The following is a 57,671-nucleotide window of genomic DNA, read 5'->3' as shown; positions in this document are numbered from 1 at the left end:
TTCATCTTGACGGAAAATATCGCCTGTGATGTTCCAACCTTTTTCTACGTATTCGCGTTGTTTTTCTTCTCGGTTTAGGTATTTACAACCTGTAATTCCACGAACCGCTAATCTTCCAGCTTCATTTCTTGGTACTTCGTTGCCTTGTTTGTCTATGATTTTTGCTTCGTAACCCGTAATCGCTTTTCCTGTAGCGCCAGGTTTCATGTTCTCTTCGTTAGAAGAAATGAAAATATGCAACATCTCGGTAGCACCGATTCCGTCAAATATTTTTAAACCTGTAGCATCGTACCAATCTTGCCAAACTTTAAATGGTAACGTTTCGCCAGCAGAAACACATTTTCTTAAGCTAGAAATATCGAAATCTTTAACTTTTATGGTGATAATACGCCAAGCGGTGGGTGCGGTAAAACAAATCGTAATTTTAAAATCTTGAATCGCTTTTAACAATAAATCTGGACTCGGTTTTTCGATTAAGAAAGTTGAAGCTCCAAAATACATTGGAAACAACACCAATCCACCTAAACCAAATGTAAATCCTAATGGCGGACTTCCTGTGAAAATATCGTTTTGTGTTGGTTGTAAAGAATAGTTTGGAAACGCTTCACAAATATTCAAAATATCTTTGTGATAATGTGCTGTCATTTTAGGTAAACCCGTTGTTCCAGAAGTGAAGCCAATCAAGGCCACTGAATCCGATTTCGAATGATAATTGTCGAAAGTTTTCGGTTTAGTAGCCATTAATTCCTCCAATTGTGAATTCCCATAAAAACACGTTTGTTTTAGAAAATCGTCCCGAAACTTCGGGATTACCAAATGAATTTCTTCTTCCAATTCTTTATCGCACAACACATGCGAAATTTCGGCACAATCGATAATCGTAGTCAATTCTTTAGAACGAAGCAATGGCATGGTAGCTACTACAATTCCGCCCGCTTTTAAAATAGCAAACCAACACGCAACCATCATGGGATTGTTAGCAGAACGAATCAAAACACGATTACCTGATTGTAAACCTAAATCATCCACCAAAACATGTGCAATTTGATTCGCTTTTTCAAATAAATCTTGATACGTCCAAGTTTCCTCAAACGTGCGAATACAACTATTATTTCCACGACCATTATGAATGTGACTATCTAACAATTTATCAACGCAATTCAGTATTTCAGGTTGTTGGAATTGCGGTAAATCCAAAAAGGTATACTCTGGTTGTAATTCCAGAGCTGGTAAGCTATTGTGAGCGAAATTATCTTGGTAATGTTTCATAATGATTAGTTTCTCGCAAATCCCTAAATTTCGGGAGCAAAAGTCGCAATTTTGTCTTAATACTTAATTCTACAATCTTAATACTACTTTTTATTACTTTTAGGTTTTAACGATTTTTTCATGCCTTCCACTTGTTTTTTTTCCGAAGCTTTTAGCGGATACAAATGCGAAACGCCCATTTTATATGGATTTGGAATATCATTTGCTTGAAATTGTTCGTAAGCTTGTGCGTTTCTAACGAAATTAGCATCCAACAATAAAGGTCGTCCTAAAGCGACTAAATCGGCTCTTCCGTTTAAAAGAATCGTGTTGATTTGGTCAATATCTTGAATGTATCCAGCAGTTATGGTTGGAATATGAACCGTATTTCTAACCGCGTCTGAAAATGGCGTTTGCCACATTCTACCTGTTAATGGTTTTTGACCAGCAACAGTATTTCCTGTTGAAACATTAATAATGTCAACTCCAGCAGCTTTGAAAGCGGTTGCAATTGTTATGACTTCTTGTTCTGATATTCCATTTTCTGCCCAATCCGTTGCTGAAATTCGCACTGAAATTGGTTTATCCATTGGGAATACTTCACGAATGGCTTTAAAAACTTCTAAAGGATATTTTAAACGATTTTCGATGCTTCCGCCAAATTCATCCGTACGAATATTAGTTAAAGGCGACAAGAAAGAAGCCAATAAAAAGCCGTGATGCGCTTGTAATTCAATCATATCAAAACCAGCTTCTTCTACATTTTTAGTAGCTTGAACGAATTGTGCTTTGATTTCAGCCATATCTTCCAAAGTCATTTCCTTTGGAGTAGCGAAATTGTCATTAAATGGAATAGGAGAAGCGGAAATTAAATACCAAGGTGTTTCCATTGGTCCGTTACCTTCCCAAGGTTTTTTCGTAGCTCCTTTTCGTCCAGAATGACCTAATTGAATTCCTATTTTAGTAGAAGTATTATTATGAATGAAATCGGTAATTTTTTTCCATTGATTCAATTGCTCTGCATTATAAATTCCCGCGCAACCTTCTGTAATTCTTCCCGTATCGGAAATGGCGGTCATTTCGGTGATGATTAATCCTACGCCTCCAGTAGCGCGACTTCCATAATGCACTAAATGCCAATCGGAAACTAATCCGTCTGTAGCAGAATATTGTCCCATTGGCGACATAACAATGCGGTTTGGGAGTTCTAGTTCTCTAATTTTAAAAGGAGTAAATGCTGCCGAAACAATCTCGACTTCGCTCGATTTGAAAAGATTATCATTAAACTCTTTTAGAACTTTATCTGTAAATGATTTATCGCGTAATCTTAGATTCTCATACGTCACTTTTTTAGAACGGGTCATGCATCCAAAAGCAAATTGTTGGAATGGGTGTTGCATGTGACGATCCATGTTTTCGAACCAATCTAAAGAAACGACTGCCGCATATTGAATCATTTCTACCGTATTTCTTCTGGTTTTATCATATTGCTCGAAAGCGGCTTGCACATTATTTGGATTCGCAATTATAGCATCTGATAAACCGATTGCACAATCCATCGCTAATTTCGTTCCTGAACCAATAGAGTAGTGGGCTGTAGCTTTGGCATCGCCTAGTAAAACGATGTTGTTATGATACCATTTTTCATTTGTAACATGGGGAAACTGACGCCAATGCGATTTGTTTGAAATCAATGAATGTCCGTCTAATTCATCTTTGAAGATTTCAGCGATTTTGGTCATGGTATCTTCTTCATTGGTCACTTCAAAACCATGTTTTTGCCAAGTTTCGTCTGAACATTCGAAAATCCAAGTACTCATACCTTTTTCGTATTGATAACTATGGGCAACAATAGTTCCGTGAGGCGTACTTCTGAAGAAATAAGTGAAAGCATCAAGAGGTTTTGTTGAGCCTAACCAAACGAATCGGTTTTTCTTTAATTCGATTTTAGTTCCGAATTCTTTTTGGTATTGAGTACGAACAGCACTTGCGATTCCGTCAGCAGCTAAAATGATATCTGAATCGGCAAATTGCGATAAATCATCTACATTTTGTTCGAAATGCAGATTTACGCCTTCTTCAATACAACGTTGTTGTAATAGTTGTAACAATGTTTTACGAGAACAACCGCAAAAACCATTTCCAGCAATATTCACAGATTCACCATCACGAGCTACGATAATATCATCCCAATAGGCAAATTTACTTCGGATAAGTTCATACGATTGCATGTCGCGTTTAAGGAATTCCCCTAGCGTTTCATCAGAAAAAACTACTCCAAAACCAAAACTATCGTCGGGTTTATTGCGTTCGTAAATATCGATTTGGCAATGAGGCATTGCTTTTTTAGTTAATATCGAAAAGTAAAGTCCGCCTGGACCACCACCTATAACTGTTATTTTCATGTTTTTAATTGATAATTAACAATGAACAATTGATAATTAGTTATTGTCTTTTGATTGAAAAAATTTCTCCTAATTTACTATAATTTGAACCTGCTAAACGCGCAACTGGTTTGTATTTATCTAAGTTAATTCTATAATTTTCCATTAGAATAGTATCATCTATGTGTATCGTTATAATTTTACCAATAATAATACAAGCACCACCATTTTGATGATTTTCAATGAAATAATGATGTACCATTTCGCATTCAAAATGTACTAAGCTTTCTTTGACACGTTTTGGTTTGATGTAAATAGCATTAATTGGAGTAACACCTGCTAATTCGAATTCGTCAATATCAGAAGTTACACTTTGAGAAGTTGTGTTCATTTGTACTACAACTTCTTCGGTAACTAAATTGACCACAAATTGTTTGTTGTCTAATATATTATTTAAAGTGTCTTTGTTTTTATTTCCAGTTCGAACCGTGGAAAACATCACATGTGGTGGATCTTCGCTTACTACGTTAAAAAAAGAAAAAGGAGCAAGGTTATTGATTCCGTTATTGTCAATTGTCGAAACCCAACCTATTGGTCGAGGAATAACAGTTCCGGTTAACAGCTTATATAAAGCTGAAGATTCGGTATTTTGTATATCGAATTGCATGGTTGTATTGTTTTTACAAATTAAAACAAAAAAAAGCAAGGTTACTATATCGATTTAGCAAAAAAAGAATATTTTTAAAAAACAATTCTGTCAAAAAAAGAAAAAAGTATTAATTTTATAATCAAATAAATAATTCATGAGTTATTATAAAATACACGATTTAGAAAACTACTTTAAAATGTATAAGAAGTCGGTGCGAGAACCAAGAAAATTTTGGGATCGTATAGCCGATGAAAATTTCACATGGTATCAAAAATGGGATAAAGTTTTTGAAGTTGACATGCAGGAAGCTAATTTTAAGTGGTTTCTAAATGCGAAAGTAAACATTACAAAAAACTGTATTGATAGACATTTAGCAAAAAGAGGCGATAAAACTGCTATTATTTTTGAACCTAATGATCCAAGTGAAGTAGCTCAGCATATTTCTTATAACGAATTATACGTTCGTGTTTCAAAAATGGCAAATGTTCTAAGAGATCAAGGTATCAAAAAAGGAGATAGAGTTTGTATCTATTTACCCATGATTCCAGAATTAGCCGTTGCTGTTTTGGCTTGTGCACGAATTGGTGCTATACATTCTGTTGTATTTGCAGGATTTTCATCTTCGGCAGTTGCTAGTCGTATTAATGATAGCGAGTGTAAAATGGTAATTACTTCAGATGGAAGTTATAGAGGTAATAAATCAATCGATTTAAAAGGAATTGTTGACGAAGCTTTAGAAAAATGTCCTTCAGTTGATACGGTTTTAGTTGTTAATAAAACTAATACAGAAGTAACGATGAAAGAAGGTAGAGATTTATGGCTACAACCTTTATTAGATGCTGCTTTAGGAAATAATATTGCTGAAATAATGGATGCAGAAGATCCGTTATTTATTTTATATACTTCGGGTTCTACCGGAAAACCAAAAGGAATGGTTCATTCAACTGCTGGTTATATGGTGTATACCGCTTATACGTTTAAAAATGTGTTCAATTACGAAGAAAATGACGTGTATTGGTGTACAGCAGATATTGGATGGATTACAGGTCACTCTTATATTTTATACGGACCACTTTTAAATGGTGCTACCACAGTGATTTTTGAAGGAGTACCTTCTTATCCAGACTTTAGTCGTTTTTGGGAAGTGATTGAAAAACATAAAATTACTCAGTTTTATACAGCTCCAACAGCAATTCGTGCATTGGCAAAAGAAAGTTTAGATTTTGTTCAAAAGTTTCCATTAACCTCATTAAAAGTAATTGGTTCGGTTGGAGAGCCTATTAACGAGGAAGCTTGGCACTGGTATAACGATCACGTAGGAGGAAAGCGCTGTCCGTTAGTAGATACATGGTGGCAAACCGAAACGGGAGGAATTATGATTTCACCTATTCCGTTTGTAACACCTACCAAGCCAACGTATGCTTCATTACCATTACCAGGAATTCAGCCTGTTTTAATGGATGAATTACGTAATGAAATTGAAGGAAATCAAGTCACGGGAGCTTTGTGTATTAAATTCCCATGGCCATCTATGGCGAGAACCATTTGGGGTGATCACCAACGTTATAAAGAAACTTATTTCACAGCTTTTCCAGGAAAATATTTCACAGGAGATGGAGCTTTGCGCGATGAAGTAGGATATTATAGAATTACGGGTAGAGTAGATGATGTTATTATTGTTTCGGGGCATAATTTAGGAACGGCTCCAATTGAAGATGCCATCAACGAACATCCAGCAGTAGCAGAAAGTGCTATTGTAGGTTTCCCTCATGACATTAAAGGAAATGCGTTATACGGATTTATTATTTTAAAAGAAACAGGTGAAGGCCGTGATAGAACTAATTTAGCAAAAGAAATTAATCAATTGATTTCTGATCAAATTGGTCCGATTGCGAAATTAGATAAAATTCAATTTGTAAGTGGTTTACCAAAAACACGTTCAGGTAAAATCATGCGTAGAATATTAAGAAAGATTGCTGAAGGAGATTTCTCCAATTTTGGAGATATTTCAACTTTATTAAATCCTGAAATAGTGGATGAAATTAAAGATGGCAAACTCTAGTTTTTAGTTTTATTGGTTAAAAAACTGCTTCAGCAATGGGGCAGTTTTTTTTATTTTAAATAATTTTCTAAAATAACCTTCATTTTTAAATATCCTTTTTCATTCGGATGAACTCCATCATGGCTATATTCCTTAGGCAAACCCTTTGTATCGTCTGCCATATTTGAAAAATAATCTACGTATGGAATGGAATTAGCTTCAGAAATTTTCTTTAATCTATTATTTAATTCTACTACTTTTTCAACCGGATTAATTTTATGATTCCAAGGAATTATAGCAGCAGGAAGTAGCGAGCACAGTATTACTTCAATCTTGTTATCTAAAGCTCTTTTAATCATGGATTGAATATTTATTACTATTTCATCTAAAGAAATAGGGCCGTTGTTTTCGGCAATATCATTAATTCCAGCTAAAATCACTATTTTTTTGGGTTTAATTTTAAGAGCATCATTTTGAAATCGAAAAGAAATTTGTGTGGTAGTTTGACTACTTATTCCTCTATTAATATAGCCATTTTGACTAAAAAATGAAGCATCATATTGTTTCCAATATTCTGTTATAGAGTCTCCAATAAACACAATTCTATTACCACTATTCACTTTTAAGCCTAGCTTTTCATTTTCTAATGCGTATTTTTCTAAATAAGCCCAATCGTCTTGCATTCTTTATTAAATTTCTAATTTTCTTTTTAATTTTAAAAACAATAAAGCGGTTATAAAAGCATCGCCACTTGCAGTATGCCTATCTGATTTTCGTATTTTATAAATATCGCATAATTCGTCTAATGAACTGTGTTGTTCTTGAGGAATATACTTTAATTTTTGATACATTACATCAGTATCCATTACCTGATTTTTCAATTTCCCAACATCTAAACGAGCTAATCCTTGATTGATCATTTCAATATCAAAATCAACATGATGTCCTACTAAAGTAGCATCTTTAATGAATTCTAAAAATCGAATAATAGCCTCTGCTTCCACGATTTTTTCTTCTTTACCTTCTTTTAAAATACCATGAATAGGAACAGATTCTACTTTAAAAATGTCTTGAATTAAAAACACTTCCATAAAATCGCCAACAATTATTTGATTGTTTTCAATTGCAACTGCGCCAATAGATAAAACACGATCTGATTTATAATCTAAGCCAGTAGTTTCGCAATCGAAAACAACATAACGTTTCTTTTTATTCTGATTTTCTTCAAAATATGAAAGGTAACTTATCCAAAACTTTGGATGATCTTTAACTATTTTTTTAAACCAATTAAATGCCATAGTCTAAGTAAAATAAGTTAGTTGAAAACGATTTTTTATAACTTCTTGAATATCGTTAATTGGCTGAAAATCATTCTTAAGTTTTACTTTATCCAACTTTGATAACTCGCTTAAATTCAAATACCTACCATTAGACTGACTTTTTAAACCTTCTTCGGTTCTAAATTTTAATAATTCGGAAAAAGCATCAGCACATGCTTCATAAACAGACGCATTTTGAGGCTCTAATTCGGCTAGTTTTGCGTATCTGGAAATTGTGTTGGAAACATTTTTAATTCCTTTACTAAGAGAAATTATTCGGGCAGCATCTATCAAAGGCATTAAGGCTCTTCCTTTTAAATCAAAAGTGTCTTTATGTTCGCCATCGTTTTCTACTAAAAACTGACGAAAAAAGCCTAATGGTGGTGGATTCTTTAGCGCATCTGCACCTAAATAAGCAAAAAATAATTGATTATCGTGTGTTTCTTCGTGTATGGTTTTGGTTATTTCATCAACTAACGTTTCATTTCCATAAACAAAGTCATAATCAAAGAAAATCGTACATAAAAGAATACCTTTTTCTCCTGGAGCGGTAATCCAACCTTTAAATTGATTTTTCCAGTCGGAGAGAGATTTACACCATTGCGGATTACTGGCCATCATTTCTGCGGGACAATATTCGTAACCCACTTTATTTAGTGTTTTAGTAACTTTTTCTGCTAATTCGATAAAATAGTGTTTTACTGAATCGTATTTTTCTTCGGCAACATCTTCAAAAACAATAGCATTATCTTGATCAGTTAATAATAATTGTTCTTTTCTGCCTTGACTTCCAATATTTAACCAAGCAAATTGGGCTGGAGGAGGAGAACCTATTTTTTCAATAGCCAATTCAATTGCTCTATTTGTTATGGCTAAGTTGATTTCGCCGACTATAGAAGAAATATGTTGAATAGGTACATTTTTATCCAAAGAATGTTGAATTAAATCGGATAGTTTTTCTCTAACTTCTTTTAAATCAGCAGATTTTAAAGCTCTTTTACATTGCTTTAATAAAACGCCTGGGTTATTAGCTTGAGCAACAACAATATCATGTTCTGTAATAATTCCGGTAATTTCAGAATCTACAGAGCCATCTCTAGTTACACATAAGTGCGAAACATTATTTTTAAGCATCATAATTTGAGCTTCGGCAATAGAAAGATTATCTGCAACTGTAATTACAGGAGAAGACATAATTTTATCTATGGTAACTTCGATTCTAAATAAACCCGTTGCAATTTTAGAGCGTAAATCTTTATCGGTAACAATTCCAATTGGTTTTCTGTCTTTATGAATTATCATACTGCCAATTTTGCTACTAGACATAGTTTGAGCAACAAACCGAACAATATCGCTTGGTGAAGCAGTTATTGGATTTGCTGTATACTTTATAGGTTGGTAATACTGAATTTCAGCATTTTGATCATTATAAATAACATTTTCTGAAATTAATTTTCCTTTATGATTTTTATCGTAAGGATTTCTCGTATTTGAAGCAAAGCTTTCTAATAGAAAACTTAACACATTTGCATTCTCAGCAACAAACGGTTTAAAAACATCAATTGGAATAGCATAAATAATACTTTCTTCACGAGCTTTTGCTGTCATTAAATAATTATCCTTTGCAAAAAATGGTCGTAAACCTAAAATATCGCCTTCGTCACATTTATCAATTAAAACATCATCTGTATCAGAAGTTACAGATAAACCAATTGCTCCAGAATGAACTACATAAAAAAAGGAATGTGTCACATCATGTATTTTAAAAAGTGTCTCATTTTTTTCTAAATATAAAACATTACAACTTTTTGCTATCAGTAATAATTCTTGATAGGTTAAACTCGAAAAAGGAGGATAGTTTTTAAGAAAATCAGTTATACGTTCTGCAATTGGATTTTTCATAGATACAGCATTTACTATACGAAGGTACAAAATTATAAGATGTTATAAATCCTGATATAATAAAAATTCTATTTTACATAATGTATATTATAATTCAATAAGTGTATTACTAAAAATAACTCATAAAAAGGTTTGTGTATAACTTATAGAAAGTTTATTTTTGTGGCTTATTACACAAATCATGGAAAACAAACAAGCCCTTAAATTGATTGAGAAAATTCAGAAAGATTTATTACAAAATAAATTTGAAGCTTCTGAGATTGTTGAAGATTTAAAAAAAATCAGAGAAATAACTTTAGAATTAAATAATCCGGTTGTAACAAAAGCTTTACGTTTAGCTTACGAACATTTGGCTTCAAATAATGCATTTTTTATTGGTATACCAGATGATGAACCAGTTGATGCAAAAGAAACTGAAGTTGAAGCAAATATTTCTGAAGAAAATAATTTAGAAAGCTTAAACTATTTCCTTTCCTTATTTACTGATTTAAGTAAGAAAAACAATGTTTTAGATTTAAAAGAATACAATAAGGCTTTTTTAGCTTATTAATTTAATTTTCTATTTTACATAATATAAATCGGTGAAATATTTTTACCGATTTTTTTGTTTTTCTTAACGCTACTATACCATCAAACTAATTAAATTTGCTTAAATTTTAATTTACATGTCAAAGCCTAAAAAATCTAGAGTTAAACTCTTACATCAATACTATAAATATACAGGTTTTTATTCCTTTATATGGCAAGGTGTCAAAGGTGCTATTTTACCAACAGCCATTATTGTTGCCATTTTATTTTATGTTAATTATAAAGTAATTAATTTGAATGAAGGTTTACTTTACATAACACAAAATTTTAGTGATTTTTTCATTTTTTCTATTTTTTTAGCATCAGAGAGTATTTTAGGTTTAATTCCACCTGATATTTTTATCGCTTGGACAAAAAACACTGATGAACCTCTACTCTATTTGTCATTTTTAGCTTTACTTTCTTATTTAGGTGGAGTTATAGCCTATTTTATGGGTATGACAATAGCTGCAATTCCGTCTGTGAATAACTATTTATATGGAAAAATGTCTAAACACATTATTAATATGCAAAAATGGGGTGGATTTTTAATTGCTGTAGGAGCATTATTACCTTTACCTTTTGCTATTGCTTGCTTAGCTGCCGGAATGATTAATTTTTCTAGAAAACATTTCTTCTTGTTTGCCTTACTTCGTTTTGGACGCTTTATAATTTATGGATTCTTAATTTACTCTGCTTTATCATGATAAAATCTTTTAGAACAATCGCATTATTAGAAGGGCTTTCTCTATTAGCTTTATTGTTTTTTGCAATGCCAATGAAATACATTGCTGAAAATCCTATTTATGTAAAAAACATAGGAATGGCTCATGGTCTGCTTTTTATTCTGTATATTGCTTTTGCTATTTTAATTAAAAATGAACAAAAATGGAATTTTAAAACATTTCTTATTGTTAGTTTGGCTTCTGTAATTCCTTTTGGAACCTTCTATATTGAGAAAAAATACTTGCAAAATACATAATGAAAATCTTTAACTGGGCATATGATATTTTTAAAAGTCTCGACTTTAATGACGCTATTTCTTCTTACTTAAATTTAGCTATTAATATTGTTGTTTTAGTTATTGTTACGTATTTATTAGATTACATTTTTAAAAAAATATTTATCATTTTTTTAGCTATTGTAGCTGCAAGAACTAAATCTACATTTGATGATTTTTTAGTAGCAAATAAAACCGCAAAGTATCTTGCTCATTTAGTACCTCTTTTTTTTATTTATAAGACTGTACCCGTTATTTTAAGTAAGTTTACCTATTGGGAAGATTTCTTTGAAAAAGGGGTAAAAATTTATATTATTATCCTTTCGCTTTGGATTACGCGAAGTATTTTTAATGCCTTAAAAGATTATTTAAAAAACAAACCTCGTTACAGTGATAAACCTATTGATAGTTACATTCAAGTAATTATGATTGTGTTGTGGGTTTTTGGAATTACTTCTTTTGTATTAATAATGTTTGACACTAATATGAAAACATTATTAACCACTTTTGGGGCTATTTCGGCATTAATTTTTCTTATTTTTAAAGATACTATTCTTGGATTTGTGGCTAGTATTCAAGTTTCGGTTAATGATATGGTACGAATTGGCGATTGGATTACAATGGAAAAATTTGGTGCCGATGGAGATGTTATAGAAATTAACTTAGCAACTGTAAAAGTTAGAAATTTTGACAATACAACCACAACAATTCCAACGTATAGCTTAATATCGGATAGTTTTAAAAACTGGCGTGGTATGTTAGATTCTGATGGAAGAAGAATTAAACGTCATTTACTAATTAAATCAAACTCAGTTAAATTTTTAGAAAAAGATGCTATTGAAAAATTTAAAAAAATTCAGCATTTAACTTCCTATATAGAACACCGACAGGCAGATATTGATAAATATAACACAAATAACAAGATAGATAAGTCGGTTATCGTAAATGGTAGAAACCTAACTAATTTAGGCTTGTTTAGAAAATATATTAACCAATATATCTTATCGCACCCCGGAATTAATAAAGACATGCTTTTGATGGTTCGATATTTACAACCTACAGAACACGGAATTCCACTAGAAATCTATTGCTTTTCTAAAGATAAAGAATGGATAAATTACGAACATATTATGGCTGATATTTTTGATCATGTAATGGCTTCACTTCCTTATTTTGATTTAGAAGTATTTGAAATTATTAGTACTCCAAGTACAAAATCTGATTTGCAATAAAAGAAATTAACAACTGATTCTTAATAACTTAAAGTGTTTTAATTTATACGAACGGATTTTTTTTCTAACTTTAGATAACTATAAAAAAGAAAAAAAATGAAAACTAAAGATGAAGCTATTTTAGAAATAAGAGGAGAATCTATTGGTACTATTTTTGAAAATTCGAGTATCGAAGAAAAGTTTCAAAACCAAACCTTACGCCCTATTTTAAAGTTTCAAAATGATTTGTTCATTGAAGTTTTTAAAAATTATGCAACTAAGCAGAAAGGCGTATTTTTTACCATGTCTCCAGAAAAAAAACTCATTTATATTGAAAATGCTATTCAACGCGATATCAAATTTAGAAATTCATTAAAAGGTATTGTAATTGGAATGTTTACAATTTCCGAATATAAAGACTATATTCAAAATTCTTCGAATATTAATAAACGAATGATGAACTTATTAATTGAACGCTTAAAAAGTCAAATTCAAATTATTTAATCTGCCAATTAGACAATGTGTCAATGAAAAGAAAATAATTGCCAAATCGTAACATTGACTCATTGTCTAATTATATAAAGATTCTCCATTCAAATCGGTACTCAAAACTTCGCTCATGTAATCAAAAAATGGTCGCATGGCTTGAAAAGTAGCTAAAACTTCTTCTTGAAAATTAGGAGCGAATACTTCTTTGTCCGAAAAACTGCGAGTTAGCAAATATTGCTTTTTACGAATTAAATCAATCGCTGGATGCGTTTTATCGAAACCTTTTGGAGCTGTTTTTAATTCTTCGCCTTTTAGTTCACCAAAATATTTCTTGAAAGTAGCATCAGCAACAATCGTTCTAATTTCTTCGTCATCCATTTCAAATTCTTTACGAATTCGATTCAGATCAACAGGATTAGGTTCCCAAAAACCACCACCTACAAAACTTCCACCAGGCTCAATATGTAAATAGTAGCCACCACGAAGCATCGGTTTTGTTCGGGTGAACCCAACGCTGAAATGATTTTTATAAGGTGCTTTATCTTTTGAGAAACGCACATCGCGATAAATTCTAAAAATTTGAATGCGTTCAATACTATCTATTTTACCCAACTGCTCAACAACCGATGTAAAAAACGATTTGGCTAACTTTTGTTCGGTTTCAAAAGCTTTTTTATTAGCAGCAAACCAATCACGGTCGTTGTTTTCTTTAAGTTGGGTTAGAAATTCTAAGGTTGATTTTTGTAGCATATTCTTTTATTTAGTTAGCCACAGATTACACAAATTAGCACGGATTATTTACTTTAAAAATCCTTTTAATCCTTTAATCCGTGGCAAAAAATATTATTTTTTCAATCGGTCTTCTATATATTCAATTTGGTTTTTACCATGAGGAGCAGGTTTTCCATCTACACCCAAATTCACCATCGTAATGTTATCTATTGTGATAATCGTTTCTCTTGTCATCATATTTCGAACTTCACTTTTTAAAATTAATGATGAATTTCCAAATTTAACTACATCAATACCTATTTCCACAATATCGCCCTGCTTAGCAGAATTCATAAAATTAATTTCACTCATGTATTTGGTTACCACCCGAGAATTTTCTAATTGTACAATAGCATACAAAGCCGCTTCTTCATCTATCCAAGCCAACATTTTACCTCCAAATAAAGTTCCGTTAGCATTTAAATCTTCGGGTTTTACCCACTTTCTTGTGTGAAATCGCATCTTAAATTTTTATTTTAAAGGTAAGAATTTTTGGAGAAATTTGGATATATTTGGGAAAAATACTTTAAACAATAATTTGAATTATATCAATATAATATAAATGAAAAAGCTATTCATTTTTTTCTTCATTTTAATTAATAGCATTTTAAATGCTCAAAATGATTCACTTAAAAAAGTTATCATTGAATTTAACCGTTTTAAATACCCAGATACAAAATACTATATTGACTTTAAAAAGAACGAAGTACAATGTATTATGAAATATAAAATAGCTGATAATTCAGATAAAATAATTTTAGATAAAGCCTATAAATTTAGTAAAGAGCAAATTATTCATTTTAAAAATGAATTAGACCTAAACATTCCTGATTCTAAAATTCATAAATCTGAGGACGCTTTTGACGGTGGTGGGTTTGTAATTGATTTTTTTAGAAAAAATGGAAATACTTCTAAACTAATTACAACAAATATTAATCGAAATTCAAATAAATATGATGCTGAATTTAAATTAATTGATAGCTTTTTTGAATTTATCTATTCCGTTGTTAAAGATAATGAAGGATTGAAAATTTTAGACAAATCATATAGACCTTATTTTTCTGGTTTACCAATTAGAAAAATTTCGGAAAATCCTTTAGAATATAAAATATGGGGAGGGATAAGTGGTAATGCGACTTGGAGCAATGAATTGATTTCTTTTTTAGAAAGTTTACCTAAAGATAATTGCATAATTATTGATTCTGATAATCAACTAAGTTATGCATGGCAAGAAGATATTTTAAGATTATATATTTTAAAAAATTCTAACATTCAATTCGCTAATATGGATTGGTTAAAATATACTCGTAAAAATCTTATTGAACTTAAAAAAAATCTTAAAAAAAATAAAAATAATGAAGAAGAAATGGAAAAATTAAAAAGGACTTCAACTTATATTTTGTATATGAACAATAAAAATGAAATTGAAAAATGGTTGAAATTACCAAAAAAATCAATTTTAAAAGCAACAGAAGAGTGTAGAAAAATTTGCCAATAAAATTGAGATAAAATTACTTTATTTAATATAATTATAAAAAATAATCATGAAAACAGAAAAAACTTTATTAATAATAGTAGTATTAGCTTCTTTATTAAAAATGCTACATATTCCAGGTGGTTCAGTTTTATTAGTATTGTCATTATTAGGTTTAGCACTATGTTATTTTCCATTAGGCTTTTATTTTTTGAGTGATAAATCGTATAAAGAAAACACCCTAACTTCAGTGCTTTTTGGTTGGTTATTAAGCGTCTGCTTTATAGGTATTATGTTTAGAATAATGCATTGGCCAGGCGCAATGATTATGAACATCGTAGGAACTATGTCAGCTTTGCCATTGTCAATTTTTGCATACTTAAAACACAAAAGTTCTAATCAAGAAAATAGGGTTTACTTCCGTAATTTATTGATTAGATCTATAATATTATTTATCGTAAGTTTAGTAATGAGTTTTGTAAAAATACCTTTTTAATTACTTCTCTCTACTTTTCAAAACTTCGATAACATCATTTAATTGAAATCCTTTTGCTTGCAATAGAATTAAATAGTGAAATAATAAATCAGCACTTTCAGATAAGAACAAATCGTCGTTGTTGTCTTTTGCTTCAATGACTACTTCAACGGCTTCTTCTCCAACTTTTTGAGCAATTTTGTTAATGCCTTTTGCAAATAAAGAAGCTACATAACTCTTTTCTGCATCGGCATTTTCTTTACGAATTGCTATAGTGTTTTCTAATTTTGATAAAAATCCAAATTCCTGATTATTAGATTCTTGCCAACACGTATCTAAACCTGTGTGACAAGTTGGGCCAACAGGTTTTACTTTCACTAAAAGCGTATCGTTATCACAATCTTCTTTAATGGTAATCAGCTCTAAGAAGTTGCCACTCTCCTCGCCTTTAGTCCATAATCGGTTTTTAGTGCGACTAAAGAAGGTTACTTTTTTGGAAGCTATAGTTTGGTCAAGAGCTTCTTGGTTCATGTAGCCTAACATTAAAATGTTTTTAGTTTCATTGTCTTGAATGATGGCTGGTATTAAACCATCTGGGGTTTTGTTGAAGTTTACTTTCATTATTTTTGTTACACAAAGTTGCACTAAGTTAAGCACGAAGTTTCACTAAGTTTTGTTTTAAGTTTATAATTATTCTTTTCTATGCTCTATAAAATATAATAGCCACTTTACGGATTATCTAATATTCAAATTCAATTCTTTTAATCCGTGCAAATCGGTGAAATCTGTGGAAAAAAATTATAATCGAATACTAATTTCTTTTTCCTTTAAATATTGTTTTAATTCTGTAATTTCGATTTCTTGGTAGTGAAAAACACTTGCTGCTAAAGCGGCATCGGCATTTCCGTTGATAAATGTGTCAGCGAAATGTTCCCTAGTTCCCGCACCACCAGAAGCGATAATGGGAATGTTTACGATTTCGGATAACTTTGATAATGCTTCATTGGCAAAACCGTTTTTTGTTCCGTCATTATTCATGGAAGTGAACAGAATTTCACCAGCGCCACGTTGTTCGACATCTTTTGCCCAATCGAATAAATTCAATTCGGTTGGAACTTTTCCACCAACTAAATGAACAATCCAATCGCCATCAATTTGTTTGGCATCAATAGCCACAACTACGCACTGACTTCCATATTTTGCTGCAATTTCATTAATCAAGTTAGGATTTTTAACAGCTGAGGAATTAATCGAAATTTTATCAGCTCCGTTGCGAAGTAACACATCCACATCAGCAACAGATGAAATACCACCACCAACCGTAAAAGGAATATTAATTGCAGCAGCTACTTTTCTAACCAAATCGATTAAAGTTGCGCGACGTTCTTCTGTTGCGGAAATGTCTAGAAAAACTAGTTCATCAGCGCCTGTTTCAGCGTATTTCTTTGCCAATTCTACTGGATCACCAGCATCTTTTAAATCCACAAAATTGACACCTTTAACGGTTCGCCCGTTTTTGATATCTAAGCAGGGAATGATTCTTTTTGTAAGCATTTGTCTTTGTTTAAACCCGACAGGTTTCAAAAACCTGTCAGGTTTGTTATATATTTTTCTAATTGTTTTAAACTGATTCTTCCTTCGTAAATCGCTTTTCCGATGATGGTGCCTTCGCAACCTAATTCGGCTAACTTGGGCAATTCATCAAATGTGGAAATTCCTCCAGAAGCGATAAGTTTTAATCTCGCTTCTCGACTCCGCTCGAAATGACTTGCTCGATTTGACAAATCGGAATTTAAAATTCTTTGGTATAATTCAAAACTTGGACCTTCTAGCATACCATCTTTTGAAATATCGGTACAAATTACATATTGAATACCTTCCTTCTGATAACCTTGAATAAACGGAATAACTTCTTCTTTTGATTCTTCTAACCAACCAGAAATCGCCACTTTTTCATTCATTGCATCAGCTCCTAAAATGATTTTATCAGCTCCGTATTGCTGAATCCAACTCTTGAAAACTTCGGGTTGTTTGATGGCAATACTTCCGCCTGTGATTTGATTGGCGCCGCTTTCAAAAGCAATTTTTAAATCGGTATCGGATTTTAAACCGCCACCAAAATCAATTTTTAAATTCGTTTTCGAAGCAATTTGTTCCAATACTTTGTAATTAACGATTTGGCTTGATTTTGCTCCATCTAAATCTACTAAATGTAAATACTCAATTCCGTGTGCTTCAAATGATTTGGCTACTTCTAATGGATTTTCATTGTAAATTTTCTTCGTATCGTAATCGCCTTTGGAAAGTCGGACGCATTTTCCGTCGATGATGTCTATGGCTGGTATTATTCTCATATCAAGTTCAATTTCAAGAGCAATTTCAAGCTCAAATTATAAGTTTAAAAAGTTTTTCAAAATTTGTTCTCCGAAGATGCCACTTTTTTCTGGGTGAAATTGTACTCCGAAAAAGTTATCGCGTTGCAATGCCGTGCTATATTCTAGTTCGTAATTCGTGGTGGCAATCGTGTTTTCAGATAAAGACGCATAATAACTATGAACCAAATACATGAATTCGTTTTCCTTAATTCCAGTAAATAAGGGCGATTTCAGGTTGTGAATTGTATTCCAACCCATTTGTGGCACTTTTACTTCTTTAGAAAATTTAACCACATTAACATCAAAAATTCCTAATCCATCAGTATTTCCTTCTTCCGAATGTTTACACATCAATTGCATGCCCAAACAAATTCCTAAAACGGGTTGTTTTAAGGTTGGAATCAATATATCTAAACCACTTTCTTGTAACATTTTCATGGCACTACTCGCCTCGCCTACACCAGGAAAAATCACTTTATCAGCCGATTTTATGGTATTCCAATCGTTTGTAACAGTTCCTTCAAAACCTAGGCGTTTCAAAGCGAATAAAACACTTTGAACATTTCCTGCTCCGTAATCTATAATAGCTATTTTCATATTTTTATTAGTCGCAGTATTCAGTCGCAGTCGCAGTTTAAATCGAGTTATTTCTGCCAACTGAGACTGTGACTGATTACTTTTTTTTATAACATTCCTTTGGTTGAAGGTAAAATCATTTTTTCTGTATCGCGTTTTATAGCCACTTTTATTGCTTTGGCGAAGGCTTTAAATATCGCTTCAATTTTGTGGTGTTCGTTTGTGCCTTCTGCTTTGATGTTTAGATTGGCTTTAGCGCCATCTGTCAACGATTTGAAGAAGTGAAAAAACATTTCAGTTGGCATCTGACCAATCATTTCACGTTTGAATTCAGCTTCCCAAACTAACCAGTTTCTTCCTCCAAAATCAATTGCTACTTGTGCTAAGCAATCGTCCATTGGTAAACAAAATCCATAACGTTCAATTCCTAATTTGTTGCCTAATGCTTTTGCAAAAACTTCTCCTAGAGCAATCGCTGTGTCTTCAATCGTGTGGTGTTCGTCGACTTCTAAATCACCTTTCACTTGAATATCTAAATCCATTTGACCATGACGCGCTATTTGGTCTAACATATGATCAAAAAAGGAAATTCCGGTGTTGATGTTGCTTTTTCCAGTTCCGTCTAAATTTAATGTAATTGCAATGTCTGTTTCATTTGTAGTTCTAGAAATAGAAGCCGTTCTTTCATCTAATTTCAAAAACTCATAAATTTTTTGCCAATCTATAGTTTGTAAAGCAATTATATTTTGTAATTCTTCCAATGAAGTTGCAATTTCATTTCCGCCCAAATTTTCTTCATTTTTAATAAAAATTGCTTTTGAACCTAAGTTTTTTGCCAATTCCACATCGGTAATTCTATCTCCAATTACATAAGAATTTACTAAATCATATTCGGGATTATTCAAATACTTCGTTAACATTCCTGTTCTTGGCTTTCTGGTTGTAGCATTGTCTTCTGGAAAACTTTTATCGATAAAAATTTCATCAAATGTTACACCTTCATTTTCGAATGCTTTTAGAATAAAATTTTGGGTTGGCCAAAACGTTTCTTCTGGAAAGCTAGTTGTTCCCAAACCATCTTGATTGGTTACCATTGCCAATTCGAAGTCCAATTCTTTAGCTATTTTACTCATGAATTGAAATGCCTTTGGGTAAAATTCTAATTTAGTTAAGCTATCTAATTGGTAATTTTCTGGTTCTAAAACCAATGTTCCATCTCTATCTATAAATAATACTCTTTTCGGCATTGTTGAAGGTTTTTAATAATTCAATAATTTGTTCGGTTTCTTCTTTCGTTCCAATACTAATTCGCAAGCAATTTCCGCATAATGGTTGATTGTTTCTGTTGCGAACCACTACTCCATTATCTATAAATTGTTGGTATCTAAAATTCGCATCATCTACTTTAATCAAAATAAAATTGGCATCCGAAGGATATATTTTCTCAACAAATTCACATTTTGAAAGAGCTTCTACAAGTTTATTTCGTTCTACCAATATTTTTCTAACTTGCGTTGGCATGGTACTTTGCAATAATTTCTTGACAGCCGTTTCTTGCGATAAACCATTGATATTATAAGGAGGTTTAATTTTATTTAAACCCGAAATAATTTCTTTAGAAGCATACAAAATTCCAATTCGTAAACCCGCCATTGCAAAGGCTTTTGATAAAGTTTGCGTAATAATCAGATTCGGAAAATCTTTCAAAACGGTTAACCAACTTACTTCATTTGAAAAATCAATATACGCTTCATCAATTACCACTAAACCTTTGAATTGATTCAGAATTTTGATTACTGATGAATCGGTAAAAGAATTTCCAGTTGGATTATTAGGCGAACACAAGAATATAATTTTTGTATTAGCATCTACAGCATTTAAAATTGCTTCAACATTGGGTTGAAATTCATCATTTAGCAACACTTCACGATTTTTAATAGCATTGATATTGGCTAAAACACCGTACATTCCGTATGTTGGAGGTAATGTGATGATATTGTCTTGATTCGGTTCACAAAAGGCTCTAAAAATCAAATCTAAAACTTCGTCGCTACCATTTCCTAATAAAATATTTTCTTTAGGAGTATTATTTCTATCTGCAATTATAGCTTTTAGTTCTTTTTGTTGTGGATCTGGATAACGATTCATACCATTTGAAAATGGATTTTCATTCGCATCTAAATAAATCATGGGTTTTGTAAACTGTTCAAATTCGTCACGTGCGGAGGAATACGGGCTCAGTTTTTTAACGTTTTCTCTGATTAGGCTTTCTAAATTCATTTGTTTTTATTTTTAAACACATAGTCACATTAGCTATTCTTTGTGTTGATTTTAGACGTTTCACTTAACATAGTTTACAAATTATAACTATGTATCTATGTGTTTTAATTATTTTTTAATCTTAATGTAACTGCATTTTTGTGTGCCTGCAAACCTTCAGCTTCGGCCATGGTTTCTATCGCTTTTCCGATGTTTTGAATCCCTTCGTTTGAGATTTTTTGGAAGGTCATCGCTTTTAAGAAACTATCCAGATTAACACCGCTATAACTCTTTGAATAACCATTTGTTGGTAAAGTGTGATTGGTTCCTGAAGCATAATCTCCTGCGCTTTCAGGAGTATAATTTCCAATAAAAATCGAACCTGCATTTTGAATGCCGTCAACGAAATAATCTTCATTCTTAGAACATACGATAAAATGCTCTGGTCCGTATTCATTAATTAACGATAAAGCTGTTTTTTTGGTTTCAACAAAGATTAATTTGGAATTATTAATGGCTACTTGCGCGATTTCTTGTCTCGGTAGTTCTTTTAATTGTTTGTAAATTTCTTCTTCAACATCGTTCAAAATGTTTTTGTTAGTTGTTACCAAAATTACTTGGCTGTCTTTCCCATGTTCGGCTTGACTTAGCAAATCAGAAGCTACGAAACTTGGAATAGCAGTTTCATCGGCATAAACTAACAATTCACTTGGACCAGCAGGCATATCAATTGCGACACCGTTTTGAGAAGCAAATTGTTTAGCAATCGTTACAAATTGATTTCCAGGTCCGAAAATTTTATAGACTTGCGGAATAGTTTCAGTACCTAAAGTCATTCCGGCAATCGCTTGAATTCCGCCCACTTTGTAGATTTTAGTTACACCACATAAATCAGCAGCATACAAAATAGCCGAATTAATTTTTCCATTTTTATCAGAAGGCGAACACATAATAATTTCTTTACAACCTGCTAATTTTGCTGGAACGGCCAACATTAAAACAGTTGAAAACAAAGGTGCTGTTCCTCCAGGAATGTATAAACCGACTTTTTGAATTGGACGTTTTTCTTGCCAACAAGTAACACCAATTGTAGTTTCAACAACAATTTTATCTGTTTTTTGAGCCGCGTGAAATTGTTCAATATTCGATTTGGCTAATTGAATTGCTTTTTTTAATTCGGTAGCAACTTCCTTTTTAGCTAGTTCAATTTCTTCAGGAGTTACTTGAATATTTTCCAAAGTTACACCATCAAAGAAAGATGTATATTTTGCAATCGCTTTGTTGCCTTTTTGTTGGACTTCTTTGAAGATTTGCTTTACCGTTTCTTCTACATCAGAAAAAGTTTGAGTTGGTCTTTTGCAAATTTCTAACCAAGTTTCAGGTTGTGGATTATATATTTTTTTCATGATTCTATTTTTATTTTTTGAAACACATAGTTACATAGTTTTTATTCTAAAACTTTAGTCCGAAGCTTCGGACGTTTCAATTTAAATAGTTGACATAGCTACTTTTTAGATTCTTATTATTGAAATTTCTATGTGCCTATGTGTTTAATTTATTTACAATACCATTTTCTCAATTGGACATACTAAAATACCTTCGGCTCCGGCTTCTTTTAGTTGGTCGATGACTTCCCAAAATTTATCTTCATCGATTACGGAATGAACGCTGCTCCAACCTTCTTCTGCTAACGGCATAACTGTTGGACTTTTCAATACAGGAAGAATTTTACTGATTTCTGAGATTTTATAATTGGGTACATTCATCAAAATATATTTAGATTTTCTTGATCGTAATACCGATTGGATTCTAAATTGTAATTTAGCTACTACTTGTTTGGCTTCCTCTGAAATTTGTGGAGAAACCGCTAAAACAGCTTCACTTTTTAAGATTACTTCTACTTCTTTCAAACCGTTTTTAAACAAAGTACTTCCGCTTGAAACAATATCTACAATTGCATCAGAAAGTCCAATATTTGGGGCAATTTCAACCGAACCTGAAATTTGGTGAATGTCTACGGAAATTCCTTTCGAAGAAAAGTAATCTACAACTGTTTTTGGATACGAAGTAGCTACTCTCAATCCGTTTAAATCTTGAATAGAATTGTAGTTGAAGTTCTTTGGAACCGCTACAGAAACTTTACATTTTGAAAATCCTAATTTCTCGGCAATCTGAATATTTTGCCCTTTTTCAACTAGTAAATTATCTCCAACTATAGCAATATCAACTACACCATCAATCAAATATTGAGGAATATCGGAATTACGTAAATAATACACTTCTAGAGGAAAATTGGAAGCGGTAACTTTGAGTTGGTCGTTTCCGTTATATACTGAAATTCCGCAATCTTTTAAGATTTGAATACTTTCATCGTGAAGGCGACCTGATTTTTGAATAGCAATTTTTAATGTGTTCATTTTTAATTTTTGTTTTAAAAAAGTACACCAAGGGATTTTAAAAATGCTTACCAACAAAAAACCCGCTTGATGTACTCAAACGGGTTATTGATTATATGGATTAATTACATAGCATCATTACTTCGCTTGAGCGGAGGTATGATGATGATGATGTAATTGATTTAAAAACATGATTTATGTTATTATTTAACAATGCAAATGTAACAACTAATTTTTCGAATAAACAAAAGTTTTTTAAAATTTATATTTTGTTTAAGCTAATTGTACTCCAAAAAGATGACCAACAAGTGCGGTTAACACCATTGCAATTGTTCCCCAAAAGGTTACCCTAAGAACTGCTTTTGTAATACTCGATCCGCCAGTTTTAGCAGCTACAGCACCTAAAATTCCTAAAAATAAAATAGCTAAAACATAAAGGAAATATTCCATGTTATGTACTGGGAAAAATAGAGTTACCAATAATGGTAAAATACCTCCAACTGTAAATGCAACTCCAGAAGCCACTGCTGCTTGAAGCGGATTTGCCTGACTAATTTCGTTAATTCCTAATTCATCTCGAACATGAGCGCCTAAAGCATCATGAGCTGTTAATTCTTTTGCAACTAATAAAGCGGTTTCTTTTTTTAGTCCTCTTTCTTCATAGATAGTTGCCAATCGCTGAAGTTCGAGCTCAGGCATTTCTTCCAATTCAATTTTCTCTCTTTCGATATCGGCATGTTCCACATCGGTTTGGGAACTTACCGAAACATATTCTCCAGCTGCCATTGATAAAGCTCCAGCTACTAAACCAGCTAAAGTAGCTAAAACAATTGGTTCTCTAAATTCGCTTGCAGCAGCAATACCAATTGCTAAACTAGATGTTGATAAAATACCATCGTTTGCTCCTAAAACAGCAGCCCTTAACCAATTGCTTTTATGAATATAATGATTGTCTAAGTAATTATCATTTTGATTTTCCATACACCTATTTTTTTAAGATTTAATCATCATCTCCTTCATTTTCCATTACATCTTGCCCTGAATTATTAACACCTAATGATGCATTTTCTCTAATTTCAGTATGACGAACTTCTCCACCAGTAGTTCCTGTTTGTTTTCCTAAAAACACTCCAACAAGAGCTATTATTAGCGCTAAATATGAAACTAGATTTGCTTTTGCATGATTTTTAAAGTTTAAGAACAAACCAATAAGAGAAACTAAGCCTAAAGCATATAATACGAGAGCTAATTTTTCTGCCATTTCTTCATGTTCATGAATTATTTGATCTGTTACTGATGGTAATTTTTCAGCAATTTCCTCTGCTCCTTCTCCTGTAGCCATACTAACAGCAGCAAATACAGCGGCTACAACAAAAAGTACGTAGGCAACATTATTAATAACTTTATTTTTTAAAGCTATTCCTGTTATTAAAATTCCTAATCCAAAAATGGTTCCAATAATTGGAAAATGGTTCACCACCATATGTAAATGTGCGTCGTTCATAATTTCTATAATTTAATTGGTTATATCAAATACTCCTTTAGTTAAAATTTGTGTTTTTAAAGTTACGTTATTGTTTGGCAAAATCTCAGTAAACTTTTCGTTTTTTTCTCCTAATTCAACAATTACTTTTTTGAAATTATATTTAGAATTGGGTTCTAAAACCAAAACATAAGATTTATTATTCTCTGAAAATATAGCATCATTAGGAACGGCAGCACCTTTTTTAGAAGTTGTAATAATATTGGCTTCTACAAACATTCCGGATAACAATTTACTTTTAATAGCAGGAGTAAGATTGCCAATAACAGCAATTGTTCGGTCTTTGTTTTCAATAGATTTTCCTACCATTTGAACGGTAGAACTAAAAACTTCATTAGAAGCTTCTGTTACTTTAAAAGAGATTTTTTGCCCTTGTTTCACATTCAAAATATCCTTTTCAAAAATACTTAAATTTAGATGTAAATAGTTTGTATCTACAATTTCTAATATAACATCTGAAGGCGACATAAACATTCCTACATTAGCATTCATAACTGTTATATCTCCCGAAATTGGTGCCGTAATGGTAATTTGAGAAGTAAATATTCCTTTTTCAACATTTGCAGGATTGATGTGTAATAAAAGTAATTTTTCTCTTAATCCTTGGTACATTCCTTTTGCCTGGCGATAATCGCTTTCTGCTTTTAAATAGTTTTTTTGCGACGTAATTTTTTCAGTAAAAAGTGTTTTCTGACGTTCAAATTCTGATTTTAAATAATTAATTTGTTCGGCAACTTCTACATAATCTTTTTGCAAGTCTAAATAATCAGTATTTTCAAGCGTTATTAAAGCTTGACCTTTAGTTACTTTATCTCCAACTAACAATTTAGTTGCTTTTACATAACCACCTAAAAAGGTTGTTACTTTTGCGCGATATTGAGGCGGAACATCTATTTTACCGGATGTTTTTACTGTTACATCAAAATCTTGTTCAATTGGTGTTCCTATTTCCATTTTTGAAGTAGAAAATTGTGTTTCAGTTACCGAAATAACTCCGTCTTCGACTTTTTCTGGTGCTATTTCTTCATTTTTACAAGAGATTAAAATAGCTACTGTACTTAATATATATATGATTTTTTTCATTTTAATGAGATATTATAAATTTATGTATTGAATGTCTAATTGTGTTTTATTGAATAGAATTACAGCGTCTAAGTAATCAACTTGAATAGTTGTAGCATTTTCAAGACTTTGAATGTATTGAAAAAAATCAATTTCCCCATTCTTATAGCTCATATTTGCTACCTTAATAATTTCTTCAGATACTTTTTTTCCGTAATTCGTGTAGTAATCGATTGCCAATTGATATTGTGCCAATTCGCTGTTTTTTTGATTTATATAGGTTTCAATTTTTGTTTCTTCATTTTGTTTTTGTTGCTCCCACGATTGAGATTCTAATTTGGCAACTTTATATTTTGCAACATTTCCATTGAATAAAATAGGCACTGAAATTCCTACTTGAAAACCATACAAAGATTGAGACAATCCATTGTTTTTTCCCTGGAAATATTCAAAATTTAAATCGGGTAACCAATTTTGATTTTGTAATTTTTCATTTGATTTGTATTTTTTTGTAATTGTTTCTAAATAAGAACTATACAATACTTTACTTGATGTATTACCTAAATTATTAATTAGGTTTATTTTAGAACTATTTACAACAATTTTTTCGTCTGATTGTATATAGAATTGCAATAACTCTAACTGTGCTTTTTTCTCTTTATCAATTTGATTTAGTTTTGTTTGAATTTGTCTAAATTTTGCTTGAGCAGTAATTTTTTCTAAATAATTTGTTTCTCCTAATTCAAATCTTCTATCGCTTGCTTTTGAAAAATTTTGATACAAACTATCTAAATACCGATAGAGATTTTCTTGATTTTGCAAATACACAACTTGATAATATGATTTTGATACCTCTAAAGTTATTTTATTTTTCTGTAATTCAAAACTTGCAAGTTCTTTATCATATTCTGCTTTATTCACATTTCTTTGTGCTCCATAAACAGTAGGGAAAGCAAATGACTGTTGTGCTCCAAAAACCTTTAAAGGCAAATTATTAGTCGCTAAATTATTTTGATCGTAGCTATAATAAATAGTCGTTTTATTAAAATCATACGCTGTTTTTATATTCGCTTTTGCTTTATCTACTTGTAATTGACCTGCTTTTATACTTTTATTATTCAGTAATGCTTTATTAACCAAACTATCCAATTCTGGATTGTTTTGTTGTGAAAAGCCAAGTAATGAAGTCAATAAAAATATAATACTATAAGTAGCACTTTGGTGTTTTTTGAATTTAGGTTTTTTAAACTCTTTACCATCAAAAACTTTAAATAATATTGGTAAAACAATCATGGTTAAAAGAGTTGCGGTAAATAATCCTCCAATAACAACAGTTGCTAATGGACGTTGTACCTCTGCTCCTGCCGATGATGAAATTGCCATTGGTAAAAATCCTAATGCAGCAGCTGATGCAGTTAATAAAACTGGGCGAAGTCTATCGGTTGTTCCTTTTAAAATAAGTTCGTTCATGTCTTTCATCCCTTGGTGTTTTAGTTCTTTAAAATGTTCTATTAAAACAATACCATTTAATACGGCAATTCCGAATAAAGCAATAAAACCAACCCCTGCCGAAATACTAAAAGGTAAATCTCTTATCCATAAAAATAAAACACCACCCACTGCAGAAAGCGGAATTGCAGAATATACCATTAAAGCTTCTTTTATTGATCCGAATGCAAAATGCAACAATACAAATATTAAGAATAAAGCAATTGGAACTGCAATCATTAATCGTGCTTTTGCACTTTGTAAATTTTCAAACTGACCACCATACGTTACACGATAGCCTGAAGGAAGTTTAACTTTAGTATCTATAATTTTCTTAACATCATCAACTACACTTTGTAAATCGCGATTTCTAACGTTGATTCCAACAATAATTCTTCTGTTAGTGTTATCTCTTGAAATTTTTGCTGGACCTTCTGTATATTCAATTTTTGCCAACTCACGTAAAGGAATTTGTTCTCCATTAGGTGTTGAAACATATAAATTTCGTAAATCTTCTATATCTGTTCTGTTCGTTTTATCTAAACGCAATACCATGTCGAATCTTTTTTCACCTTCAAAAACATTTCCGGCAACTTTACCAGCAAAAGCAAGAGAAATCATTTCATTTAAATCGGCAATATTTACGCCATATCTTGCAATTTTACTTCTGTCATATTGAACAAACATTTGAGGTAATCCTTCTGTTTTTTCGATAATAATATCAGAAGCGCCTTCAACATTTTTAATTGCTTTTTCTATTTCGTGTGCTTTTTGAGCTAAAACCTCTAAATCTTCACCAAAAATTTTAATAGCGACATCTGAACGAGAACCCGAGATTAATTCATTAAATCGCATTTCAATTGGCTGTGTAAACTCGATTTCCATATTTGGAATTTGTTTTTCAATAGCCGCTTTAATTTTATCAGCCAATTCATCTTTAGAATCGGCTGAAACCCATTCTGATTTTGGTTTTAATTTTACAATAATATCGCTTTCTTCCATACTCATAGGATCAGTAGGAACTTCTGCAGCACCAATTCTACTCACTACTTGTTCTACTTCAGGAAAATTCTTTATAATTGTTTTTTCTATTAAAGTAGTCGTTTCGATTGTTTTACTTAATGAAGTTCCTGTTTTAAGAACCGGTTGAATTACAAAATCACCTTCATCTAGAGTTGGAATAAACTCACCTCCCATTGTTGCAAATAAACCAACAGCAAGAAATAATAAACCAACAGCACCATACAATACTTTTTTAGTGTTATTTAACGCCCAATTTATCACTGGTAAATACCAAGAGTTTAATTTGTTTATCAAACGATTAGAAATAGAATTTGGATTTTCTGCTTGAGGTTTTAAGAACAATGAAGCTGCAACCGGAACATAGGTAAAACAAAACAACATAGCTCCTACTAAAGCAAAACTAAAGGTCATTGCCATAGGTTTAAACATTTTTCCTTCTACCCCAGAAAGTGATAAAATAGGAATGAATACAATTAAGATGATTAACTGGCCAAATACAGCTGAATTCATCATTTTTGAAGCACTCTTATAAGTAATTTCATCAATTTGAATTTGTTGTTCTGCTTTTGGTAATCCAACTAAATGTCTGGATTTATGTGCAATTTGAAAAGCAATAAATTCAACAATAATAACGGCTCCGTCAATAATAATTCCGAAATCTATTGCACCTAAACTCATTAAGTTAGCGTCAATTCCAAAAATATTCATAAATGAAATTGCAAACAACAAACACAACGGAATAACAGAGGCAACAACCAAACCTGAACGCCAATTTCCTAATAAAAGAACAACAACAAATATTACAATTAAACAACCTAAAATTAAGTTTTCTGCTACTGTAAATGTAGTTTTACCTACTAATTCGCTTCGTTCAAGAAATCCGTTGATATAAACTCCTTCCGGAAGCGTTTTTTCAATTTCTGTCACTCTATTTTTTACATCATCAATTACTTGCTTCGAGTTTCCTCCTTTAAGCATCATTACTTGTCCTAATACCTTTTCTCCTTCACCATTTCCTGTAATGGCACCAAAGCGATTAGCATGACCAAATTGAACTTTTGCAATGTCTTTAATGTATATTGGTAAACCAGAATCGTTTTTAACAACGATATTCTCAATATCTTCAACAGAATTTACTTTTCCTTCTCCACGAATAAAGTAACTTTGATTGGTTTTTTCAATATAAGAACCACCCGCTATACTATTATTTTTTTCTAAAGCCGTAAAAATATCAACTGTAGAAATATTCATTGCCTTTAAACTAGTTGGATTAATGGCAATTTCATATTGTTTTAAATAGCCGCCCCAAGTATTTATTTCTACTACACCTTTAATTCCTGAAAGTTGTCTTTTTACCACCCAATCCTGAATCGTTCTTAAATCGGTAACCGAATATTGATTTTTAAATTCGGGCTTAACTTCTAAAGTATATTGATATATTTCGCCTAAACCCGTGGTAATTGGTCCCATTTCTGGTGTTCCAAATCCTTGAGGAATTTTTTCTGCAGCTGTTTTAATTTTTTCAGCAATAAGCTGTCTTGGTAGATAAGTGCCAATTTCATCATCAAACACTATGGTTACTACTGATAATCCGAATTTTGAAATAGAACGAATTTCTTTTACGCTTGGTAAATTGGCCATTTCAATTTCAACTGGATACGTAATATACTGTTCTATATCTTGAGTTGAAAGATTTCTAGATGTGGTAATTACCTGAACTTGATTATTGGTAACGTCTGGAACTGCTCCAATTGAAATTTGGAAAAGTGAAAACAAACCAAATCCTAAAACACCAAGAGTAAATAGGATAATTATTAATTTGTTTTTTAAACTAAATGCGATGATTTTTTCTAACATTGTACTAATATTTACACTACAAAAGTAACGTATAAATATAGTAAAATTCTTAAGAACTACTTAAGGTTATCTAAGGGGAAACTTAAAATAAAGTTAGTTCCTTTATCTAATTCACTTTCTAAATGAATTTTAATTTTTAATAAATCGCAAAGTCTTTTAACTATAGATAAACCAAGTCCTGTTCCTTTAATTTCAGAATGATTAGAAACATCTGATCGATAAAAGGAATTAAATATTTTATCAATATCCGTTGCAGATATCCCAATTCCGTTATCTGTTATAGAAAACAATACTTCATTTGAAGTGTTCGTTAAGGAAATTGAAATTTCACTTTGATAATTAGAGTATTTAACAGCATTAGAAATTAAATTACTAATAATAATTGAAATTAAATAATTATCTGAAACTAAATAAAATTCATTTTCGAAATGTGTAATTACTTTGATTTTTTTCTCATCTATTTTATTCGAAAAACGAGTCAGATTATCAAGAATTATTGCATTTAAAAATATGGTTTCTTTTTTAATATTTTGCTTTTGATTTTCAAAACGAGCTAATAGTAGTAATTGATCTACCATATGATTCAATCGGTCTACTTCTGTAATACAAAATGCAATTTTTTCTTCATATTCTTGTTGGTTTCTTGGCTTTCTAATTAAAACCTCCATTGTTCCTTTTATAACCGCTAAAGGAGTTCTTAATTCATGCGAAGCATCAGAAGTAAATTGTTTTTCACGCTCAATAGCATTTTCAACTCTATTTAAGAGATTATTTATGTTCTCTGACAAAACAAACAATTCATCTTTGTTTTCTGGTAAAGGGATTCGGGTTTGCAAATTATCCTTAGTAATTTTACTAGAAGTTTCGATAATTGTTCGAACAGGAAGTATACTTCTACCTGCAAAAAATCGTGCAATTAAAAACAATAAAATTAAAATTAATGGAAAAGTAATTAAAAGAATGTTTTTTAAAATTAAAACAATTTCAAAATCTTCTAAAGACATAGCAACTACTAAATAACCAACTATTTTTCCTTTATTTATAATAGCTGTTTGAATTTGTCTAATTGGAATATTATTTAATTTCGTATCAATAAAAACATCATTCTTATTATTAAATAACTTAAGATTAGAACTTTTAAGATTAGGAGATTTATCTATAAGTTCTTTGTTATTGTCATAATATTCTACAAAAACCGGATTAATGTTAATCGTATTATGTTCTCTGGCTCTCCATTGATCTACATGAATTAAATACGTATCATTTGAATCTATATAAACATCGTTTAAATGTTTTAGTAATTCATCTTGAATTTCTTCATTTACATGGTTATTTACACTATAGTTTACTATATAATAAATAAATAAAAATACTATAGCAATAAGAATAGCACCACTTACAATGTAGTTAAACGCAATTCTATTTTTAAATGAAAATGAAAACATATTTATAATACTATTGATTCAAAATTAGGTTCTATGTGAATTAAAACATGTCCTAGTTCAAAAAGTTCGTTTCTTAAAGTGTCTTTTAAGCAATGTGCAATATCATGTCCTTCTTTAACCGATTTATTGCCATCAACCATTACGTGTAAATCGACATGGTATTTCATTCCGGCTTTTCTAATAAAACACTTTTCAATACAAATAACGCCTGTTACCTCATTTGAAATTCGTTTTATTTCATTTTCTAAATCATGATATAAGTGCTCATCCATAATTTCACCTAAAGCTGGTCGAAATATTTTATAGCAGTTATATAAAATAAAAACCGAAGCAACTATTGCCGCCCAATCATCTGCAGATTCATAACCTTTTCCAAAAAATAATGCAATTGAAATACCTATAAAAGCTGCAATAGATGTTATTGCATCGCTTCGATGATGCCAAGCATCTGCTTTTAAAGAACTACTTTTCGTTTCAATGCTTTTTTTCATTACAATTTGAAAAGAAATTTCTTTCCATAAAATAATAGCTCCTAAAACAAAAAGAGTAAATGGTTTAGGCAATTCGTGCGGTGTATTTATATTATGAAAACTTTCAGAAGCTATAAAAACTGCCGAAGCAATAAGAAAACCAACAACTAAAAACGTTATTAAAGGTTCGGCTCTACCGTGTCCATAAGGATGATTTTCATCGGGAGGTTTATTGGAATATTTAATTCCGAAAAGAACTAAAAAGGAAGCAAAAATATCAGTAGTAGATTCAATTGCATCGGCAATTAAAGCATAAGAATTTCCAAAATAACCAGCAACACCTTTAATTACAGCTAAAAGTGTATTTCCAATAATACTAAAATAAGTAGCTTTAATTGCTTTTTGCGTATTTGGCATGCTAATTATCGTTTGCTATATATCCTATTCCTCTAATAGTTTTAATTAAATCTTGATCTTTTGTTAGGTTTAGTTTTTTTCTAATAGCATTCATAAACACATCAATTACTCCTGTATCATACTCAAAATGAATATCCCAAACGTCTTCAATAATGTTAGTTCTGGTACAAACTTTACCTTTATTTTTAATTAAATATTCGAGTAATTCAAATTCTCGTTGGGTTAAAGATACTTCTTTATTGTCTACAAATACTTGAAATTTTGATTTATCAATTGTAATATTTCCTAAAGTTAAAACTTTAACTTCATCTTTTGTACGAAAATGAATTTTGGTTCGTTCTAGTAATTCATCAAAGGAAAACGGTTTTTTAATGTAGTCATTTGCTCCTGCTTTTAATCCTTCAATTGTTTCTTGAACGGTATCTTTTGCAGTTAAAAAAATGATTGGTAAATTGGTTTTTTCTTTTCGAATTCTTTTACAAACATCAATCCCTTGAATTTTAGGCAACATCCAATCTAATAGAACCAAATCAACTTCAAGTTCTAGTGCTTTTCGTAAACCCTCTTCTCCATCTGATGCCGAAGAAATGGTATAGCCTTCTTCTTCCAAACCTTGTTTTAAGAAGTCTACAATTCCTTTTTCATCTTCAACTATTAAAATATGCATTACGAAATGGTGTTATTGTTCAACAAATTTAATTCCGAAAGTTACAATATTAGCATTTAATCCATCATTTCTATCGTAATGACTAAATCTAAAATCTATATTTTTAATACCAAATTTCCAAATTTTAGCATTTGTAAAAATATCTGTATATCCTACTCCAACTCCATATTGAGTGGCATTAAAAGTAGATAAGTCATAATCTGAAGTATAATATTTTTCAGTAGAAAGATGTGTTTCAAAAGGCGCAAAATATTTTGCTTTACCTTGAGTATAATATCTGTAAGATGGGAAAACGGTAAATTTATCAGATAATTTTATTGGGATTTCTATACTTGCTGTATGAGCAGTTACTCCCCAATCATCCCAATAATAACGGTAATAGGTTCTGATTGCTACTCTTTCATTTAAATAATAATTTAATCTAGCGCCCACCGGAATTTTAAAACGAGTTCCAGGTAATCTTTCAATATCATCTGCTAATTGATAAACCCCATTGCCCGAATTAATGGAAGGATTGGTATAATATGGAATGTAAGCCGATTGCCCAATGTAATAATTGGCTTTGTCTGCAAAATAAACTCTTTGGTAAGGAGTTGACAACATACCTGATTGTGATAAAAGATCAAAAAAGACAGAAAACTGCATTTTTTTAGTAGCTACTTGAGAGAAACCAAAAGAAGCAGCATACGAATTTCTATTTGAGCTTTTCCAATTTGTAAAATCTGAAGGAAGATAAGATGTTGATGCAGCACCATTTTGGTCTAAAACGGTTACACCACTAAAAAAACCACTATTTAAAAAATTTGTACCATATTTAGCATATTCATGTAATTCAGTAGGATATATGGGTCTCCATTGGTCTAAATATACATTAACTTTTAGCGATACTTCAGAATTTTTATCATTGAATAATTTGGCAATTCCACCACCAAAACCAACAGAAGTATAATCGTACTCGTTTGAAAACGCAACATCTGCATTCCAAACAAAGTTTCTGTCATCACTAGAATGAGAATAATTAGCAACAACAGATGCATAAACATCTGATGCAGAAGCTCCTGAAGATGCTTGCCATGGAGTTCCAAATGGTCCTGCAACTTCTACTTTATCATCATCACCACCTCCACCTCCAGAAGCGCCTGTAGCATTAAAAGGATTAATATTACTCGAAGAAGCTGATGTATAAGCTGATAAACCTACATCTATTGTTAATACATCGTCATCATTTAATGGCATAGCCACAACAATATTGGATGCAAAATCAGTTAATTTTTCAGAACCAATTCCTCCAGAAACAGCAGAATGCACACCATCTTGCTTATAATAACTCGCAAGAAAATCTACTTCAGCTCCTTCTAATACGCGTTTTTTATAAGTCACTTTTGTAGAATCACTTTCTTGAGAAAAAGCAAAACAACTAAATAAAACAAATAAAATTACTATTTTATTTTTCATTTTTTATCCACTTAATTACATCCACAACCACCACCTGTTTTTCCTCCGTTTGCTCCTAAAGCCGCTTCACGATATACTTGAAAAGTAGTTTCGTAGCGTTCTGAACTTCTTGCTGAAAGCTTCATATCAGGATCATTTATATATTGTTTGTCGTATTCTTTAACCGAATTACAAGAGGTAATTCCAACAAGAACAACTGCTATTACTACAATTTTTTTCATAATTACTGATATTTTTTAATGTCCATATTTTTTGATACATGAATAGCTCCTTTATCATCAACAATGATGCAACCTATTCCGTTTAACTGATTTACTAAATCTAATCCTACTTCAATTCCTAAAACAAATATACCTGTTGCTAGTGCATCTGCTAATTCGGTTTGTTTAGCAAAAACTGAAACACTTATTATTCCAGATGCCGGATAACCCGTTCTTGGATCTATAATATGTGAATATCTTTTACCGTTGAATGTAACATATTTTTCATAACTGCCAGATGTTTCCACTGCACTGTCATCTAATGGAAATGTTGCAAAAACTTTATTTTTATTCATTGGATTTATAATTCCAACTGTCCAAGGCATTCCGTTTGGTTGCTTTCCCCAAGTGTTTATATCTCCAGAGACATTAACTAAGCCAGAACTACATCCGTTTTCTTGTAATAAAGCCTTAATTTTATCTGCAATATAGCCTTGACCAATTCCTCCAAGACCTAATTTCATTCCTTCATTTTTTAGAAAAATAGAAGATTCATTTTTATTTAAAATAATATTTTGATACCCAACTTTTGCAACAGAATTTTTAATTGCTTCTGCTGTTGGCATTTCTTTCATGCTGCCATCAAACTTCCAAATTCTATCCATTGATGCATAACTAATATCAAATGCACCAGAAGTTAATTTTGAAATTCTAACTGCTCTTTCCACCAATTCAAAAACTTCATTATCAACTTTTATTGGAGCAATTCCGGCGTTCTTATTAACAGCTGAAATTTGTGAAGTAGGAATCCAATCTGAAATTAAATTTTCAACTCGTTTTACTTCTGAAATAGCCAACTCTAAAAATTGATTGCCTTTAATAGAATCTGTTGCTACAACCGTAATTTCAAACGGACTTCCTAACAAATTTTGTTTTTTCTTAAAAATTTGTTGGGAGTATGAATTACTTGCTACAAAAGCAAAAAAAAGGATTATTAATTTTTTCATTTTTTTTCTAAAGCATGAATCATTTTTATATATTCTTCAGGAGAAACGTTTTTAAACCCCATTTTCCCTAGTACTTTTCCATTTTTATCTAATAGAACAACTAAAGGAAAACTTCCTTCTAAATTATATTTTTCAGCTAATTTTCTATTGTTTTCGGTTTGCTCTTTTGGTAACTCATTCGCTTTTTTACGAGGGAAATTTGCTTTAACCAAAACCCATTCTTTTTCTGATTCGGTTTTAAAAACATCAGATTGCCAAATGTTTTTTTCTAATTTAATACAAGGAGCACACCAATCTGATCCAGAAAAAACGATAATGATGTTTTTATCTTCATTTTGAGCTAATGAAACCGCTTCATCAAAGTTATAGTTCCAATTTTGTGAGAAACTAAAATTAGAAACTAAAACAACCAAAAGACATAGTATTTTTTTCATCTTCATTAAATTTAATACAAATAAAACGCTTTTTATTTTTTTATCATATGAAGTGTCTTTTAAATTAAGTAAAACTTAAGAAAGTAAATGCTGAAATTTTTATGGAATCTACTTTATTTTCAAGTACTTAATTTTTATGTTTATTTGCATTATAAAGCCCTTTTGCTTCTAATATTACATCTTTTAATATGTTATTATTTATTTCTTCAATTGAAAAATAACGTAACGATTTAACAGTGTTTCTATTTTCACTAATTAATTCATTTTGATTCCTTTTTAGTTGGAATCCTTTTGCAAATCCAACATCTAAAAATCCCTTTTTATGATTGGGAGCCAAATAACAAAATGGTTTTTTCTTGTAATACACATACGGAATTCCCCATTTAAAAAGTAATTCTGATTGTGAAAGCTCCTGCTCTACTACTGATAATACATGTAATATCATAGCTTGATATTGCTCTGGTTGTCTTAGTATGAAGGCTTCTGTAGGTTTCATTGTAATTATTTTCTTCAAAAATAATTCAAAAAATATTTGGTCAGCAAATTATTTATTATTTACTTTGTAATTCAAAGTACTTTAAAATGGAAAACTACAACTATTTAAATGACATTAGCGAAATCAAAAATATGATGAACAAATCATCACGTTTTATTTCCTTGAGTGGTTTGTCTGGAATTTTAGCAGGCGTTTATGCATTAATTGGTGCATGGTTTGCTTATAAAACCATTTATTTTGACACTTCTACAATGGGGGCCTATCGTGATTTAGTAATTTCGGAAGAAGCTGTTATTCGTTTATTAGTTATTGCCACTTCTGTTTTAGTTTTGTCAATTCTAACCGGAATTGGATTAAGCATAAGAAAAGCGAGAAAAACTAGTGAAAGTATTTGGAATGCGGCTTCAAGACGATTGGTAATCAATTTCATGATTCCGTTAGCAACAGGAGGATTTTTCATTATCTTTTTAATTGAAAAAAACATGTTTGGACTCATCGCTCCCCTAACCTTAATATTTTATGGATTAGCTTGTGTAAATGCTAGTAAATATACAATTGGAGATGTTCGTTATTTAGGAATTACGATGATTGCTTTAGGTTTATTATCTACTTGGTTTTTAGGATATGGGTTATTATTCTGGGCATTAGGGTTTGGAGGTTGCCACATTTTATATGGAAGTTTAATGTATTTTAAATACGAGAGAAAGTAATATGCATTTTTTGATTGGCTTTAGTATATTTTTATTTTTTTGCATTTATTGGTTAAGAAAGAAAAAAATAAGCTACTTTAAAATAATTGCAATATCATCAATCAGTTTATATCTGATTTCAATTTTATCGTTACATTATTTTGATTATGTAGATAAACAAGAATTAAAAAAATTTGATTTAAATAATAATGGTAAAATTGAAGGAAATGAATACACATACGAATATGAACAATTAGAATTGAATATCATCAATGATAATGGAACAAACCTATTTTATATTTTTGGTTATCCATTTTGCTTAGTTTACTCAATCATCACAGTCTTAATCTTTTACATCGCAACAAAACTTTTAACCTTTTAAACCTTAAACTTTTAAACTCTTTTTAATGCTCAACATCATCCAAAATATCAACAAAGCCTTTGATCACCGAATTCGTTTGGGGATCATGTCGATATTGATGGTGAATGAAAGTGCCGATTTTAATATGTTAAAAGAACTTTTAGGCGTAACCGATGGCAACTTAGCTTCGCATACTAAAGCGTTAGAGTTAGAGAATTACATTCAGATTGAAAAACAATTTATTGGCAAAAAACCCAATACCAAATATACTGCAACTAAAGAAGGAAGACAAGCCTTTACTTCTCACATTGAAGCACTCGAAAAATTAATCAAGAAAAGTTAACCCTATTTTTTATCCATTTACTTTGAAATTCAAAGTACTTTTAATATTATTTATGAAAGATTTATTCATCGAAAAAATGTACGAAATCAGTAAGAAACCTTATCAAAAATTCATCAAAAAAGGGAAAGCTTGGGATATAAATGTATCAAAACTAATTCAACTACCTAACGATAGTTTAGGGTATCATTTAGGGTGCTTTTTATTGAAATACAATTTTGAAATCCAACCCAAATTAGAAGACCACGATGTTATTCACGTGTTAACCAATACCGGTATTTCAGTTGTGGAAGAAATTGGGATGCAATATTATCTGTTCGGAAACGGAAAACGAAGTTTGTATTTACTGATGGTAATTCTTTCGGGAACGTTCTTCTATCCTACTCGGTTAAGGTATTTCATAAGGCAATATCAAAAAGGGAAAACAGCACATCAATTTTATGGTTTAGATTTCTTGAATATGCTTTCTATTCCTATTTCAGCTATTCAGCAAAGCTTTAATATAAAATCATAATTAACATCTAATCAAATTTTAAAAACTAAAAAATCATGGAAACACAAATGCAACCACAACCTAAAACTTCAATTTTTCAATCTTCTACTGCCAAAATGATTATGGTAGGAATTTTAACTTTAGTTTTATTAATTCCACTTACATTAGTTCAGGATTTAATTACTGAACGAAGTCAGAGACAAAAGGAAGTAATTTCTGAAACGACATCTAAATGGGGAAACTCCGTATATTTTTATGGTCCAATTTTAAAAATTCCGTATAAAGATCCAACCACGGGTATTAATAATTATGCTTATTTTTTTCCTGATAATTTAAATAGTAAATCGGAAGTAACAATGGTAAAACCATTAGAAAGAAGCATTTACAAATCAAATGTTTTTACAACTACAATGCAATTTGACGGAACATATTCCCATCTAGATTTTAGTTCTAAAGGAATTCCTGCAGAAAATATTTTTTGGAACCGTGCCAAAATTATGATTCGAACTACCAATTTAAAAAGTTTAAAAGACGAGGTAAAAATGAAAATTGGAAATCAAAACTTAGCATTTGAATCGGTAGCAAATTCGGCAAATGATAGTATTGAAAGTTTAGAAACCAATTATTTTGATTACAAATTAATGGAAAATAAAGCTGCGTTTAAATTTGATATTTCATTTAACGGAAGTAATCAAATTAAAATGGTACCTGTAGGAAAAACAACCTCGGCATCAATGACATCAAATTGGAATTCACCTAATTTTAATGGGAACTTCTCTCCTACTTCAAGAGAAATTAACGACAAAGGTTTTACAGCAAATTGGAAAATATTACACTTTAATCGTCCGTTTGCACAACACTATTTTAATGTTTTACCCGAGTTATCCAAATATGCATTTGCAGTAAATTTTATTACTCCAGTTGATGAATATCAGCAAAACGAACGCGCTTCAAAATATGGGTTTTTAGTCATTGGATTAACTTTTTTAATCTTCTTTCTAATTCAATCGATTAGTAAGATAAACATTCATATTTTTCAATATTCTATGATTGGGATTGCTCTAATCATGTTTTATTCCTTATTAATTTCAATTACAGAACACAGTTCGTTTTCGTTTGCTTACGCAATAGCTGCAAGTTCAGTAATCGTTTTAATTTCGTTGTATGCGATATCCATTTTAAAAGATAAAAAATTTCCATTATTTATAGGCGTTTCATTAACCGTTTTATACACTTTTATATTTGTTATTATTCAATTAGAAGATTACGCGTTGTTAGTAGGAAGTATTGGCTTGTTCTTGATATTGGCAGCCGTGATGTATTTCTCGAGAAAGATTGAGTGGAATAGATAATATATAATTTTAAAAAAACAACTCCGACAAAGTTTTAGATTTTGTCGGAGTTGTTTCTTATTTTTTTATGTATTTAAATTGAGAACTTAATGTCCACCAGATAGTTTTTTATCAAAATTAATCCCTTGATTTTTAAGGATTCCACTTACTTTCCATGCATAAAAAGCCAAATAAGCAAAGCATAAAACACCAACTATATAACTTGAATGAATTGAAGTTTCATCGGCTACTACACCTTGTAACCAACTAATAATACCTCCACCCATAATCATCATAATTAAGAAACTACTTCCTTGACTCGTATTTTTTCCAAGACCACTTACTGCTAAAGTAAAAATACATGGCCAAAGTGTACTACAGAATAAACCAACCGAAGTGAAAGCATACACACTAGTCATACCAGAAGTAGACATACCAATAATTAAAGCTACAATACCTAATCCTGAAAATATTAGCAACATTCTTGCTGGGTTTCCTTTACTTGCAATATCTGCTGCAATTAAAACTAAAATTATTAATGCATAAATGTAAAATGGTGTTAAATCATGTTTTGCAATGGCATTAACCAATAGGAAAACGCCGAAAGCTAAATAAGGAGCAACAAATCGGAGAATTTTTTGCAAATTCATTTTATCAGTAAAAGCTTCTACAGCTCCTGTCCATCTTCCAATCATTAAACTAGCCCAATATAAAGAAATATAGGGTGCAATATCCTTAGTTAAAAAACCTAAATCTTTTTCCATGTAAGCGGGTAAATTACTAGCTGTTGAAACTTCTACTCCAACATAAACAAAGATGGCAATCATTCCTAAAATTAATTGTGGGTATTTTAAAGCATTTCCTCTATCATTTGAAATACTTTCGTCAGATTCAACTACTGCTTGCGGCTTATCTGGTAATGAAGAAAATTTGAGTAAAACGGCAACTAATAGAAAAGCAGCTCCTAATATCAAATAAGGAATTTTTACGCTCTCAATATCTAAAGTTGTTTTGTTAGAAGTAGCCGACCCAAAGATGGCAAAACTTACAATTAATGGACCAATAGTAGTTCCTAAATTATTAATTCCTCCAGCTAAAGTTAATCTTTGTGATCCGGTAGTAATTGGACCTAAAGCAATAGCTAATGGATTTGCAACTGTTTGTTGAAGTGAAAACCCCAAACCAACTATAAATAAACCCGATAGCATTAATGGAAAAGAACCTGAGTTTGCAGCAGGATAAAACAATAAAGTTCCTAATGCCGAAACAATTAAACCTAATGCTAATGAATTTTTATACCCTATTTTATTTATTAAATCGCTTTTCATAAAATAAGAAATAATCATGTAAATGATTGAACCTATTGTGTAAGCTACATAAAATGCAACAGATACTAATTGGCTTTGACCTTGAGTTAAGTCAAAGGCTTCTTTAAAAACAGGAATTAAAATATCGTTACTAGCCGCAACAAATCCCCAAAAGAAGAAAACAGTTACTAAGGGAATAAATTGCGCCCAATTCGTTTTAATTTGGTTTGTACTCATAGTTTTTTGATTTTGTTAGTTTAATGAATGCTAAAATTTTCAAATAGTAATTTGGCAAATAAAAATAGAATTAATTGCTAAATATACATTCAATAATGTTTTTATTTATAACAATTGAATAATTTTATTAACGAAAACGTTTTCGTGTTAATTAATATAGTAAAGTACTAAATTGACATAAAAAAAACCCGATTTTCATCGGGTTATCAATTATTTTGATGCTAAAGTTTTCTATTTTTCATCAACATATCCTTGTAAATAAGCAAATCGAGGTGTTAATTTTCCATTTTCTGTCATTTTTGCTCGTTCTAAAATTCCGTCTTTATCACCATTGAAAAAGGCTGGAATAACATGTTTCATAAACATTTCACCAAAACCTTCACTGGCATCTTTTGGCAATTCGCATGGTAAATTATCTACAGACATTACCATGATGGATGCTGGATGCGTAAATGGAACTTCTTTATGATCAATTGGTAAATATCCAAAGAATGGCTCCGCTATGGTTGATGCTTTTATAGTACAAGCTATTGGACCATCAACATCACAAGAAATATCTGCTACCACTTGAATTTTATTATCGGCTGCCTGTAACATTTCTCGAGTTAAAATATCGGGAGCTCCGTTTCCGTGAAAATGACCGGCAATAAAAAAATCAGCTACTTTAGTGAAACGACCAAAGTTAGAAATGTAATCTTGAGGATTTTTATAAAAATCAGATTTATCTAAAACCTGACCATCAATACGTTTGTTGTAATCTAAAACATCTATTTGGGTATAAACAGGCTCAGAATATTGTTTAGATAAAAAATCTTCAATTGCTACTTGCTTAATTTTTATTCCATCTAAAATCTCTTTTGCTCCCATTCCTACTTTTCCATGACCCGTAAGAACAATTTTTATATTGGGTAATGTTTGTCTTTTTAATCGGGCAATTAAATCCTCTCTATTTTTTAAAGTTTCTGCCTTTGCAACATTAAATAAATCATATTTAATTCCAAAAGCTCTGAAACCGTTATAGGCACCAACAATTCCTGCATATCTTCCAAAACCAATCAATCTTTTATTTGTAGCATCAACAATAGTTTCGTGATCATACAATTCGATGTTTTTTTCAAGAATTTCTTGTAATAACTTTCTATTGTAGGATTGTTTTTTTATGGTGTGAGAAAAGAAAAAATATTTTTTATTTGGTAGTAAAGCATCAATCGGTACTTCTTTTACTCCAAAAAGAACATCACAATCATTTAAATCGGAAGTAACTTCAATTCCTAAATCGGAATACTGTTCATCAGAAAATATTCTAATATCTGAAGTTTCTACTTTGACTTTTGCTTCTGAATGTTCTGATTGTAAACGAACTAATTCTTCTGGTGTGAATACAACTCTTCTGTCAGGGGGATTTTTTCGTTCTTTAATAATTCCGAATTTCATACTTTATTTTATTATAACCAAACGTTGTGTTAATGTTACAAATATAACTTTTTAGTAGTCTTTGTCCAAACACTTTTTTAATTGAAAAAATGATAGTACTTTTGGCTCACTTTTAAAGTGAAGATTATTATACGATTTTATTATAATCTGAAACTAAATTCTGGGGTCGACTGGTTTTGACAGCGAGTGGAATTAACTAGTAAGCACGTCGAGCGTTGTATGTTTAGCTCGTAAATCCAAATGTACAAACTTATAAACGGCGAAAATAATTACGCTTTAGCTGCTTAATCTGAATTATAGTAAGATTTGCCAAGTTCCTACTAGGTAGGAAAGCTGGATTCTCCTCAAAAGCCTTGGTTTATGGCGGTTGGATTAGGAGAACCGTAAAAGTAAACCTAGGAACGGTAATGCTTTAAATCCGTTCTGACACTGATAAAGCTAAGTTAAAAGTGGCAGTTTCTAGCCTTGCTTTTAGTCGAAAATTTAAGATGAAACTAAGCGTGTAGAAAGCTTTTTGATTGCTTGTTTGGACGAGAGTTCGATTCTCTCCGACTCCACAGAAAATGTCAAAATAAAAAGCCTGTAAATCGTATGATTTACAGGCTTTTAAATTGGGTAAATAAGGCATTAATTTTTTACATCAAAACGATCCAAGTTCATTACTTTAGTCCATGCTGAAATAAAATCGTTTACAAATTTTTGTTTGTTATCTGATTGCGCATAAACTTCTGCAATAGCTCTAAGTTCAGAGTTTGATCCAAAAATTAAATCGGCACGAGTAGCTGTCCATTTTAACTCGTTTGTTGTCATATTTCTTCCTTCAAAAAGTTCTTGATCATCTGAAGTTGCTTTCCAACTTGTTCCCATAGTTAATAGATTAACAAAGAAATCGTTCGTTAATTTATCTTTATTAGTTGAAAAAATTCCATGACTAGAACCATCATAATTTGCATTTAAAGCTCTCATTCCACCTACTAAAACCGTCATTTCTGGAGCAGTTAATGTTAATAATTGTGCTTTATCTACAAGTAATTCTTCTGTAGCAATTGTATATTTTGTTTTTAAATAATTACGAAATCCGTCTGCAGAAGGCTCTAATGCAGCAAATGAAGCTACATCTGTTTGTTCTTGAGTTGCATCCATTCGGCCTGGAGTAAATGGCAATTGCACAGAATATCCAGCATTTTTTGCTGCTTGCTCCACTCCTGTATTTCCTGCCAATACAATTAAATCTGCTAAGGATACTTTTTTATCTTTAGATTTCGCATTAAAATCCGCTTGAACTTTTTCTAATACCGATAATACACGGTTTAATTGAATTGGATTATTAACTTCCCAACTTCTTTGCGGCTCTAAACGAATTCTTGCTCCGTTAGCTCCTCCTCTTCTATCTGAACCTCTAAACGTTGATGCAGAAGCCCATGCCACAGTTACTCTATCTTGAACAGATAATCCCGAAGCTAAAATTTGCTCTTTTAAAACTTTAATATCTTTATCTGAAACTAATTTATGATTTAAAGCCGGAATTGGATCTTGCCAAATTAAGTCTTCTTTTGGCGCTTCTGGTCCTATGTAAGTAGACTTAGGTCCCATATCACGATGAGTTAATTTAAACCATGCACGAGCAAAAGCATCGTTGAACGCATTTTGATCGGTTAAGAAACGTCTTGAAATTTTCTCGTAAATAGGGTCATAACGTAACGATAAGTCAGTCGTTAGCATATAAGGCTTGTGCATTTTGTTTTTATCGAATGCATCTGGAATAATTTTATCATCTGTTTTTGCAATCCATTGTTTTGCTCCTGCCGGACTTGTAGTTAATTCCCAATCGTATTTGAATAAGAACGTTAAGTAATCATGACTCCATTTTGCAGGAGTTGATGTCCAAGTAACCTCTAAACCTGATGTAATTGCATCAGTACCTTTTCCTGATTTGTAATCGCTTTTCCATCCAAAACCTTGCTCTTCAATTGCAGCTGCTTCTGGGTTTGCCCCAACATGTTTAGCATCGCCAGCACCATGAGTTTTTCCTAAAGTGTGTCCACCTGCAATTAATGCCACCGTTTCTTCATCATTCATTCCCATTCTTCCAAACGTTTCACGAATGTCTTTAGCCGCTAATACTGGGTCAGGGTTTCCATTAGGTCCTTCTGGATTTACATAGATTAATCCCATTTGAACTGCTGCCAACGGATTCTCTAATTTTCTTCCTTCCGAATAACGTTTGTCATCTAACCATTTGGTTTCTGATCCCCAATACACATGCGATTCTGGTTCCCAAACATCCGCTCTACCGCCGGCAAAACCATACGTTTTAAAGCCCATGTCTTCTAATGCCACGTTACCGGTTAAAATCATTAAGTCAGCCCAAGAGATTTTGTTACCATATTTTTGTTTAATTGGCCATAATAAACGGCGTGCTTTATCTAAGTTTCCATTGTCGGGCCAACTATTTAAAGGAGCAAAACGTTGTTGTCCGGCACGAGATCCTCCTCTACCATCTCCTGTTCTATATGTTCCCGCACTGTGCCATGCCATTCGAATAAACAATCCGCCATAATGACCAAAATCGGCTGGCCACCACTCTTGCGATTGGGTCATTAATTCGCGCAAATCTTTCTTAAGCGCTTCATAATCTAACAATTGGAATTCTTTAGCGTAATTAAAATTAGCACCCATTGGGTCTGATAATTCAGAATTTTGACGTAGTACACTTAAATTCAATTGATTTGGCCACCATTGTTTGTTTTTGTCTACCAATGTTGTTCCAACAGCCCCAGGAGTAGTCTTAACAGCTTTATTGTTGCTATTCACCTCCGAAGCATGAGGTCCACCATGAGGATTTTCTTTAGAAACACTCATTGTTTTTCCTGTAACCGGACAAGTTGCTGTTTCTTGAGCTAAAGTAAATAACCCGAGAAATAAACTGGTTGTTAATAAAACTTTTTTCATATATGTAAAATTTATTTATTCAGAACTATATAAGGTATCGCTTTTTTATTAATTGGTGTTTGTTTGCAACAAACTTGTTGTTAGTAGCGATATCATATTAAACTATTATTTGTTTTCTTTTTTTCAAATTTCGGGGTAAAATGAATTCGTTTTTTTAACTTTTTAATGTTATTACTTATTCAATTATAAATTTTACTTATAGCAATGTTAGGGTAATAATAGTTATAAACTATTACAAAGTTTAAATTATAATTTATATTTTTATGTGAAATAAAAGTTTTACATAAAAAAAGCCTCAAAAGGAATACCATTTTGAGACTTTTTAATCATTAAGAAATACAAATTTATAAACTATAGTTAAAATTTAAACTCCATCTGTAATTTGCTTCTACATTGCCTCCTGTTAAATTCTGAGTTATTGGAAGCATAAAATTTGCTCCGAATGATAGTTTTTCTTTTCCAAGTTCGAATCCAATTTTACCAAATAAAATATCTCCACATGTATTTCTAACCTTTTGTCCTAATTGGTAGTTACTTTCATAGACTTCGCCTGCAATTCCTAGTTGAGGCGCAAAGGAATAGTTATTTTTTTGATGTAAATAAAAGAATGTTCCGGCATAATTTAATTGATTTCCAAATCTGTATTTTTTATCGTTTTCTGTTTTAATTACATAATTTAGTAATGTGTTTAGTCCAATTTGTTTTCTTCTAATTACATATTCTGTAGCTAAAAGATAATCCCAACTTCCCGTTCCTACTTGGTAACTTGGATTTACACTTCCATTGTTTAATTCATCAAATTTTCCTATTGGAATTTTTATTCCCGCACCTGCTTGTAAAGAATGGATAAAAAGGGTACTATCTTTATGTGTTTGAAATAATTGATACATTCCTAAAACCGTAACATCTCCTAATCCGCTACTATTTTGATTCCCAGTATTGGTTTCTCTATTGTGAAAATGATAAGGTAATAATGCAGAAATTTGAATTCTGTTAGCAACTGGTATTCGAGCCCAAAGCTGGATTGTATTAAAATTTTCAGTATACCATGGCGAATTTGAATACAAACCGTCTGAACTTTTATAAGATTGATTAAAATAGCGAATTCCAACAAAATTAGTATTTAACATTGATGCAAAACCCATGCTTCCTCCACTTGCAGAACAACCACAAGCATCGCAATCTTCTAATATATCGTATGAAAAATGAGGTAAGGTTGAAAATGGATTATTTGACAAACTATCGATTTCAGTTGATAAGCCCAATTGAAATGTTAGAAAAAAAAGTAGTTGATATATATTTTTCATATTAAAATTCGGCAAATTTAGGATCAGTTAAAAATTCTGTATCGGTTAACGTTTTCAAAAAAGCAATAAGTTGTGTTTTTTCAGTATCATTTAATGGAATTCCTAAGGTTCCTGTGACATTTAAACTAGCATCTAAATTTTGAGTATTTGTTACTCCAGCTGCATAATGATTTAAAACCGCTTCTAAAGTATAAAATCGACCATCGTGCATATAGGGTGCTGTTTTTTCTATATTTCTTAGACTTGGAACTTTAAATTTATATTTATCTGTTTCTAACTCAGAAAGACGATATCTACCTAAATCATTTATAGAAGGGTTAATAGGTAAACCATTGTTTCTAAATGAATTATCAGTAAAAATATCAGCGGCATGACAAGAAGCACATTTTTGATTAAAAACTGCATAACCAGCAAGTTCATCACTTGATAATGTTCCACCTGTTTCGTTTCTTCGGTACTTATCAAATTTAGAATTAGAAGAAGTTAGCATTGTCATAAACTGTGCTAATGCTTTTAACATGTTTTCTGAGTTAATTTCACCATCTTCAAAAGCTTGTTTGTATAATTTTTTATACTCCGAATCATTTTTCATCATAGTAATGATATCAATGATATTACCATTCATTTCTAATTCGTTAGAAATTGGTGCCATTGATAATAGCTCTATATGATCTGCCGCTCCATCCCAAAAAAACTGGGTTTGATACGCCATATTTTGAATAGGCGGTGCATTTCGAGTACCAATTCCATCCCCAACACCATGACTAAACGTGTGTCCGTGATGCGTAAAAGCATTTTCTTGGATGTGACAAAACCCACAGGCTACTACTCCATCAGATGCCAATCGACCATCATAAAATATCTTTTTTCCTAATTCGAATCCTTTTTCTGTTAAAGGATTGTTTGCCATATTATATGCTAATGGTGGAAAATTTGATGGAACTTGATAATCAATAGGAATGTTTTGATATTCTAGTGAATCGTCTGTTGAACAACTGATTAATAAACCAATTGCCAACAGAATTAAATATTTTGTTTTCATATGTTCAAATTTTATTTATAAGCTGTAACTTATGGTATCGCTTTTCTTTTTTAAAGGTGTTTATCTCACAACATTTTAATTCATTGGTGTTCGATGATTTTCAATTGCTTACGCAAACTTATTGTGAATGGCGATTTCATATTACTACGTGTTTTAGCCCAGATGGAAATGAAAAGCCCGCAAAGGAAAAACAAATTGATTTTGTTGCTAAAAAAATAGCGACCTAAGAAGCTTCTTTTTTTGCTTACAAAATTTTTGTTTTTCCTGTGGACTTGAAATGTACAGCTGGATTAGCTTCTGATGAAATTAGTCGTTATGAACGTGGTGAACTTCAAATAATGTTGGAATATTATTTGCTGAAATGTTTTGCACTTTTGTTCCACCCATTACATCTAAACCTTCTTCAAAGTTGATTACTGTTGTTCCGTCAATAATTTTCTTTAAATCGGTCATAATATGAACCTGAGGTGTAATATTGGTTCTAACTAATGCGTTATCTGGTAAGTCTAAAGTTACTGAAGCATAATTGTAAATATCTCCCGTTTTTCCTGTATGCACACGGTAATTTGCATCTGTATGTGATGCAGAAGTTACAGTTCCTTCAAACTTAACAAATTTATAACCTGCAGCCCAAGACCAAGTCATTCCTAATGCTTGAGCATCTGTCCACATGGTACCTTGACCGTTTGCACCAGCGTTAAATTGGTCAGCATCGACACCTATTCCGAAAGTTATTCTGTTGTAATTTCCTGCAGGAATGTTTGGTAAGTTTAACAATGTACTTGCTGCATCTGATTCATTTACAAAGAAATAACTTTCGCTTTTAGGCACTGTGTAAGTTGAACCATCTGTTTTAGTTAACACAATATTACTCACGATGTAAATAGCATTTGAGGCTTTTATCACTTCTCCATTTGAGTTGGTATATGGTGTATTGAAAGCAAAATCAGCATCTCCATATACATTATCGAATTCTAATTTTAAATTTCCTTCACCTGTGATTTCGTTATTATCATCATTAGAACATGAAGTTAGGGCAATAGCAACAACCATTGCTAATGCAATATTTTTTAATTGTAATTTCATATGTAAATATTTATTATTTTTTTAAGGTCATATGATATCGCCCTTTAATAATTGATGTTTGTTTGCAACAAACTAGTTTTTAGTGGCGATTTCATTTTTGATATTTTTTTTAGTTTGATATTTTTATATACGATTGTAGTATGCATAGCAAAAGCTATCCATTTTTTTTTTGGACATAGTAAATCCTATTGCTTCTTTTGTAAGAAACAATAATAAAAAAATTAAACTAAAAAGGTGGGTGGATGAAAAGTTGACTGTATTGCAGTTAAAGCATACAAATTCTGATAGACAGAATTGATTTTTTTGTTTGTGAAAACATAAGAATTGTTACAAGAAAGTGATTTGAAATCTTGGTAAAACAAAACTTCAATTTCTTGTTTTACATTTTGCTTTTTATCTGAAGAAGTGTTTTTGTCGTCTTCTGCAGTTTTAGCAAGTTCTTTCATTAAGTGACATTTACCATTACATTTAAGTGCTGGCTTTTCTTTGTTTTCACAAAGCTCTTTTACAATATAGTCGTAATTAACAATGTACTCCAAAAATGGAATTGCTGGCCTTGCCAACATAAAAATACTGATTAATAGGACTATTTTTTTCACAAGTCAAATTTATAATAAAAATGAGACCCTAGCAAATTTGTTACCTATTTAACAATCTTGATTTTTACTTGTAAATAAGAATTGAAATTTAAAAAACTATATTGTTTTAGTATGTTGATTTATAACAAAATAAAGATTAAATTAATAACGCTAATAAAGGTTCTTTTTCATTTAAATACTGAAATTGAAATCCTTTTTCACTCATTTTTAATTTTACTGAGGCAATATCGGTTTCATTTTTAACTTCTAAACCCACTACTACAGGACCAACATCTCTGTTATTTTTTTTGATGAATTGAAAATAGGTAATGTCATCTGACTCATTTAAGACATCATTTACAAATTCACGTAAAGCACCTGGTCTTTGTGGGAATTGAATCATGAAGTAGTGTTTTAGTCCTTCGTATATTAATGAACGTTCTTTAATTTCTTCGGTACGTTCTATATCATTATTACTACCACTTACCACACATACTACATTTTTTCCACGGATTTCGTCTGCCATAAAATCCAAAGCGGCAATAGCAAGAGCCCCGGCTGGTTCTACTACCATTGCTTCTTCATTATATAACTGTAAAATGGTAGAACATACTTTACCTTCTGGCACCAAAATCATTCGGTCTAAAGTATTTTTACAAACCGCAAAAGTTTCCTTACCCACTTGTTTTACTGCAGCACCATCTACAAATTTATCGATTGAGGTTAATGGTAGTGCTTCTTTTTGGTCTAAAGCATATTGCATGGAAGGTGCACCCTGAGGTTCAATTCCAATTATTTTAGTTGATGGACTTAATTTTTTAAAAACAGTTGAAACACCTGCTGCTAATCCGCCACCTCCAACAGGCATAAGTAAATAATCTATAGTTGGGATTTTTTCAGAAAGAATTTCTAATCCTATAGTTCCTTGACCCGCAATAACTTCTAAATCATCAAACGGATGAATGAATTCTAATTCATTTTCATTAGAAAATTGTTTCGCAGCATGAAAAGCATCATCAAAAGTATCGCCAATTAATACAATCTCCACAAAAGATTTTCCAAACAATTGTACTTGTTTAATTTTTTGCTTAGGAGTTGTTTTAGGCATGTAAATCTTACCTTGAATTTGTAATACTTGACAAGAATATGCAACACCTTGCGCATGATTACCAGCACTTGCACATACAATTCCTTCTGATTTTTGTGTTTGATTTAAATGACTTATTTTGTTGTATGCTCCTCTAATTTTATAAGAACGTACTTGTTGTAAATCTTCCCTTTTTAAATAAACTGAAGCTTGGAATTTTTCAGACAAATTAATACTGAATTGGAGCGGTGTTTTTAAAACCACTCCATTCAGATTTTCTTGTGCCTTAACTATTTTATCAAATAAAGTCATTAGTTTAATTTAGGTCTTAATTTTCTAACTGCTGCTCCTGCTTGCCACAATTCAGAATCGCGAATTTCTTTTAATTCTACTTCTAATTTTTGACGATAATCTGTTTTACTACCTTCAGAAATTACTCTATTAGCTTCTCTTCCAGAAGACACTTCTTCGTATAAATTTTCAAAAACTGGAGTCGTAGCTTCTCTAAATTTTCCTTTCCAATCCAAAGCACCACGTTGAGCCGTTACAGAAGTATTAGCAAACATCCAATCCATTCCGTTTTCTGCAACTAAAGGCATTAAACTTTGTGTTAATTCTTCAACCGTTTCATTAAATGCTTCTGATGGTGAATGACCGTTTTTACGTAATACGTTGTATTGTGCTTCAAACAAACCCGCTAACGCACCCATTAAAATTCCACGTTCGCCAGTTAAATCTGAATACACTTCTTTTTGAAAATCGGTTTCAAATAAATAACCAGAACCTACACCTATTCCTAATGCAATTGCTTTATCTTTTGCTCTTCCAGTAGCATCTTGAAATACAGCAATGCTAGAATTAATTCCTTCACCTTTTAAGAACAATCTTCTTAATGAAGTTCCAGAACCTTTAGGTGCTACTAAAATTACATCTACATCTGCAGGAGGTACAATTCCCGTTTTTTCATTAAATGTAATTCCGAAACCATGAGAAAAATACAATGTTTTTCCTGCTGTTAAATGTTTTTTTACAGTATTCCATGCATCTATTTGACCTGCATCTGAAAGTAAATATTGAATAATTGTAGCGTTATCACAAGCTTCATCAATATCAAATAAAGTTTCTCCTTCAATCCAACCATCTGCAAGTGCTTTTTCCCAGCTTTTTCCGCCTTTACGTTGACCTACAATTACATTAAATCCGTTATCTCTTAAATTTAAAGATTGTCCAGGTCCTTGAACACCATAACCAATTACAGCAATTACTTCATGTTTTAATGTTTCTTGCGCTTTTGCTAATGGGAATTCGTCTCTTGTGATTACTGTTTCGTTAACTCCTCCAAAATTTATTGTTGCCATTTTTTTTCTTTTTTAATTTTAATTTACATTTGAAATACTTGATCTTTTTTATCTAAAAATTCGTTGTTAATTGTTTGCAGAGCTGGATTTTTTTGCTCCATTTCTACTACTTTTTTATGAATTCCTTCGCTTGCATTGATTATTGCAATTCGGGAACTTCTTACAAATTCGATTAAACCAAATTTGTCTAGTTTTTTAAGTAATTTATTAATTTCTTCTCCTTGCCCTGTAGCTTCAAAAACGGTATAATCGTTTCGAATTACAACTGCTTTAGCTCCGTATTCTCTGAGTAAACGTTCTACTTTTACTTCATTAATAATTACTTCTGTAGGCACTTTATACAAGGCCATTTGTTGCCAAACAATTTCATCATTTGTGTTGCAATACACTTTAAATACATCCACAATTTTTTCAATTTGTTTGACCAAATTTTTCACAACTGCTTCTGCCTCAATTACAACAATCGTGAATCGATAAATGTTTGGTACTTCGCTTGGTGAAGTATTAAAACTCTCTAAACTAATTTTTCGTCTTGAAAACATGATGGCTATTTTATTAATTAGTCCCACATGATTTTCAGTATATATGGTTAAAGTAAATTCTTTTTTCATTTCTTTTAATTTAGATATCTTCTTTACATAAAACAATTTCCGAAACTCCTTTTCCTTGTGGTACCATTGGAAAAACATTATCTTCCATACGAACTGCTACTTCTAACAAAAACGACTCTGGACAATCAATCATTTCTTGTAGAGCCGATTTTAATTTTTCTCTCAAAGCCACTTTATTTCCTTTAATTCCATACCCTTTTGCTACTTGAACAAAATCGGGACTTTGAATATCGGTAAACGAATATCTTTTTTCATGAAATAGTTCTTGCCACTGACGCACCATTCCTAAAAAACTGTTGTTTAAAATCAGAATTTTTACATTTGGTTTGAACTGCATGATGGTTCCTAATTCTTGAATATTCATTTGCGCACCACCATCTCCCATTACAGCAATTACTGTTCGTTCAGGCGCTCCGTATTTTGCTCCAATTGCAGCAGGAAGAGCAAATCCCATAGTTCCTAATCCGCCACTAGTGATATTACTTCTTGTTTTATTTTGATGCGAATAGCGACAAGTTATCATTTGGTGTTGGCCAACATCAGTAACCATTACCGCTTCTCCATTAGTTAATTCATTAATTAATTGAATCACTTCACCCATAGTAATTTCGCCTTCCGAAGGAAATAACTCTGGCTTAATTAACTTTTCCGTTTCAACTTCTATGGCTTTATGAAATTTTGAAATCCATTCTTGATGTGATTTTTGCGCTACTCTTTCTGTTAATAAGGGTAACGTTTCTTTACAATTTCCCCAAACAGGAATTGAAACCAGCACATTTTTATCAATCTCAGCAGGATCAATATCCAAATGAATAATTTGGGCTTGCTTTGCATATTTATCCAAACGACCCGTAACTCGGTCATCGAAACGCATTCCGATTGCAATTAAAACATCGCATTCATTGGTAAATAAATTAGGTGCATAGTTTCCGTGCATTCCTAACATTCCAACCGCTAAAGGATGGTTTGTTGGTATGGCACTCATACCCATAATTGTCCATGCTGCCGGAATTCCTGTTTTTTCTATGAATTGTAAAAACTCCTTTTCAGCATTTCCTAAAATTACGCCTTGACCAAAAATTACAAATGGTTTTTTAGCTTGATTAATAATTTCGGCCGCTTGTTCGATATAAGAAACTCTTACATCTGGTTGTGGTTTATAACTTCTTATAAACTCGCATTTTTCATACCCACTATAATTGAATAACTGTAATTGGGCATTTTTTGTGATATCAATTAATACCGGACCTGGTCTTCCACTTTTAGCAATATAAAAAGCTTTTGCTAAAACAGAAGGAATTTCGGAAGCATCGGTAATTTGGTAATTCCATTTCGTAACTGGTGACGTAATATTTACGATATCCGTTTCTTGAAAAGCATCGGTTCCTAATAAATGTGCAAAAACTTGCCCCGTAATACAAACTAAAGGAGTTGAATCGATCATAGCATCAGCAAGACCTGTAACTAAATTAGTTGCTCCTGGACCACTTGTTGCAAAAACCACTCCTGTTGCGCCACTTACTCTTGCTAAACCTTGAGCTGCATGAATAGCTCCTTGCTCATGACGAACTAAAATATGGTTTAATTGCTTTTTATAATCAAACAAAGCATCATAAATTGGCATAATAGCACCACCTGGATATCCAAAAATAGTAGTCACATTTTCGGCTAACAATGCTTCAATAACTGCAACACTTCCTGAAACTAGTGTTTCGGATTTCTGCTTTTCTGTTTCTTTTATTTCTAATGTATTCATTTTCTAATATTCATCGGTTACACAACCATTTGAAGCATCTGTAACTAATTTTGCATACTTTAATAACACACCATTAGTTACTTTTAATTTTGGTTGATTCCATTTACTTTTTCTATTCGCTAATTCTTCATCACCAACATGTAAATGAATGGTATTATCAACAGCATTAATTTCTATAATATCTTCATCTTCAACTAAAGCAATTATACCTCCATCATAAGCTTCAGGTGAAATATGACCTACTACAAAACCATGAGTTCCTCCACTAAAACGACCATCGGTAATTAATGCAACACTTTTTCCTAAACCAGCACCAATTAAGGCTGATGTTGGCTTTAGCATTTCTGGCATACCAGGACCACCTTTAGGACCTACATAACGAATAACCACGACATCGCCTGCTTTTATTTTTTTATCTTCGATACCTTTTATTAATTCTTTTTCACCATCAAAAACACGAGCTGGACCTTTAAAAAATTCGCCTTCTTTACCTGTTATTTTTGCTACGGAACCTTTTAAAGCAAGATTTCCATATAAAATTTGAAGATGCCCTGTAGTTTTTATTGGATTCTCTATCTGACGAATAATATTTTGATCGTTAAAATCAATATCTATTACTGCCTCTAAATTTTCTGCTAAAGTTTTACCCGTTACCGTAATACAATTTCCATGTAACATTCCTTTAGAAAGCAAATATTTTAAAACCATTGGCACTCCACCTTTTTCATGTAGGTTTTGCATTAAATAATTTCCACCCGGTTTAAAATCGGCAATTAATGGAGTTGTATTGCTTAATCGTTGAAAATCATCCTGACTTATAGCTACTCCAACACTTTTTGCCATTGCAATCATATGCAAAACGGCATTTGTACTTCCGCCTAGAGCAATTAAAACGGTAATAGCATTTTCAAATGCTTCAAACGTCATAATGTCTTTTGGACAAATATTTTTTTCTAATAATAATTTTAAATATCCAGCGGCAGATTCACATTCTTCTATTTTATCATGACTTATAGCAGGATTTGAACTTGAATAAGGTAAGCTCATTCCTAAAGCTTCAATAGCAATAGCCATTGTATTTGCCGTATACATGCCACCACAAGCTCCTGCACCTGGACATGAATTCTTTATAATTCCTTTATAGTCTTCTTCAGAAATAGTACCCGCAATTTTTTCTCCTAATGCTTCAAATGCCGAAACAATATTCAAATCTTTACCTTGGTATTTTCCTGGTGCAATTGTACCACCATAAACCATTATCGATGGACGATTTAATCTTCCCATTGCAATAATACTTCCTGGCATATTTTTATCACAACCAGGAATAGAAATTACACCATCATAGTAATGACCTGAAACAACACTTTCAATACTATCTGCAATAATTTCTCTACTTACTAGAGAATAACGCATTCCATCAGTTCCGTTAGTAATACCGTCACTAATACCAATTGTGTTGAAAATTAAACCCACCATATCATTAGCATTAACTTCTTTTTTAATTAAAGCTGCTAAATGATTTAAATGCATATTACAAGTATTTCCATCATAACCCATTGAAGCAATTCCTATAAAAGGTTTTGCTAGTTGTTCTTCAGTTAAACCAATTCCATATAACATTGCTTGAGAAGCAGGTTGAGAAGGATCTTGTGTTATTGTTTTACTATATTTATTTAATTCCATTATAGGTATACATTTTGATATTCGTTATGAGCTACTCTTCTTTTATATTTTTTTTGAATGACAGCACCAATAGAATCTTCCCAATTTAATGGAAATTTATACTCATTTACGGATTCTATTCCTATTACTTCTGCCGCAGTTCCACAAAAGAATGCACTATCAGCTTTATATATTTCTTCGGGAGTAAAGTATTTTTCTTCTATTTCGTAACCTAACTCTTTTCCAATTTCTAAAACAGTTTGACGTGTAATTCCTGCTAGGATGTTTCCTAATGGAGCAGTAAATAATTTACCATCTTTTTCTAAGAAGAAATTAGCTCCAGGACCTTCTGCTATATATCCATTCATATCTGTTAATAAAGCTTCATCATAACCGTTTGCTTTAGCTTCTGTTGTTGCTAAAATGCTATTCGTGTAATGTCCAACTACTTTAGCTTCAACAAAACATGATTTTGGGTTTGGACGTTGAAAAGATGACAACATTACTTTTAGTAATGAATCACCTAAATATTTTCCCCATTCCCATGCCATTATTACAACATTAACATCACTAGTTGGAGTTAATGACATATTTTCTCCTAAATACACTAGCGGCCTTACATAAGCATCTTTTAAATTGTTCATTTCTAACAATTTATAAGTAATTATTTCTAATTCTTTTTCAGTATATTTTAAATTGATGTGCATAACTTTTGCTGAATAATGCAATCTTTCGTAATGTTCTTTAGCTTTAAAAATTCGAACACCATCTGGAGTATCATAAGCTCTAATACCCTCAAAGACACCATTGCCATAATGCATGGTTTGATTGTAAATACTTACTGGAGCATCTTTAACTTTTACAAATTCTCCGTTAAAAAAAATGGTGGTGTTTTCGTTGTAATACATAATTTAAAAATTTAAAAAAAATAAAAAAAGCCTTCCCTGTATTATATTCAGGAAAGGCTAATAAAAATCAAACCAATCCGTCTATATAACACGAATATTTTTTATAATACTAATTGTAATATTTATATTTTTCATTTGTTAGCTACATTTAATAATTAAGAGTAAAAGTCCAATCGAAATAATGGTATTTATTAAGATTACAAATTTATTCCAGATATTTAAATTGTTTTTCTTCATCTTATCGTATCAAAGAGAAATGGGCTTTAAATTGTTTTCCTACTCCATTTTCTGTGTAATCTAATGTAAACCAGTAATCTGTTGATGGTAACTATTCTTGATTATATGTACCATCCCACCCATTACTCGCTTCTGTTGTACTTAATTGTTTTAACAATTTACCATAACGGTCAAAGATGTATAATTTAGCATCTG

General features: G+C 31.5%; 54 protein-coding genes and 1 other RNA gene (1 of these 55 running past the window's edge). 13 read left to right on the top strand and 42 right to left on the bottom strand.

Going from position 1 to position 57,671, the window contains the following annotated elements; translation table 11 throughout:
* The 3 genes from GFJ99_RS06415 to GFJ99_RS06405 all read right to left on the bottom strand — a co-directional run.
* Positions 1–1,269 carry the 5' portion of an AMP-binding protein gene (locus tag GFJ99_RS06415; RefSeq protein WP_008258382.1) on the bottom strand. 333 nt of this gene lie to the left of the window's left edge, so 1,269 of the gene's 1,602 nt are visible here — the first part of the coding sequence; it begins with the start codon at positions 1,267–1,269; its stop codon lies beyond the left edge, outside the window.
* A gap of 83 nt (positions 1,270–1,352) precedes the next feature.
* Positions 1,353–3,653, bottom strand: coding sequence for an FAD-dependent monooxygenase (locus tag GFJ99_RS06410; RefSeq protein WP_153208027.1), 2,301 nt, complete (start codon positions 3,651–3,653; stop codon positions 1,353–1,355).
* Between the two features lie 40 nt (positions 3,654–3,693).
* Positions 3,694–4,299, bottom strand: coding sequence for a flavin reductase family protein (locus tag GFJ99_RS06405; RefSeq protein WP_153208026.1), 606 nt, complete (start codon positions 4,297–4,299; stop codon positions 3,694–3,696).
* Between the two features lie 136 nt (positions 4,300–4,435).
* On the opposite strand from GFJ99_RS06405, the gene acs reads away from it, so the two are divergent.
* Positions 4,436–6,343 carry an acetate--CoA ligase gene (gene acs, locus GFJ99_RS06400; protein WP_153208025.1) on the top strand — a complete coding sequence of 636 codons (1,908 nt, stop codon included), beginning with the start codon at positions 4,436–4,438 and terminating at the stop codon, positions 6,341–6,343.
* A gap of 50 nt (positions 6,344–6,393) precedes the next feature.
* Here acs and GFJ99_RS06395 read toward each other — a convergent pair whose 3' ends face one another.
* The 3 genes from GFJ99_RS06395 to GFJ99_RS06385 are packed head-to-tail and all read right to left on the bottom strand — an operon-like array spanning position 6,394 to position 9,543.
* The gene (locus GFJ99_RS06395; protein ID WP_153208024.1) at positions 6,394–7,005 is read right to left on the bottom strand and encodes a GDSL-type esterase/lipase family protein; all 612 of its coding nucleotides are present in this window, start codon (positions 7,003–7,005) and stop codon (positions 6,394–6,396) included.
* Between the two features lie 6 nt (positions 7,006–7,011).
* Positions 7,012–7,620 (bottom strand): PolC-type DNA polymerase III, encoded by a 609-nt coding sequence (locus GFJ99_RS06390; protein ID WP_153208023.1) that lies wholly within the window; start codon positions 7,618–7,620, stop codon positions 7,012–7,014.
* Between the two features lie 3 nt (positions 7,621–7,623).
* Complete coding sequence (locus tag GFJ99_RS06385) at positions 7,624–9,543, bottom strand: DUF294 nucleotidyltransferase-like domain-containing protein (RefSeq protein WP_153208022.1); 1,920 nt, start codon at positions 9,541–9,543, stop codon at positions 7,624–7,626.
* A gap of 181 nt (positions 9,544–9,724) precedes the next feature.
* Here GFJ99_RS06385 and GFJ99_RS06380 point away from each other — a divergent pair, with 181 nt between their 5' ends.
* From GFJ99_RS06380 to GFJ99_RS06360, 5 genes are all read left to right on the top strand, one after another.
* Positions 9,725–10,093: a hypothetical protein gene (locus GFJ99_RS06380; protein WP_008258358.1), complete on the top strand. Its 369-nt coding sequence runs from the start codon at positions 9,725–9,727 to the stop codon at positions 10,091–10,093.
* A gap of 115 nt (positions 10,094–10,208) precedes the next feature.
* Positions 10,209–10,817 carry a YqaA family protein gene (locus tag GFJ99_RS06375; RefSeq protein ID WP_008258357.1) on the top strand — a complete coding sequence of 203 codons (609 nt, stop codon included), beginning with the start codon at positions 10,209–10,211 and terminating at the stop codon, positions 10,815–10,817.
* Positions 10,814–11,092: a DUF3817 domain-containing protein gene (locus GFJ99_RS06370; RefSeq protein WP_153208021.1), complete on the top strand. Its 279-nt coding sequence runs from the start codon at positions 10,814–10,816 to the stop codon at positions 11,090–11,092. Before GFJ99_RS06375 ends, GFJ99_RS06370 begins: the two co-directional genes overlap by 4 nt.
* On the top strand, positions 11,092–12,342 hold the full coding sequence (locus tag GFJ99_RS06365) for a mechanosensitive ion channel family protein (protein ID WP_153208020.1): 1,251 nt from the start codon (positions 11,092–11,094) through the stop codon (positions 12,340–12,342). The genes GFJ99_RS06370 and GFJ99_RS06365 overlap by 1 nt, the downstream gene beginning before the upstream one ends.
* 96 nt (positions 12,343–12,438) lie before the next feature.
* The gene (locus tag GFJ99_RS06360) at positions 12,439–12,825 is read left to right on the top strand and encodes a glyoxalase (RefSeq protein ID WP_153208019.1); all 387 of its coding nucleotides are present in this window, start codon (positions 12,439–12,441) and stop codon (positions 12,823–12,825) included.
* Positions 12,826–12,891: 66 nt separating this feature from the next.
* Here GFJ99_RS06360 and GFJ99_RS06355 read toward each other — a convergent pair whose 3' ends face one another.
* Complete coding sequence (locus GFJ99_RS06355) at positions 12,892–13,560, bottom strand: DUF2461 domain-containing protein (RefSeq protein WP_153208018.1); 669 nt, start codon at positions 13,558–13,560, stop codon at positions 12,892–12,894.
* Positions 13,561–13,653: 93 nt separating this feature from the next.
* Positions 13,654–14,043 (bottom strand): acyl-CoA thioesterase, encoded by a 390-nt coding sequence (locus GFJ99_RS06350; RefSeq protein WP_153208017.1) that lies wholly within the window; start codon positions 14,041–14,043, stop codon positions 13,654–13,656.
* 100 nt (positions 14,044–14,143) lie between these two features.
* Here GFJ99_RS06350 and GFJ99_RS06345 point away from each other — a divergent pair, with 100 nt between their 5' ends.
* Together GFJ99_RS06345 and GFJ99_RS06340 are read left to right on the top strand one after the other, a co-directional pair.
* A complete protein-coding gene (locus tag GFJ99_RS06345; protein ID WP_153208016.1) occupies positions 14,144–15,079 on the top strand; it encodes a hypothetical protein in 936 nt (311 codons plus the stop codon).
* 46 nt (positions 15,080–15,125) lie between these two features.
* Positions 15,126–15,551: a hypothetical protein gene (locus GFJ99_RS06340; protein WP_153208015.1), complete on the top strand. Its 426-nt coding sequence runs from the start codon at positions 15,126–15,128 to the stop codon at positions 15,549–15,551.
* Here the strand turns inward: GFJ99_RS06340 and hisIE are convergent, their stop codons facing one another.
* The 20 genes from hisIE to GFJ99_RS06240 form a co-directional block, all read right to left on the bottom strand.
* Positions 15,552–16,151 carry a bifunctional phosphoribosyl-AMP cyclohydrolase/phosphoribosyl-ATP diphosphatase HisIE gene (gene hisIE, locus GFJ99_RS06335; RefSeq protein WP_153208014.1) on the bottom strand — a complete coding sequence of 200 codons (600 nt, stop codon included), beginning with the start codon at positions 16,149–16,151 and terminating at the stop codon, positions 15,552–15,554.
* 177 nt (positions 16,152–16,328) lie between these two features.
* The gene (hisF, locus tag GFJ99_RS06330; RefSeq protein WP_153208013.1) at positions 16,329–17,084 is read right to left on the bottom strand and encodes an imidazole glycerol phosphate synthase subunit HisF; all 756 of its coding nucleotides are present in this window, start codon (positions 17,082–17,084) and stop codon (positions 16,329–16,331) included.
* A gap of 26 nt (positions 17,085–17,110) precedes the next feature.
* Positions 17,111–17,884, bottom strand: a complete 774-nt coding sequence (gene hisA, locus GFJ99_RS06325; protein WP_153208012.1) for a 1-(5-phosphoribosyl)-5-[(5-phosphoribosylamino)methylideneamino]imidazole-4-carboxamide isomerase — start codon at positions 17,882–17,884, stop codon at positions 17,111–17,113.
* Between the two features lie 36 nt (positions 17,885–17,920).
* Complete coding sequence (hisH, locus tag GFJ99_RS06320; RefSeq protein WP_153208011.1) at positions 17,921–18,502, bottom strand: imidazole glycerol phosphate synthase subunit HisH; 582 nt, start codon at positions 18,500–18,502, stop codon at positions 17,921–17,923.
* Between the two features lie 86 nt (positions 18,503–18,588).
* Positions 18,589–19,728, bottom strand: coding sequence for a bifunctional histidinol-phosphatase/imidazoleglycerol-phosphate dehydratase HisB (gene hisB, locus GFJ99_RS06315; protein ID WP_153208010.1), 1,140 nt, complete (start codon positions 19,726–19,728; stop codon positions 18,589–18,591).
* Positions 19,700–20,761 (bottom strand): histidinol-phosphate transaminase, encoded by a 1,062-nt coding sequence (gene hisC / locus GFJ99_RS06310; RefSeq protein ID WP_153208009.1) that lies wholly within the window; start codon positions 20,759–20,761, stop codon positions 19,700–19,702. Before hisC ends, hisB begins: the two co-directional genes overlap by 29 nt.
* 104 nt (positions 20,762–20,865) lie before the next feature.
* Positions 20,866–22,146, bottom strand: coding sequence for a histidinol dehydrogenase (hisD, locus tag GFJ99_RS06305; RefSeq protein WP_153208008.1), 1,281 nt, complete (start codon positions 22,144–22,146; stop codon positions 20,866–20,868).
* A gap of 153 nt (positions 22,147–22,299) precedes the next feature.
* Positions 22,300–23,157: an ATP phosphoribosyltransferase gene (gene hisG, locus GFJ99_RS06300; RefSeq protein WP_153208007.1), complete on the bottom strand. Its 858-nt coding sequence runs from the start codon at positions 23,155–23,157 to the stop codon at positions 22,300–22,302.
* 252 nt (positions 23,158–23,409) lie between these two features.
* Positions 23,410–24,117, bottom strand: a complete 708-nt coding sequence (locus tag GFJ99_RS06295; RefSeq protein WP_153208006.1) for a VIT family protein — start codon at positions 24,115–24,117, stop codon at positions 23,410–23,412.
* A 19-nt stretch (positions 24,118–24,136) separates the two neighbouring features.
* Positions 24,137–24,640 carry a hypothetical protein gene (locus GFJ99_RS06290; RefSeq protein WP_153208005.1) on the bottom strand — a complete coding sequence of 168 codons (504 nt, stop codon included), beginning with the start codon at positions 24,638–24,640 and terminating at the stop codon, positions 24,137–24,139.
* Between the two features lie 12 nt (positions 24,641–24,652).
* Positions 24,653–25,762 (bottom strand): efflux RND transporter periplasmic adaptor subunit, encoded by a 1,110-nt coding sequence (locus GFJ99_RS06285; RefSeq protein WP_153208004.1) that lies wholly within the window; start codon positions 25,760–25,762, stop codon positions 24,653–24,655.
* A gap of 12 nt (positions 25,763–25,774) precedes the next feature.
* The gene (locus tag GFJ99_RS06280; RefSeq protein ID WP_153208003.1) at positions 25,775–30,109 is read right to left on the bottom strand and encodes a CusA/CzcA family heavy metal efflux RND transporter; all 4,335 of its coding nucleotides are present in this window, start codon (positions 30,107–30,109) and stop codon (positions 25,775–25,777) included.
* Positions 30,110–30,165: 56 nt separating this feature from the next.
* Entirely contained in the window at positions 30,166–31,554 is a 1,389-nt protein-coding gene (locus tag GFJ99_RS06275; RefSeq protein WP_153208002.1) for a cell wall metabolism sensor histidine kinase WalK, read from the bottom strand.
* A 2-nt stretch (positions 31,555–31,556) separates the two neighbouring features.
* The gene (locus tag GFJ99_RS06270; RefSeq protein ID WP_153208001.1) at positions 31,557–32,441 is read right to left on the bottom strand and encodes a cation diffusion facilitator family transporter; all 885 of its coding nucleotides are present in this window, start codon (positions 32,439–32,441) and stop codon (positions 31,557–31,559) included.
* Position 32,442: 1 nt separating this feature from the next.
* Complete coding sequence (locus tag GFJ99_RS06265) at positions 32,443–33,108, bottom strand: response regulator transcription factor (protein ID WP_008257393.1); 666 nt, start codon at positions 33,106–33,108, stop codon at positions 32,443–32,445.
* A gap of 12 nt (positions 33,109–33,120) precedes the next feature.
* Positions 33,121–34,563, bottom strand: coding sequence for a DUF3570 domain-containing protein (locus GFJ99_RS06260; protein ID WP_153208000.1), 1,443 nt, complete (start codon positions 34,561–34,563; stop codon positions 33,121–33,123).
* Between the two features lie 11 nt (positions 34,564–34,574).
* Positions 34,575–34,784, bottom strand: a complete 210-nt coding sequence (locus GFJ99_RS06255; protein WP_153207999.1) for a DUF4266 domain-containing protein — start codon at positions 34,782–34,784, stop codon at positions 34,575–34,577.
* A gap of 2 nt (positions 34,785–34,786) precedes the next feature.
* Positions 34,787–35,770 (bottom strand): FAD:protein FMN transferase, encoded by a 984-nt coding sequence (locus GFJ99_RS06250; RefSeq protein ID WP_153207998.1) that lies wholly within the window; start codon positions 35,768–35,770, stop codon positions 34,787–34,789.
* Positions 35,767–36,204: a thioredoxin family protein gene (locus tag GFJ99_RS06245; protein WP_153207997.1), complete on the bottom strand. Its 438-nt coding sequence runs from the start codon at positions 36,202–36,204 to the stop codon at positions 35,767–35,769. Before GFJ99_RS06245 ends, GFJ99_RS06250 begins: the two co-directional genes overlap by 4 nt.
* Positions 36,205–36,331: 127 nt before the next feature.
* On the bottom strand, positions 36,332–36,700 hold the full coding sequence (locus tag GFJ99_RS06240) for a DUF1801 domain-containing protein (protein WP_153207996.1): 369 nt from the start codon (positions 36,698–36,700) through the stop codon (positions 36,332–36,334).
* Positions 36,701–36,786: 86 nt separating this feature from the next.
* Here GFJ99_RS06240 and GFJ99_RS06235 point away from each other — a divergent pair, with 86 nt between their 5' ends.
* From GFJ99_RS06235 to creD, 4 genes are all read left to right on the top strand, one after another.
* Positions 36,787–37,410, top strand: a complete 624-nt coding sequence (locus tag GFJ99_RS06235; RefSeq protein WP_008257381.1) for a hypothetical protein — start codon at positions 36,787–36,789, stop codon at positions 37,408–37,410.
* Positions 37,411–37,796: 386 nt separating this feature from the next.
* On the top strand, positions 37,797–38,093 hold the full coding sequence (locus GFJ99_RS06230; RefSeq protein WP_153207995.1) for a transcriptional regulator: 297 nt from the start codon (positions 37,797–37,799) through the stop codon (positions 38,091–38,093).
* A 52-nt stretch (positions 38,094–38,145) separates the two neighbouring features.
* Positions 38,146–38,604 carry a hypothetical protein gene (locus GFJ99_RS06225; RefSeq protein WP_153207994.1) on the top strand — a complete coding sequence of 153 codons (459 nt, stop codon included), beginning with the start codon at positions 38,146–38,148 and terminating at the stop codon, positions 38,602–38,604.
* 35 nt (positions 38,605–38,639) lie between these two features.
* On the top strand, positions 38,640–39,935 hold the full coding sequence (creD, locus tag GFJ99_RS06220; RefSeq protein ID WP_370454295.1) for a cell envelope integrity protein CreD: 1,296 nt from the start codon (positions 38,640–38,642) through the stop codon (positions 39,933–39,935).
* Positions 39,936–40,021: 86 nt separating this feature from the next.
* Here creD and GFJ99_RS06215 read toward each other — a convergent pair whose 3' ends face one another.
* Both GFJ99_RS06215 and GFJ99_RS06210 read right to left on the bottom strand, forming a co-directional pair.
* Positions 40,022–41,458: an MFS transporter gene (locus tag GFJ99_RS06215; protein WP_153207993.1), complete on the bottom strand. Its 1,437-nt coding sequence runs from the start codon at positions 41,456–41,458 to the stop codon at positions 40,022–40,024.
* A gap of 231 nt (positions 41,459–41,689) precedes the next feature.
* Complete coding sequence (locus tag GFJ99_RS06210; RefSeq protein WP_153207992.1) at positions 41,690–42,892, bottom strand: NAD(P)-dependent oxidoreductase; 1,203 nt, start codon at positions 42,890–42,892, stop codon at positions 41,690–41,692.
* Positions 42,893–43,054: 162 nt separating this feature from the next.
* Here GFJ99_RS06210 and ssrA point away from each other — a divergent pair.
* Positions 43,055–43,452, top strand: a transfer-messenger RNA (tmRNA) gene (ssrA, locus tag GFJ99_RS06205).
* A 67-nt stretch (positions 43,453–43,519) separates the two neighbouring features.
* On the opposite strand, the gene katG is transcribed toward ssrA, so the two are convergent.
* The 12 genes from katG to GFJ99_RS13870 form a co-directional block, all read right to left on the bottom strand.
* A complete protein-coding gene (gene katG, locus GFJ99_RS06200) occupies positions 43,520–45,844 on the bottom strand; it encodes a catalase/peroxidase HPI (RefSeq protein ID WP_153207991.1) in 2,325 nt (774 codons plus the stop codon).
* A 344-nt stretch (positions 45,845–46,188) separates the two neighbouring features.
* Positions 46,189–47,151 carry a transporter gene (locus GFJ99_RS06195; protein WP_153207990.1) on the bottom strand — a complete coding sequence of 321 codons (963 nt, stop codon included), beginning with the start codon at positions 47,149–47,151 and terminating at the stop codon, positions 46,189–46,191.
* Between the two features lies 1 nt (position 47,152).
* Positions 47,153–48,193: a cytochrome-c peroxidase gene (locus tag GFJ99_RS06190; RefSeq protein WP_153207989.1), complete on the bottom strand. Its 1,041-nt coding sequence runs from the start codon at positions 48,191–48,193 to the stop codon at positions 47,153–47,155.
* A 306-nt stretch (positions 48,194–48,499) separates the two neighbouring features.
* A complete protein-coding gene (locus tag GFJ99_RS06185) occupies positions 48,500–49,279 on the bottom strand; it encodes an MbnP family protein (RefSeq protein WP_153207988.1) in 780 nt (259 codons plus the stop codon).
* A 221-nt stretch (positions 49,280–49,500) separates the two neighbouring features.
* On the bottom strand, positions 49,501–49,878 hold the full coding sequence (locus GFJ99_RS06180) for a hypothetical protein (protein WP_370454294.1): 378 nt from the start codon (positions 49,876–49,878) through the stop codon (positions 49,501–49,503).
* A 136-nt stretch (positions 49,879–50,014) separates the two neighbouring features.
* Positions 50,015–51,256: a threonine ammonia-lyase IlvA gene (gene ilvA, locus GFJ99_RS06175; protein WP_153207986.1), complete on the bottom strand. Its 1,242-nt coding sequence runs from the start codon at positions 51,254–51,256 to the stop codon at positions 50,015–50,017.
* A complete protein-coding gene (gene ilvC, locus GFJ99_RS06170; protein ID WP_008257223.1) occupies positions 51,256–52,302 on the bottom strand; it encodes a ketol-acid reductoisomerase in 1,047 nt (348 codons plus the stop codon). Before ilvC ends, ilvA begins: the two co-directional genes overlap by 1 nt.
* Positions 52,303–52,325: 23 nt before the next feature.
* Complete coding sequence (ilvN, locus tag GFJ99_RS06165) at positions 52,326–52,913, bottom strand: acetolactate synthase small subunit (RefSeq protein WP_040470898.1); 588 nt, start codon at positions 52,911–52,913, stop codon at positions 52,326–52,328.
* A 10-nt stretch (positions 52,914–52,923) separates the two neighbouring features.
* Entirely contained in the window at positions 52,924–54,669 is a 1,746-nt protein-coding gene (gene ilvB, locus GFJ99_RS06160; RefSeq protein WP_153207985.1) for a biosynthetic-type acetolactate synthase large subunit, read from the bottom strand.
* Positions 54,670–54,672: 3 nt separating this feature from the next.
* Positions 54,673–56,352, bottom strand: a complete 1,680-nt coding sequence (gene ilvD / locus GFJ99_RS06155; RefSeq protein WP_153207984.1) for a dihydroxy-acid dehydratase — start codon at positions 56,350–56,352, stop codon at positions 54,673–54,675.
* Positions 56,352–57,239: a branched-chain amino acid transaminase gene (locus tag GFJ99_RS06150; RefSeq protein WP_008257216.1), complete on the bottom strand. Its 888-nt coding sequence runs from the start codon at positions 57,237–57,239 to the stop codon at positions 56,352–56,354. The genes ilvD and GFJ99_RS06150 overlap by 1 nt, the downstream gene beginning before the upstream one ends.
* A 328-nt stretch (positions 57,240–57,567) precedes the next feature.
* Entirely contained in the window at positions 57,568–57,654 is an 87-nt protein-coding gene (locus tag GFJ99_RS13870) for a hypothetical protein (protein WP_370514029.1), read from the bottom strand.
* Between the last annotated feature and the right edge of the window lie 17 nt (positions 57,655–57,671).

The organism is Flavobacterium sp. LMO6, from assembly GCF_009495795.1.
Lineage (GTDB): Bacteria > Bacteroidota > Bacteroidia > Flavobacteriales > Flavobacteriaceae > Flavobacterium.
Note: the sequence above shows the minus strand (reverse complement) of the source record. Positions and strands in the feature narration are given on the sequence as shown.

What these genes read in the sequence shown, in the direction of transcription:
- creD (WP_370454295.1), top strand. Translation starts at nt 38,640, where the DNA reads ATGGAAACACAAATGCAACCACAACCTAAAACTTCAATTTTTCAATCT.
- GFJ99_RS06380 (WP_008258358.1), top strand. Translation starts at nt 9,725, where the DNA reads ATGGAAAACAAACAAGCCCTTAAATTGATTGAGAAAATTCAGAAAGAT.
- GFJ99_RS06190 (WP_153207989.1), bottom strand. Translation starts at nt 48,193, where the DNA reads ATGAAAACAAAATATTTAATTCTGTTGGCAATTGGTTTATTAATCAGT.
- GFJ99_RS06240 (WP_153207996.1), bottom strand. Translation starts at nt 36,700, where the DNA reads ATGAAACCTACAGAAGCCTTCATACTAAGACAACCAGAGCAATATCAA.
- GFJ99_RS06275 (WP_153208002.1), bottom strand. Translation starts at nt 31,554, where the DNA reads ATGTTTTCATTTTCATTTAAAAATAGAATTGCGTTTAACTACATTGTA.
- GFJ99_RS06215 (WP_153207993.1), bottom strand. Translation starts at nt 41,458, where the DNA reads ATGAGTACAAACCAAATTAAAACGAATTGGGCGCAATTTATTCCCTTA.
- hisC (WP_153208009.1), bottom strand. Translation starts at nt 20,761, where the DNA reads ATGAATTTAGAAAGCCTAATCAGAGAAAACGTTAAAAAACTGAGCCCG.
- GFJ99_RS06355 (WP_153208018.1), bottom strand. Translation starts at nt 13,560, where the DNA reads ATGCTACAAAAATCAACCTTAGAATTTCTAACCCAACTTAAAGAAAAC.
- hisD (WP_153208008.1), bottom strand. Translation starts at nt 22,146, where the DNA reads ATGAAAAAAATATATAATCCACAACCTGAAACTTGGTTAGAAATTTGC.
- hisH (WP_153208011.1), bottom strand. Translation starts at nt 18,502, where the DNA reads ATGAAAATAGCTATTATAGATTACGGAGCAGGAAATGTTCAAAGTGTT.
- hisA (WP_153208012.1), bottom strand. Translation starts at nt 17,884, where the DNA reads ATGAGAATAATACCAGCCATAGACATCATCGACGGAAAATGCGTCCGA.
- GFJ99_RS06375 (WP_008258357.1), top strand. Translation starts at nt 10,209, where the DNA reads ATGTCAAAGCCTAAAAAATCTAGAGTTAAACTCTTACATCAATACTAT.
- katG (WP_153207991.1), bottom strand. Translation starts at nt 45,844, where the DNA reads ATGAAAAAAGTTTTATTAACAACCAGTTTATTTCTCGGGTTATTTACT.
- GFJ99_RS06370 (WP_153208021.1), top strand. Translation starts at nt 10,814, where the DNA reads ATGATAAAATCTTTTAGAACAATCGCATTATTAGAAGGGCTTTCTCTA.
- GFJ99_RS06280 (WP_153208003.1), bottom strand. Translation starts at nt 30,109, where the DNA reads ATGTTAGAAAAAATCATCGCATTTAGTTTAAAAAACAAATTAATAATT.
- hisF (WP_153208013.1), bottom strand. Translation starts at nt 17,084, where the DNA reads ATGCTTACAAAAAGAATCATTCCCTGCTTAGATATCAAAAACGGGCGA.
- GFJ99_RS06250 (WP_153207998.1), bottom strand. Translation starts at nt 35,770, where the DNA reads ATGAAAAAATTAATAATCCTTTTTTTTGCTTTTGTAGCAAGTAATTCA.
- GFJ99_RS06390 (WP_153208023.1), bottom strand. Translation starts at nt 7,620, where the DNA reads ATGGCATTTAATTGGTTTAAAAAAATAGTTAAAGATCATCCAAAGTTT.
- GFJ99_RS06260 (WP_153208000.1), bottom strand. Translation starts at nt 34,563, where the DNA reads ATGAAAAATAAAATAGTAATTTTATTTGTTTTATTTAGTTGTTTTGCT.
- GFJ99_RS06210 (WP_153207992.1), bottom strand. Translation starts at nt 42,892, where the DNA reads ATGAAATTCGGAATTATTAAAGAACGAAAAAATCCCCCTGACAGAAGA.
- GFJ99_RS06230 (WP_153207995.1), top strand. Translation starts at nt 37,797, where the DNA reads ATGCTCAACATCATCCAAAATATCAACAAAGCCTTTGATCACCGAATT.
- ilvC (WP_008257223.1), bottom strand. Translation starts at nt 52,302, where the DNA reads ATGGCAACAATAAATTTTGGAGGAGTTAACGAAACAGTAATCACAAGA.
- GFJ99_RS06365 (WP_153208020.1), top strand. Translation starts at nt 11,092, where the DNA reads ATGAAAATCTTTAACTGGGCATATGATATTTTTAAAAGTCTCGACTTT.
- GFJ99_RS06395 (WP_153208024.1), bottom strand. Translation starts at nt 7,005, where the DNA reads ATGCAAGACGATTGGGCTTATTTAGAAAAATACGCATTAGAAAATGAA.
- GFJ99_RS06340 (WP_153208015.1), top strand. Translation starts at nt 15,126, where the DNA reads ATGAAAACAGAAAAAACTTTATTAATAATAGTAGTATTAGCTTCTTTA.
- GFJ99_RS06225 (WP_153207994.1), top strand. Translation starts at nt 38,146, where the DNA reads ATGAAAGATTTATTCATCGAAAAAATGTACGAAATCAGTAAGAAACCT.
- GFJ99_RS06360 (WP_153208019.1), top strand. Translation starts at nt 12,439, where the DNA reads ATGAAAACTAAAGATGAAGCTATTTTAGAAATAAGAGGAGAATCTATT.
- hisB (WP_153208010.1), bottom strand. Translation starts at nt 19,728, where the DNA reads ATGCCGAAAAGAGTATTATTTATAGATAGAGATGGAACATTGGTTTTA.
- GFJ99_RS06195 (WP_153207990.1), bottom strand. Translation starts at nt 47,151, where the DNA reads ATGAAAAATATATATCAACTACTTTTTTTTCTAACATTTCAATTGGGC.
- GFJ99_RS06290 (WP_153208005.1), bottom strand. Translation starts at nt 24,640, where the DNA reads ATGAACGACGCACATTTACATATGGTGGTGAACCATTTTCCAATTATT.
- GFJ99_RS06265 (WP_008257393.1), bottom strand. Translation starts at nt 33,108, where the DNA reads ATGCATATTTTAATAGTTGAAGATGAAAAAGGAATTGTAGACTTCTTA.
- GFJ99_RS06285 (WP_153208004.1), bottom strand. Translation starts at nt 25,762, where the DNA reads ATGAAAAAAATCATATATATATTAAGTACAGTAGCTATTTTAATCTCT.
- GFJ99_RS06295 (WP_153208006.1), bottom strand. Translation starts at nt 24,117, where the DNA reads ATGGAAAATCAAAATGATAATTACTTAGACAATCATTATATTCATAAA.
- GFJ99_RS06345 (WP_153208016.1), top strand. Translation starts at nt 14,144, where the DNA reads ATGAAAAAGCTATTCATTTTTTTCTTCATTTTAATTAATAGCATTTTA.
- GFJ99_RS06185 (WP_153207988.1), bottom strand. Translation starts at nt 49,279, where the DNA reads ATGAAATTACAATTAAAAAATATTGCATTAGCAATGGTTGTTGCTATT.
- GFJ99_RS06235 (WP_008257381.1), top strand. Translation starts at nt 36,787, where the DNA reads ATGGAAAACTACAACTATTTAAATGACATTAGCGAAATCAAAAATATG.
- GFJ99_RS06270 (WP_153208001.1), bottom strand. Translation starts at nt 32,441, where the DNA reads ATGCCAAATACGCAAAAAGCAATTAAAGCTACTTATTTTAGTATTATT.
- GFJ99_RS06385 (WP_153208022.1), bottom strand. Translation starts at nt 9,543, where the DNA reads ATGAAAAATCCAATTGCAGAACGTATAACTGATTTTCTTAAAAACTAT.
- ilvB (WP_153207985.1), bottom strand. Translation starts at nt 54,669, where the DNA reads ATGAATACATTAGAAATAAAAGAAACAGAAAAGCAGAAATCCGAAACA.
- ilvD (WP_153207984.1), bottom strand. Translation starts at nt 56,352, where the DNA reads ATGGAATTAAATAAATATAGTAAAACAATAACACAAGATCCTTCTCAA.
- GFJ99_RS06150 (WP_008257216.1), bottom strand. Translation starts at nt 57,239, where the DNA reads ATGTATTACAACGAAAACACCACCATTTTTTTTAACGGAGAATTTGTA.
- ilvN (WP_040470898.1), bottom strand. Translation starts at nt 52,913, where the DNA reads ATGAAAAAAGAATTTACTTTAACCATATATACTGAAAATCATGTGGGA.
- GFJ99_RS06245 (WP_153207997.1), bottom strand. Translation starts at nt 36,204, where the DNA reads ATGAAAAAAATACTATGTCTTTTGGTTGTTTTAGTTTCTAATTTTAGT.
- acs (WP_153208025.1), top strand. Translation starts at nt 4,436, where the DNA reads ATGAGTTATTATAAAATACACGATTTAGAAAACTACTTTAAAATGTAT.
- GFJ99_RS06255 (WP_153207999.1), bottom strand. Translation starts at nt 34,784, where the DNA reads ATGAAAAAAATTGTAGTAATAGCAGTTGTTCTTGTTGGAATTACCTCT.
- ilvA (WP_153207986.1), bottom strand. Translation starts at nt 51,256, where the DNA reads ATGACTTTATTTGATAAAATAGTTAAGGCACAAGAAAATCTGAATGGA.
- GFJ99_RS06410 (WP_153208027.1), bottom strand. Translation starts at nt 3,653, where the DNA reads ATGAAAATAACAGTTATAGGTGGTGGTCCAGGCGGACTTTACTTTTCG.
- GFJ99_RS06405 (WP_153208026.1), bottom strand. Translation starts at nt 4,299, where the DNA reads ATGCAATTCGATATACAAAATACCGAATCTTCAGCTTTATATAAGCTG.
- GFJ99_RS06350 (WP_153208017.1), bottom strand. Translation starts at nt 14,043, where the DNA reads ATGCGATTTCACACAAGAAAGTGGGTAAAACCCGAAGATTTAAATGCT.
- hisG (WP_153208007.1), bottom strand. Translation starts at nt 23,157, where the DNA reads ATGAACACATTAAAAATTGCTATTCAAAAATCAGGTCGCCTTCACGAT.
- hisIE (WP_153208014.1), bottom strand. Translation starts at nt 16,151, where the DNA reads ATGAAAGTAAACTTCAACAAAACCCCAGATGGTTTAATACCAGCCATC.